The 57671-nt window shown below is 50.8% G+C and carries 58 protein-coding genes (1 of these 58 running past the window's edge); 41 read left to right on the top strand and 17 right to left on the bottom strand.

Translation table 11 applies throughout. The annotated features are described in order from the left end of the window. The 25 genes from INP77_RS08005 to INP77_RS07885 all read left to right on the top strand — a co-directional run. Positions 1 to 1430 carry the 3' portion of a type I secretion system permease/ATPase gene (locus tag INP77_RS08005; RefSeq protein ID WP_228518814.1) on the top strand. The gene continues 307 nt to the left of window position 1, outside the view, so only the last 1430 of its 1737 coding nucleotides appear in the window; the start codon falls outside the window, past its left edge; the stop codon is at positions 1428 to 1430. Positions 1431 to 1432: 2 nt separating this feature from the next. Next, a complete protein-coding gene (locus INP77_RS08000; RefSeq protein WP_194748536.1) occupies positions 1433 to 2782 on the top strand; it encodes an HlyD family type I secretion periplasmic adaptor subunit in 1350 nt (449 codons plus the stop codon). A gap of 233 nt (positions 2783 to 3015) precedes the next feature. Further along, positions 3016 to 4308 (top strand): TolC family outer membrane protein, encoded by a 1293-nt coding sequence (locus INP77_RS07995; protein ID WP_228518813.1) that lies wholly within the window; start codon positions 3016 to 3018, stop codon positions 4306 to 4308. 13 nt (positions 4309 to 4321) lie between these two features. Further along, positions 4322 to 4777 (top strand): type II secretion system major pseudopilin GspG, encoded by a 456-nt coding sequence (gene gspG / locus INP77_RS07990; RefSeq protein ID WP_194748534.1) that lies wholly within the window; start codon positions 4322 to 4324, stop codon positions 4775 to 4777. A 15-nt stretch (positions 4778 to 4792) separates the two neighbouring features. Further along, positions 4793 to 5986, top strand: coding sequence for a type II secretion system F family protein (locus INP77_RS07985; protein ID WP_194748533.1), 1194 nt, complete (start codon positions 4793 to 4795; stop codon positions 5984 to 5986). A 179-nt stretch (positions 5987 to 6165) separates the two neighbouring features. Next, entirely contained in the window at positions 6166 to 7854 is a 1689-nt protein-coding gene (locus INP77_RS07980) for a GspE/PulE family protein (RefSeq protein WP_228518812.1), read from the top strand. Further along, entirely contained in the window at positions 7835 to 8743 is a 909-nt protein-coding gene (locus INP77_RS07975) for a hypothetical protein (protein WP_194748531.1), read from the top strand. The genes INP77_RS07980 and INP77_RS07975 overlap by 20 nt, the downstream gene beginning before the upstream one ends. An 11-nt stretch (positions 8744 to 8754) precedes the next feature. After that, complete coding sequence (locus INP77_RS07970; RefSeq protein ID WP_194748530.1) at positions 8755 to 9267, top strand: hypothetical protein; 513 nt, start codon at positions 8755 to 8757, stop codon at positions 9265 to 9267. Continuing rightward, positions 9255 to 9857: a hypothetical protein gene (locus INP77_RS07965; protein WP_228518811.1), complete on the top strand. Its 603-nt coding sequence runs from the start codon at positions 9255 to 9257 to the stop codon at positions 9855 to 9857. The genes INP77_RS07970 and INP77_RS07965 overlap by 13 nt, the downstream gene beginning before the upstream one ends. Beyond that, on the top strand, positions 9854 to 10423 hold the full coding sequence (locus tag INP77_RS07960; RefSeq protein WP_194748529.1) for a hypothetical protein: 570 nt from the start codon (positions 9854 to 9856) through the stop codon (positions 10421 to 10423). Before INP77_RS07965 ends, INP77_RS07960 begins: the two co-directional genes overlap by 4 nt. 8 nt (positions 10424 to 10431) lie before the next feature. Next, a complete protein-coding gene (locus tag INP77_RS07955) occupies positions 10432 to 12384 on the top strand; it encodes a type II and III secretion system protein (protein ID WP_228518810.1) in 1953 nt (650 codons plus the stop codon). Between the two features lie 21 nt (positions 12385 to 12405). After that, a complete protein-coding gene (locus INP77_RS07950) occupies positions 12406 to 12912 on the top strand; it encodes a prepilin-type N-terminal cleavage/methylation domain-containing protein (protein ID WP_194748527.1) in 507 nt (168 codons plus the stop codon). Positions 12913 to 12915: 3 nt separating this feature from the next. After that, entirely contained in the window at positions 12916 to 13287 is a 372-nt protein-coding gene (locus tag INP77_RS07945; protein WP_194748526.1) for a type II secretion system protein, read from the top strand. Beyond that, a complete protein-coding gene (locus INP77_RS07940) occupies positions 13274 to 13762 on the top strand; it encodes a type II secretion system protein (RefSeq protein ID WP_194748525.1) in 489 nt (162 codons plus the stop codon). Before INP77_RS07945 ends, INP77_RS07940 begins: the two co-directional genes overlap by 14 nt. A 169-nt stretch (positions 13763 to 13931) precedes the next feature. Beyond that, positions 13932 to 14456 (top strand): sigma-70 family RNA polymerase sigma factor, encoded by a 525-nt coding sequence (locus INP77_RS07935; protein WP_194748524.1) that lies wholly within the window; start codon positions 13932 to 13934, stop codon positions 14454 to 14456. After that, positions 14446 to 15423 carry a FecR domain-containing protein gene (locus tag INP77_RS07930; RefSeq protein WP_194748523.1) on the top strand — a complete coding sequence of 326 codons (978 nt, stop codon included), beginning with the start codon at positions 14446 to 14448 and terminating at the stop codon, positions 15421 to 15423. Before INP77_RS07935 ends, INP77_RS07930 begins: the two co-directional genes overlap by 11 nt. Positions 15424 to 15582: 159 nt before the next feature. Next, the gene (locus INP77_RS07925; RefSeq protein ID WP_228518809.1) at positions 15583 to 19212 is read left to right on the top strand and encodes a TonB-dependent receptor; all 3630 of its coding nucleotides are present in this window, start codon (positions 15583 to 15585) and stop codon (positions 19210 to 19212) included. Positions 19213 to 19447: 235 nt separating this feature from the next. Continuing rightward, a complete protein-coding gene (locus INP77_RS07920; protein ID WP_368667930.1) occupies positions 19448 to 20086 on the top strand; it encodes a MotA/TolQ/ExbB proton channel family protein in 639 nt (212 codons plus the stop codon). A 4-nt stretch (positions 20087 to 20090) separates the two neighbouring features. Beyond that, complete coding sequence (locus tag INP77_RS07915) at positions 20091 to 20504, top strand: biopolymer transporter ExbD (protein ID WP_194748521.1); 414 nt, start codon at positions 20091 to 20093, stop codon at positions 20502 to 20504. Positions 20505 to 20510: 6 nt separating this feature from the next. Then, a complete protein-coding gene (locus tag INP77_RS07910; protein ID WP_194748520.1) occupies positions 20511 to 21329 on the top strand; it encodes an energy transducer TonB in 819 nt (272 codons plus the stop codon). A 212-nt stretch (positions 21330 to 21541) separates the two neighbouring features. After that, complete coding sequence (locus INP77_RS07905) at positions 21542 to 22138, top strand: hypothetical protein (RefSeq protein ID WP_194748519.1); 597 nt, start codon at positions 21542 to 21544, stop codon at positions 22136 to 22138. A 9-nt stretch (positions 22139 to 22147) separates the two neighbouring features. Continuing rightward, complete coding sequence (locus INP77_RS07900) at positions 22148 to 22744, top strand: hypothetical protein (RefSeq protein WP_194748518.1); 597 nt, start codon at positions 22148 to 22150, stop codon at positions 22742 to 22744. A gap of 134 nt (positions 22745 to 22878) precedes the next feature. Next, the gene (locus INP77_RS07895) at positions 22879 to 23388 is read left to right on the top strand and encodes an RNA polymerase sigma factor (RefSeq protein ID WP_228518808.1); all 510 of its coding nucleotides are present in this window, start codon (positions 22879 to 22881) and stop codon (positions 23386 to 23388) included. Then, on the top strand, positions 23388 to 24368 hold the full coding sequence (locus INP77_RS07890) for a FecR domain-containing protein (RefSeq protein WP_194748516.1): 981 nt from the start codon (positions 23388 to 23390) through the stop codon (positions 24366 to 24368). Before INP77_RS07895 ends, INP77_RS07890 begins: the two co-directional genes overlap by 1 nt. 90 nt (positions 24369 to 24458) lie before the next feature. Then, positions 24459 to 28223 (top strand): TonB-dependent receptor, encoded by a 3765-nt coding sequence (locus INP77_RS07885; protein WP_194748515.1) that lies wholly within the window; start codon positions 24459 to 24461, stop codon positions 28221 to 28223. Between the two features lie 199 nt (positions 28224 to 28422). On the opposite strand, the gene INP77_RS07880 is transcribed toward INP77_RS07885, so the two are convergent. The 4 genes from INP77_RS07880 to INP77_RS07865 form a co-directional block, all read right to left on the bottom strand. After that, the gene (locus tag INP77_RS07880) at positions 28423 to 29280 is read right to left on the bottom strand and encodes a DUF6279 family lipoprotein (RefSeq protein ID WP_194748514.1); all 858 of its coding nucleotides are present in this window, start codon (positions 29278 to 29280) and stop codon (positions 28423 to 28425) included. Between the two features lie 163 nt (positions 29281 to 29443). Next, the gene (locus INP77_RS07875) at positions 29444 to 29971 is read right to left on the bottom strand and encodes a YMGG-like glycine zipper-containing protein (protein WP_194748513.1); all 528 of its coding nucleotides are present in this window, start codon (positions 29969 to 29971) and stop codon (positions 29444 to 29446) included. A gap of 9 nt (positions 29972 to 29980) precedes the next feature. Next, positions 29981 to 30418, bottom strand: coding sequence for a hypothetical protein (locus INP77_RS07870; RefSeq protein WP_194748512.1), 438 nt, complete (start codon positions 30416 to 30418; stop codon positions 29981 to 29983). A gap of 116 nt (positions 30419 to 30534) precedes the next feature. Continuing rightward, positions 30535 to 31971 carry a diguanylate cyclase gene (locus INP77_RS07865; protein ID WP_194748511.1) on the bottom strand — a complete coding sequence of 479 codons (1437 nt, stop codon included), beginning with the start codon at positions 31969 to 31971 and terminating at the stop codon, positions 30535 to 30537. 297 nt (positions 31972 to 32268) lie between these two features. Here INP77_RS07865 and INP77_RS07860 point away from each other — a divergent pair, with 297 nt between their 5' ends. The 5 genes from INP77_RS07860 to pqqA (INP77_RS15030) all read left to right on the top strand — a co-directional run bounded on the left by INP77_RS07860 (position 32269) and on the right by pqqA (INP77_RS15030) (position 36437). Continuing rightward, positions 32269 to 32826 (top strand): hypothetical protein, encoded by a 558-nt coding sequence (locus INP77_RS07860; protein ID WP_194748510.1) that lies wholly within the window; start codon positions 32269 to 32271, stop codon positions 32824 to 32826. Continuing rightward, positions 32826 to 33884 carry an aldo/keto reductase gene (locus tag INP77_RS07855; protein WP_194748509.1) on the top strand — a complete coding sequence of 353 codons (1059 nt, stop codon included), beginning with the start codon at positions 32826 to 32828 and terminating at the stop codon, positions 33882 to 33884. The genes INP77_RS07860 and INP77_RS07855 overlap by 1 nt, the downstream gene beginning before the upstream one ends. A 26-nt stretch (positions 33885 to 33910) precedes the next feature. Next, the gene (locus INP77_RS07850; RefSeq protein WP_194748508.1) at positions 33911 to 35026 is read left to right on the top strand and encodes a phospholipase A; all 1116 of its coding nucleotides are present in this window, start codon (positions 33911 to 33913) and stop codon (positions 35024 to 35026) included. Positions 35027 to 35069: 43 nt separating this feature from the next. Then, a complete protein-coding gene (gene nhaA / locus INP77_RS07845; protein WP_194748507.1) occupies positions 35070 to 36227 on the top strand; it encodes a Na+/H+ antiporter NhaA in 1158 nt (385 codons plus the stop codon). A 138-nt stretch (positions 36228 to 36365) separates the two neighbouring features. After that, positions 36366 to 36437, top strand: coding sequence for a pyrroloquinoline quinone precursor peptide PqqA (pqqA, locus tag INP77_RS15030; RefSeq protein ID WP_081624291.1), 72 nt, complete (start codon positions 36366 to 36368; stop codon positions 36435 to 36437). 117 nt (positions 36438 to 36554) lie between these two features. On the opposite strand, the gene INP77_RS07835 is transcribed toward pqqA (INP77_RS15030), so the two are convergent. After that, entirely contained in the window at positions 36555 to 36758 is a 204-nt protein-coding gene (locus INP77_RS07835) for a hypothetical protein (protein WP_194748506.1), read from the bottom strand. Positions 36759 to 37055: 297 nt separating this feature from the next. Between INP77_RS07835 and INP77_RS07830 the strand changes: the two genes are divergently transcribed. Next, a complete protein-coding gene (locus INP77_RS07830) occupies positions 37056 to 37292 on the top strand; it encodes a DUF2171 domain-containing protein (RefSeq protein ID WP_194748505.1) in 237 nt (78 codons plus the stop codon). Between the two features lie 201 nt (positions 37293 to 37493). Here INP77_RS07830 and INP77_RS07825 read toward each other — a convergent pair whose 3' ends face one another. Then, the gene (locus INP77_RS07825) at positions 37494 to 37961 is read right to left on the bottom strand and encodes a PA2169 family four-helix-bundle protein (protein WP_194748504.1); all 468 of its coding nucleotides are present in this window, start codon (positions 37959 to 37961) and stop codon (positions 37494 to 37496) included. 280 nt (positions 37962 to 38241) lie between these two features. On the opposite strand from INP77_RS07825, the gene INP77_RS07820 reads away from it, so the two are divergent. After that, positions 38242 to 38847 (top strand): Yip1 family protein, encoded by a 606-nt coding sequence (locus INP77_RS07820; protein WP_194748503.1) that lies wholly within the window; start codon positions 38242 to 38244, stop codon positions 38845 to 38847. On the opposite strand, the gene INP77_RS07815 is transcribed toward INP77_RS07820, so the two are convergent. From INP77_RS07815 to INP77_RS07805, 3 genes are all read right to left on the bottom strand, one after another. Beyond that, positions 38834 to 39535 (bottom strand): response regulator transcription factor, encoded by a 702-nt coding sequence (locus INP77_RS07815; protein WP_194748502.1) that lies wholly within the window; start codon positions 39533 to 39535, stop codon positions 38834 to 38836. The two genes, INP77_RS07820 and INP77_RS07815, sit on opposite strands and share 14 nt — an antisense overlap. A gap of 92 nt (positions 39536 to 39627) precedes the next feature. After that, entirely contained in the window at positions 39628 to 41040 is a 1413-nt protein-coding gene (locus INP77_RS07810; RefSeq protein ID WP_194748501.1) for a sorbosone dehydrogenase family protein, read from the bottom strand. 74 nt (positions 41041 to 41114) lie between these two features. After that, complete coding sequence (locus INP77_RS07805; protein ID WP_194748500.1) at positions 41115 to 42392, bottom strand: cyclopropane-fatty-acyl-phospholipid synthase family protein; 1278 nt, start codon at positions 42390 to 42392, stop codon at positions 41115 to 41117. A 457-nt stretch (positions 42393 to 42849) separates the two neighbouring features. Between INP77_RS07805 and INP77_RS07800 the strand changes: the two genes are divergently transcribed. The 3 genes from INP77_RS07800 (at position 42850) to INP77_RS07790 (ending at position 44385) form a co-directional block, all read left to right on the top strand. Then, positions 42850 to 43434 (top strand): cytochrome c, encoded by a 585-nt coding sequence (locus INP77_RS07800; protein WP_194749081.1) that lies wholly within the window; start codon positions 42850 to 42852, stop codon positions 43432 to 43434. 122 nt (positions 43435 to 43556) lie between these two features. Next, on the top strand, positions 43557 to 43898 hold the full coding sequence (locus INP77_RS07795; protein ID WP_228518807.1) for a hypothetical protein: 342 nt from the start codon (positions 43557 to 43559) through the stop codon (positions 43896 to 43898). A gap of 148 nt (positions 43899 to 44046) precedes the next feature. Then, on the top strand, positions 44047 to 44385 hold the full coding sequence (locus INP77_RS07790) for a four-helix bundle copper-binding protein (RefSeq protein ID WP_194748499.1): 339 nt from the start codon (positions 44047 to 44049) through the stop codon (positions 44383 to 44385). A gap of 102 nt (positions 44386 to 44487) precedes the next feature. On the opposite strand, the gene INP77_RS07785 is transcribed toward INP77_RS07790, so the two are convergent. Continuing rightward, positions 44488 to 44796, bottom strand: coding sequence for a BON domain-containing protein (locus tag INP77_RS07785; protein ID WP_194748498.1), 309 nt, complete (start codon positions 44794 to 44796; stop codon positions 44488 to 44490). Between the two features lie 161 nt (positions 44797 to 44957). Between INP77_RS07785 and INP77_RS07780 the strand changes: the two genes are divergently transcribed. Together INP77_RS07780 and pqqA (INP77_RS07775) are read left to right on the top strand one after the other, a co-directional pair. Then, positions 44958 to 45752: an alpha/beta fold hydrolase gene (locus INP77_RS07780; RefSeq protein ID WP_194748497.1), complete on the top strand. Its 795-nt coding sequence runs from the start codon at positions 44958 to 44960 to the stop codon at positions 45750 to 45752. 121 nt (positions 45753 to 45873) lie between these two features. Further along, on the top strand, positions 45874 to 45945 hold the full coding sequence (gene pqqA, locus INP77_RS07775; protein ID WP_081624291.1) for a pyrroloquinoline quinone precursor peptide PqqA: 72 nt from the start codon (positions 45874 to 45876) through the stop codon (positions 45943 to 45945). A 65-nt stretch (positions 45946 to 46010) separates the two neighbouring features. On the opposite strand, the gene INP77_RS07770 is transcribed toward pqqA (INP77_RS07775), so the two are convergent. Beyond that, a complete protein-coding gene (locus tag INP77_RS07770; RefSeq protein WP_194748496.1) occupies positions 46011 to 48149 on the bottom strand; it encodes a TonB-dependent siderophore receptor in 2139 nt (712 codons plus the stop codon). A gap of 255 nt (positions 48150 to 48404) precedes the next feature. Between INP77_RS07770 and pqqA (INP77_RS07765) the strand changes: the two genes are divergently transcribed. Continuing rightward, positions 48405 to 48476, top strand: coding sequence for a pyrroloquinoline quinone precursor peptide PqqA (gene pqqA, locus INP77_RS07765; protein WP_081624291.1), 72 nt, complete (start codon positions 48405 to 48407; stop codon positions 48474 to 48476). A 176-nt stretch (positions 48477 to 48652) separates the two neighbouring features. After that, positions 48653 to 49141, top strand: a complete 489-nt coding sequence (locus tag INP77_RS07760) for a reverse transcriptase domain-containing protein (RefSeq protein ID WP_194748495.1) — start codon at positions 48653 to 48655, stop codon at positions 49139 to 49141. Here INP77_RS07760 and INP77_RS07755 read toward each other — a convergent pair. The 6 genes from INP77_RS07755 to INP77_RS07730 all read right to left on the bottom strand — a co-directional run bounded on the left by INP77_RS07755 (position 49138) and on the right by INP77_RS07730 (position 56438). After that, positions 49138 to 50244, bottom strand: a complete 1107-nt coding sequence (locus INP77_RS07755; RefSeq protein ID WP_194748494.1) for a hypothetical protein — start codon at positions 50242 to 50244, stop codon at positions 49138 to 49140. The two genes, INP77_RS07760 and INP77_RS07755, sit on opposite strands and share 4 nt — an antisense overlap. 463 nt (positions 50245 to 50707) lie before the next feature. After that, positions 50708 to 52867 (bottom strand): hypothetical protein, encoded by a 2160-nt coding sequence (locus INP77_RS07750; RefSeq protein WP_194748493.1) that lies wholly within the window; start codon positions 52865 to 52867, stop codon positions 50708 to 50710. Positions 52868 to 54469: 1602 nt separating this feature from the next. Then, positions 54470 to 55267: a hypothetical protein gene (locus INP77_RS07745; protein WP_194748492.1), complete on the bottom strand. Its 798-nt coding sequence runs from the start codon at positions 55265 to 55267 to the stop codon at positions 54470 to 54472. Next, positions 55264 to 55425 (bottom strand): hypothetical protein, encoded by a 162-nt coding sequence (locus tag INP77_RS07740; protein WP_194748491.1) that lies wholly within the window; start codon positions 55423 to 55425, stop codon positions 55264 to 55266. Before INP77_RS07740 ends, INP77_RS07745 begins: the two co-directional genes overlap by 4 nt. 32 nt (positions 55426 to 55457) lie before the next feature. Further along, positions 55458 to 55769, bottom strand: a complete 312-nt coding sequence (locus INP77_RS07735; RefSeq protein WP_194748490.1) for a hypothetical protein — start codon at positions 55767 to 55769, stop codon at positions 55458 to 55460. Positions 55770 to 56117: 348 nt separating this feature from the next. Continuing rightward, positions 56118 to 56438, bottom strand: a complete 321-nt coding sequence (locus INP77_RS07730; RefSeq protein ID WP_228518806.1) for a helix-turn-helix transcriptional regulator — start codon at positions 56436 to 56438, stop codon at positions 56118 to 56120. Positions 56439 to 56516: 78 nt separating this feature from the next. Here INP77_RS07730 and INP77_RS07725 point away from each other — a divergent pair, with 78 nt between their 5' ends. After that, positions 56517 to 56990 carry a hypothetical protein gene (locus INP77_RS07725; RefSeq protein ID WP_194748489.1) on the top strand — a complete coding sequence of 158 codons (474 nt, stop codon included), beginning with the start codon at positions 56517 to 56519 and terminating at the stop codon, positions 56988 to 56990. A gap of 82 nt (positions 56991 to 57072) precedes the next feature. Further along, positions 57073 to 57671, top strand: a 599-nt coding sequence (locus tag INP77_RS07720) for a hypothetical protein (RefSeq protein ID WP_228518805.1), incomplete at its 3' end; no start/stop codon positions are given.

Below are 57671 nucleotides of genomic sequence, written 5' to 3'. Positions count from 1 at the left end.
CTGCCACGTTTGATCCTAGTCGCCCGGCGTCCAGTGTGCCGCAACAGGCCTTGCAGCAATTGACGGCAGTCAGGCAGTGGCTAACCGGGCAGGGCTTGTTTGCCTTGCTGGATATTCCCTGGAGCCTGATTTACATCGCTGTCCTGTTTGCCCTGCATCCGCTGCTAGGCATGACCGCAATTGCATTCTGCCTGGTGCAGTGTCTGGTGGCCTGGTGGCATCAGCATGTCTTGGCGCAGCCTGGTCAGGAAACCCACGCCGCCCGCCAGCGTACCGAGCATTTTTTGCAACAGAAAATTCAGCACGCACAGACCAGTCATGTGCTGGGCATGATGGAGACCTTGCGCCAGCATTGGCAACAGTTGCTGGCACAGCAAGCCGAAACCGAAGACCACTGGCAACGCCAGAGCGATCGCAGCCAGTTTCTCAACAAATGGGTGCGTTATTGCCTGCAATCGCTGATGCTGGCGATTGCGGCGTGGTTGACCATTGAAGGCGAGATCAGTGTCGGTTCCATGGTGGCTTCCAATGTGCTGATTGCGCGTGCACTGCAACCGTTTGATGTCATGGTGCAAAGCTGGCGCCAGTGGTTGCAAGCCAAGACGGCCGCCGGTGAGCTTCAGCAAATGATGGCGGGTGTGCCGGTGAAGGCGGGGGCTGAGGCGCAAACAATGGAAACCGTCGCCGCTGCACCCCTGTTGCGGCCCTATACCTTGCAGTTGACGCAGGTCGGGGTCAGTCATGGGGCCCGCCCGTTGCTGCAGGCGGTGGATGTCAGCATTCTGCCGGGCCGCCTGTTATGTGTGATGGGGCCTTCCGGGGCAGGCAAAAGTACCTTGGCCCGATTGCTGGTCGGGGCAGTATTTGCCGAGCGCGGGCGCTATGAAGTGAACCAGACCTTGCTGACGCCTGCCAATGTGCGGCAGTCACTCACCAGCGTTGGTTATCTGCCGCAGCAAGTGTCTTTGCTCGAAGGCACCATTGCCGAGAATGTGGCGCGCTTTGGGCCACTCGAGACGCCGCATATCTTGCAGGCTTGCCAGCGCGTCGGTTTGCACGAGGCCATTTTGCGCTTGCCACAAGGCTACGATACTCGGCTCGATGCGCAAGGCTTGCCCTTGTCGGGTGGCCAGCGGCAGCTGCTCGGTCTGGCCCGCGCCATTTACAAAGAGCCCGCCTTGCTGGTGCTGGATGAGCCTAATGCCAGCCTGGACGAGTTTGGCGAAGCCAGGCTGCTGCAGCTATTGCAGGCGCTGAAAACCCTCAACACGACCATCGTCGTCATTTCTCACCGTTCCGGCATCCTCAAGATCACTGACGACCTGCTGGTGCTCAAGCGCGGCGAAGTATTGCACCACGGGCCGCGTGATGCCTGCATCGTCTATTTAAACCAGTTACAAGCCGCCAGTCCTCTGGCTACTACGGAGTAAACATGTCGCTAATGTCGACCAGCCCTGTCCCTGACAATGTCCATGCCATTGAAGACTATGCGCATAACGCAAGGCCTGCACGCAAAGGCGCCCTGATTTTGCTGGCGGGCCTGGCCGGGTTTGTGTTGTGGGCCGCCCTGGCGCCTCTGGATGAGGGGGTGCCGACCGAAGGCGTGATCAGCGTGGAAAGCAATCACAAGGTGGTGCAGCATTTGTCGGGCGGCATGGTGAGTGAGCTGTTGGTGCACGAAGGCAAGGAAGTACACGCCGGCGAGGTGCTGTTCAAGCTGGATGCACAGGCCAGCAAGGCGCGGTATGAAGAGGTGCGTCACCGTTATGCCGGGTTGCGTGCGCAGGAAGACCGCTTGCGCGCCGAGCAGACGCAGCGCACGCTGATTGATTTTCACCCGGATTTGATCAGCCAGCAGGCCGATCCGCTGATTCAGCAACAGATGCGTAACCAGAGCCAGTTGCTGCTGGCCAAAGTGTCGGCGCTGGCGGCGGATATTGCGGCCAAGCAAGAGGCCATTGCCGGCTATCAGGCATTGATAGAAGGCTATCGCGGCGTGTTGACCAGTCATGAATCGCAACTGCGCCTGCTCGAAGAACAACTGCAAGGCGTGCGCGCCCTGGCGGCCGAGGGCTATGCGCCACGCAACCAGCAAAATGACCTGGAGCAACGTGTGGCGGCCCTGCATGGCGACCGGGCCAATACGCAGGCCAATCTGTTACGCGCGCAGCGGGCCATTCTCGAGCTGCAACAGCAAATTTATCAGCGCAAACAGCTGGAGAAAAAAGACATTGATGCAGAAATGGCGCAAGTCAAATTGCAAGTCGAGGCCGATGCCGAAAAAGTCCGCGCACTGCGCGAAGAACTGGGGCGGACTGAAGTCCGCGCGCCAGCCTCAGGCCAGGTGGTGGGCTTGCAGGTGCACACCGTGGGCGCCGTGATCCAGCCTGGGCAAAAACTCATGGATATTGTGCCCTCGGGCGAAGCGCTGATTGTGGACGCACAGATTCCGCCACACCTGATCGACAAAATCCATGTCGGCCAGGCGGCCGATATCCGCTTTTCAACCTTTGCCAACAGCCCGCAATTGCTGGCAGAGGGCCAGCTCAAATCGGTTTCCAAAGACCTGCTGAGCAAACCGGCCGCTACGCCTGAAGGTAGCCAGAGTTATTACTTGGCCCGCGTCAAGCTGACGGACAAAGGCGTGCAAGCCTTGCAAGGCCGCCAGTTACAGCCGGGCATGCCAGTACAGGTCGTGATCAAGACCGGGGAACGCACGCTGTGGAATTACCTGATGCATCCGCTGAGCAAGCGGTTGGCCGCTTCAATGAAAGAAGAATAATGGAAACATGTTCTCAGTGGCTGCGCAGGCAAATTGCTGCGTTACGCGGTACTCCTAACCTCGCCGTACTATTTGTACTGTCTCGGCTCGTCCGCTCCGTGCGCCTTGCACTTTATCCTGCTCACTCACTGATAACGTATTTTCCAATGGCGGTTGCTTTATATGTCTCTCTATTTATATTTTTGCGTCTATTCCGGATTTTAAGACTGGTCTGCCTCCTTGCAGGCTTATCGTTGCCAGGGATAGTCATCGCCGAGGCCGACCTCAATAGCCTGTATCAACTGGCGGCGACCCATAATGCAGACTACCGGGCTGCGCTGGCCAATACCGAGGCCGAGCGTGAAGAGTTGACCAAGGCGCGCGCAATGTTTTACCCCAAGGTACAACTGGGATTGCTTAAGGGGCGCGGCAATACGGATCGCACGACGCAAACCACGCTGGGGGCCGTCAATAGTGAACTTGATTATTCACTCGAAAATTACAGCCTCTCGGTCAGGCAACCGCTGTACAACAAAGAGACGCTCGCCATGTATGGCGGCGCCAAATCTTATGTGAGTGCGCAGGAATCATTGCTGGAGCAGGAAACCGCAAAGCTGATCCTCAAGCTGGTGTCGGTTTATCTGGAGACGCTATACGCGCAAGACCGCGTAACGGTGCAGGCACGCAAGCTGGAGGCGGTCGGCCAGCAATTGCAACAGGCGGAACAGCGCTATGCGCGCGGCAGTGGCACGGTGGTCGAGGTGAGTGAGGCGCAGTCCAACCTTGATGTGGCTAAAGTGGAGCACTTGCAAGCCAATAATGACTTGCAGGCCAGTCAGCAAAGCCTGCAGATTCTGACAGGCAGCACCCATGTCTTGTCTGCCGAGCTGCTGGTCGATGGCTTGAATCAGCTCAGCCCGGCCGAGCATCCGCTGGAAACCTGGCTGGCGCTGGCCCGGCAACACCACCCTGAGCTGGCGGCGGCCTACCAGAATATTGAGGTTGCCAAAAAGGATGTCGAGAAAAAACAGGCCGGGCATTATCCGACGCTGGATTTGGTCGGTGTGCGCTCTTACAGCCAGAACGACAGCAATAACACCTTGGGCTCGCGTTTTGACACGACCACCTTGGCGTTGCAAATGAATGTGCCGCTGTTCGCGGGCGGGTATGTGAGTGCCAATGTGCGACAGAGTGCCAGCCGCCTGACTGCCAGTGAAGAAACCATGACCGCCAAGTTGCGCGAGGTGGAGTTCAATGTGCGCAAGTACTACCAGAGTCTGCACGCACAACAACAATCCGTCACGGCTTACCAGCAGGCGGTGCAGTCGGCCAGGGTGGCCTTGGATGGCACGCAAAAAGGATTTTTTGCCGGATTTAAAACTAACCACGAAGTGCTGGAAGCCCAGCAAAAGCTGTTTAACAACCAGCTGGCACTGACCAAGGCTTATTACAGCCTGATTAGCGACTGGGTGAACTTGCAGTTCAGCAGTGGTTTGTTGTCACTGGACACGCTTAATCGCGTGAGCCAATTGTTTATGACCAAGTAGTCGGGGGTAAATCATGTCCAAAAAAAATCAATCTGCAATCCGTTCAGGGGCCACGCCTGCGCCAGACACACACCGGGGGTTTACCTTGCTGGAACTGCTGGTGGTGATGGTGATTATCGGTCTGCTGGCTGGCTATGTCGGCCCCAAGTACTTTGCGCAGATCGGCAAGTCTGAAACCAAAACCGCCAAAGCACAAATTGAGGCCTTGTCACGTGCCTTGGACACCTACCGGCTGGATACCGGGCATTACCCATCGACTGAGCAAGGGCTGGCGGCGCTGAATCAGGCACCCAGTGGCGAGACCAAGTGGCAGGGGCCTTATCTGGCCAAAGGCGTACCCGCTGATCCGTGGGGGCGGCCTTATCTATACCGCGCGCCCGGTGAGCATGGCGATTACGATGTCTGGACCTTGGGCAGCGATGGCGCGGCGGGGGGGCAGGACGCCGATAGCGATGTGGGTAACTGGTAAAGCAGCCATCTCGTCATGAAGTTTGAGCTCAAGGTATTGCAGGGCAGCGAGGTCAGCTGGATGTCGCTGGAGGCGGCCGACCCGCAGGCGGCACGTCAGCAGGCGCAGGCGCGTGGCTATGGCGTCTTGCAGGTGCGCCAGCCGCGTCGGGCATGGGCGCTTCCGCAATGGCCGATCAAAAAGAGCAGCTTTCAGCTCAGCTTGTTTAGCCAGGAGTTGCTGGCGCTGCTGGAGTCTGGCCTGAGTTTGATAGAGGCGATTGAGGGACTGGCCGAGAAAGAGCAGCAAGAGACCTCAAGAGCCGTGCTGACCGCTTTACGGACAGCCTTGTATGAGGGTTTGCCGTTGTCGCAGGCGCTGGCTTTGCAACCCGCGGTCTTCAGCCCTTTGTATGTCGCCTTGATCCGTGCCAGCGAGCGCACCGGCGATATGGCGCAGGCGCTCAAACGCCATGTTGCTTATCAGGCCCAGGTCGATGCCATCCGCAAAAAAATCATTTCAGCGTCGATTTATCCGGTATTGCTCATCGTGGTCGGTGGGCTGGTGGTGCTGTTTCTGCTGGGCTATGTGGTGCCGCGCTTTAGCACGATTTATGAAAGTGGTGGCGACAAGCTGCCCTGGGCCAGCCAGATGCTGCTGCGCTGGGGGCAGTTGCTGCAAGGGCATGGCGAGCTGGTGTTATTGAGCACCATCAGTGGTATCGCGATGCTGTGGTTAGTGTTTTCGCGTCCGGCTTGCCAGGCCTGGATCATGAAAAAAATCTGGCAGATCCCGAGTTTGGGCGAGGCCTTGCGCATTTATCAACTGGCCCGCTTTTACCGCACGCTGGGGATGTTGTTACAGGGAGGAATTCCCTTGTTGACTGCCCTGGGCATGGTGCAGTCTCTGTTACCGCTAGAGATGCAACGCGCCTTGCAGCAGGTGATCGCTGACGTGCGTGAAGGCAAGCCGCTGTCTGGTGCCATGGAGGTGCATGGTTTGACCACTTCTATCGCCAACCGCATGTTGCGCGTGGGTGAGCGTAGCGGCCAGCTGGACGAGATGCTGGGGCGGATTGGGGTGTTTTATGACGAGGATACCGCGCGCCGCGTTGAGTGGTTTAGCAAGCTGCTGGAACCGGCACTGATGGTCATCATCGGCCTCATTGTCGGGCTGGTGGTGGTGTTGATGTATATGCCGATTTTTGAGTTGGCCGGCGCGATTGAATAATGAGCGCCGCATATTACAAGTTTCGATTGAATAATCAGCACCGCAAATGAAAAATCTCGATTGAGTCATGAGCCCCCAAAAAGAGGTGCGGTTTAGTAGGCGTGGTAGAGGATGGTCGTGTCAGAGGATAGAGGTTGTAGACGGGATGCAAGCTTAAAATGAATATGCAGGATTTATCCATGTTGGAGCAGCCCCTGGGCGAGGCCCCCGTGTTGTCCGGCGACTTGCTGCAGCAGGCGCGACTATTGGCCGCGCAAAGCGGCCGGCCGCTGGTCGAGGTGCTGGAATCACTGAGTGGCCTGGCCGCCGATGCCTTTGTCGAGGCCTTAGGACGCTGGCTGCACTATCCGGTGAAGACCGCGCTGGCCATGCATGCCATGCAGCCCATGTTTGACACCTTGGGCCTCAATGACGCCAATGCCTGGCACGTGATCCTGATGCAAGCGGAGGATCAGTCTTTGCATATGCTGATGGCCGACCCGTTTGACGAGGCCTTGCAGGTACGCTTGCAGCATTTGGTGCGGCAACCGGTGCAGTGGTCACTGGCGCATCGCAATGATATTGCGGCCTGTTTGCAGTTTCACGAGGCGCAAATGCGGGCGATGGATCAGGTGCATGCGGGTGATGCTACCAGCCATGAAGAAGAGGCGCCGGTTGAAGAGCTCTCGCTCAAATCCATCAGCGAAGACAGTAGCCCGGTGGTGCGTTTTGTACGCTCTACCTTGTACGACGCGCTCAAGGCCGGGGCCAGTGATATCCATCTCGAATCAACGCTGCAAGGCTTGCGTGTCAAATACCGCATTGACGGCGTGCTCACCGAAGTCGGCGGTTTGAATGGCGTGATGCAGGCCGAGCAGGCCATTTCGCGCATCAAAGTCATGTCCGAGCTGGATATTGCCGAGCGCCGTATTCCGCAAGATGGACGCTGCAAGGTGCATGCGCTGGGCCGCGACATTGACCTGCGCGTGTCCATCATGCCCAGTGTGCTGGGCGAGGATGCGGTGTTGCGCGTGCTCGACCGCAAAGCCCTCAGCGAGGCACAGGGCATCAGCCTGGAAGTCCTTGGATTTGCCCCGGCCTTGCTGGCGCAAATCCGCGCCCAGGCCGAGGCGCCGTATGGCATGTTACTGGTGACTGGCCCCACCGGTAGCGGTAAAACCACCACGCTTTACGGCATGATCTCCGAGATCAATCAGGGCCAGGACAAGATCATCACCATTGAAGATCCGGTGGAATACCAGCTGCCTGGTGTTTTGCAAATTCCGGTCAATGAGAAAAAAGGCCTGACTTTTGCCCGTGGCTTGCGCTCGATTTTGCGGCATGACCCGGACAAAATCATGGTGGGCGAAATCCGCGATGGCGAAACCGCCCAAATTGCCGTGCAATCGGCGCTCACCGGGCATTTGGTACTGACCACGGTGCATGCCAATAATGTGTTTGATGTGATTGGCCGTTTTACCAATATGGGCGTCGATGCCTACAGCTTTGTCTCGGCGGTCAATGTGATTCTGGCGCAGCGCCTGATCCGCGTGATTTGCCCGTATTGCAAGGTGGACGACCACCCTGATGCCGCCTTGCTGACTAAATCTGGCCTCACACCGGCGACCGCCAGCCATTACCAGTTTAAAAAAGGCCAGGGCTGTGGCCAGTGTCACGGCAGCGGTTACAAGGGCCGCAAGGGCATTGCTGAATTATTGTTGTTTGATGACCGCATGCGCGAGCTCATCGTATCCAAAGCCCCCATCAGCCAGATCAAGGCACTGGCAGCCACCACCGGCACCCGTTCCATGCGTGAATCCGGGCTGGCCCTGGTGGCCGCGGGCGAAACCACCTTGCAGGAGATTAACCGTGTTACATCATTGGCCTGAGCCCGGCGTCGATTGCCATGCCGCCGCCAGCCGCCGCTGGTGGCAAGCCTACACTGCGCCAGAGTTGCGCATAGTGATCACGCATGACCGCATTGTCGCCTTTGAGTGCTCTCGGCGCGGACGATTGGGTGGCGCTGCGCAATGCCTGCAACACGCGGCGCATGCGGTGGATGATCACAGTGATGCCCATGCTGCATCCCCATCTGCGCCATTGTGGGAGACCTTGCGCCTGGTGTTATCAACCTATGCCGGGCAACGCTGGCATGTGGTGGTCGTGCTCTCTAATCAATTTGTGCGCTGGCTGGCCTTGCCCTGGCAAGATCAGATCCGTAGCCGTGCGGATCAGCAAGCCTATTTTGCCCATGGTTTGCAGCAGGCGTTTGGGTCTCAGACGCAGCCATCGCAGCTACGCAGCCAGTGCCCGGGCTATGGCAAGCCATTTTTGATCAATGCGATTGCCGAGGACTTGCTGACGCAGTTACATCGCGAGTTTGATGCGGCAGGATTGCCTATCGGCCAACTGCTGCCAGCCTGGCAACTTTCGGCTAACCAAAGCCTGGCGTGGATGCGAAAGCAGGGCAGTGAAGCGGCTGGCTGGATCGTCTGCCGTGAGTCAACCAGCCTGACACTGGCTTGCCTGCAACACGGTGCCTGGCAGCAGATCCGCACGTTGCCGGTAGACCGCCATTCCCCTGACAGCGATTGGCGGCATACCTTGCGCCAGGTGTTGTTGCGCGAGCAGGCCCTGCATCCTGAGCGGGCGCAGTTGCCGGTTTATCTGGCCCAGACCGCACTCGCAGGGCTGCGCCCAGAAGATTTCTCGCCGTTTAAAGTCATTGTTTTACCCACGACTGAGCCAGCGGGTCAACCGATGTGGAGTCTGGCCTGATGCGTGCCGCCATGCCAGTTTTGGACTTTAATCATGCCGCCGGTCGGCTGCCTGGCCCGGTCGCTTGTGCGTTCGGCCTGATCTTGCTGTTGCTATTGCTGGTGCTGGTACCGCTTTATCAGCACCTTAACCAGCAAAATCAGGCCTTGCAGCAGCAGTGGCTGGCCAGGCAGTCTGCCAGCCGCCCAGCCCCGGTGGTGCAGCTTGCGCCTATCAGCCCGGCCTTGCAGGCCGAGTTGACGCAGGCGCAGGCGCAGATTGCCACGCCGTGGCTGCCTTTGCTGCATGACCTAGAACGCGCGCAACAGGCTGAACTTTACTGGATGCAGTTGGCACCCGATGCCAAGCGCAAACTGGTCAGGATGACGGTGCTCGCACACAAACGCCAGCAGGGCTGGGCTCTGGTCGAGCGTTTGCGTCAGCAAGCCTCGCTGGCGGCCGTCAAACTCAATAGCAGCGAAAGCACCGAGGTCAATGGCGAGCGCATGACCAGCTTGCAACTGGAGGCCGCATGGCAGTTTTAAATTCCCGGCGTAATGGTAGCGAGGCTCTGAGCCGCGTGTGGGCACGCCTGCAGTTTGCCTGGCAGCACAGCCCCTGGCGTCAACCCTGGTTACTCGGCCTGCTGGTATTGACGCTGGCAGTGGCGATCATGCTGGCACAAGCCTGGTGGCTGCAGCAAGACTGGCAACAGCGATTGCGCGCACCAGCGGCCGGGCATAGCCCCCAGACGCAAACGGCCAGGCCGACCACATCCTCAGCCAATCAGGCCTTACCGCAGCCCATGCTAGTGTTGGCGCAATGGCCCAGTGAAGAAGACGCCGACCGCGTCAGTGCCGAGATTCTGGCCCTGGCCGATGCCATGGGCATGGTGTTTGAGCGCGCCGAGTTTCAATCCGGCGCGACTGCGCAAAGTGATTTATATGTGCAGCGCATCAAGCTGCCCTTGAGTGGCGACTATGTGCAACTGCGGCATTTTCTGGCGCTGGTCTTGCAACGCTACCCCAGCCTGGCGCTGGCGCAATTTAAGCTGCAACGCACCGATGTACAGCAAGCCGGGCTGGAGGCCTATATTGAGTTCAACTTGTATACGCGCAAACGGAGGCCAGCATGAACCGGCAAATCGGCTTAGTGGCCGCGCTTGCCATGACCTTGGTTGCCTGCTGGTGGGTCAGTCAGTCTGACACCGAGGCTACGTCCACGCCTGTCACTGCGACTGTCATGCCTGCCGGAGCGGCCAAGCAGCGCAAACCTTTGTCGCAGGCGCTGCCTGCATTACATGCCGCGTTGACCGACGCGCTACCCGCCACGGGTACCCCGCCTGCGTTGAATGCAGACATCCCGGGGCGAGATAAGGCAAAGATGGATGCGCCGACTAGCGATGAAGCAAAAATGGATGAACCGGTAGTCAATCTGTTTGCGGCACTCCCGCCGCCAGCAGTGCCTGCAGAAGCTTTAGCCGCAGCTGGGCCGGTCAACCCGTATACCTATGCCGGCCGCCTGCTGCAAGAAGGCCGCTGGCAGGTGTTTTTAAGTGATGGACAACAACAATATGTGGTGCGTGAAGGTGACCGGTTTGCCGAGGGGTGGCGGGTCACGCGGCTGGATCAGCACAGGCTGGTGCTGCAACATGCCGGAGAGCGCTTTGAAATGATGCTGGAAAATGGGGGAATGCTTTGAGCAAACAGATGAAACAAACAGGCTGGCGTTGGATGTGGCTACTCGGCAGCCCGCTATTATTGCTCAGTTGCAGTCACTGGCAAGCGGCTGAAAAAAATGGCGATGCGGCCTTGGAGCAAGCACGGCTCTACGCAGCGCGCGGCCAGGATGACGAAGCGATCCGGCTGTTGCAGCCACTGGTAGAGGCAAACCCACGCCAGCCGCAATATAAAAACTGGCTCAGTTTGCTGCAGGAGAAAAAGCTGCAAAAGCAATTGCAGGAAGCCGATAGCTTGTTGCAGGCCAAACAATACGATGCCGCCATGACGGGTTATGAACAAGTGTTGCAAGCAGCACCGAATAATCGCGCGGCCAGTGATGGCTTGCAAAAAGTCACGCAAGCCCGCCAGCACGACCAGCAATTAACGCAGGTTAAAAGCGCGATTGCGGCCGAGGATTGGGCCGGCGCCGAGTTTGGCTTGCGCACCGTATTGGCCGAGCAACCCGCGCAGCCTGAAGCGCGTCAGTTATTTGAACAGCTGGAACAAAAGAAAAACGAACGCAGCAGTGTGGTGCGGCCGTTGCAGTCATCGCTCAAAAAGAAAGTGACACTGGAGCTTAAAAACGCTCCAATCAAGCAGGCGTTTGAATATCTGGGCAAGGCCGGTGATTTGAATTTCTCGTTTGACCAGGAGCTCAGTGATGGCATCCGCGTCAATGTGCTGCTGCGGGATACACCGATTGAACAGGCGCTGGAGGTGATCCTGACCAGCCACCAGCTAGGCAAAAAAATCCTCAACAGCAATACCTTGCTGATTTACCCGCAATCACGTGCGGCGCAATATGAAGAGCTGTTTGTGCGTAGTTTTTACCTGACGCACATGGATGCCAAGCGCGCGCTCAATATGATGAAAACCGTGCTGCGCGCCAGCGATGTGTATATGGATGAAAAGCTCAATACGCTGGTGATCCGTGACACTCTGGACCGCATCAAGGTGGCCGAAAAGCTGATTGCCTCGCAAGACCTCAATGAGCCGGAAGTCATGCTGGAGGTGGAAGTGATGGAGATCAACCGCCGTAACCTGGAAAACCTGGGCATCCAGTATCCTAGCCAGATTGGGGTGGGTGTGCAGGGCAATGCTGCGGGCAGCACGAGTGGCACGCAGCCACAGGCGGGCAAATTAACGTTGACCGAGCTGCGCAACTTTAACGGCAAGCTGGGCGTGTTTTCCATCAACGATCCGGCTGTGGTGCTCAATTTGTTGCATCAGGATACCGACACCAATTTGTTGGCCAGTCCCAAAATCCGCGTCAAAAACCGTGACCGTGCCAAGATTCATGTCGGTGACAAGATCCCGGTGCTGACCAGTGTCGCCAGTGCGCAAGGCTTTGTCAGCCAGAATGTGAATTATATCGAGGTCGGCATCAAGCTCGATGTGGAGCCTGTGATCCAGATGCAGGACCAGGTCAGCATCAAGGTCGGCATGGAGGTCAGCAATATTACTGACCAGGTCACCACCAGCTCCGGTGTACTGGCTTACACCATTGGCAGCCGCAACGCCAATACCACCCTGCAATTGCGCAATAACGAAACCCAAATCCTGGCGGGCCTGTTCCGCGATGACGAGCAGCGCACCCAGCGTAAAGTGCCTGGCCTGGCCAATTTGCCCTTGATCGGCAGGCTGTTCAGCAACAACAATCAGGACAAGCGTAAAAACGAAATTGTGCTGCTCATCACGCCGCGCATCATGCATAACCTGAGCCCGGCCAATGCGGTGTACAGCCTGATTCCATCCGGGGTGGCGGCGACGGCGAATCCGGTCGGGGCAGGCGGCGCGCGTACGGTGCAAGCGGTAGACACCACCCCGCCCGCTGCGCCCGTGGTGACACCACAAAGCACGCAAAGCAGCAATATGCGTAATGACAGCGGATTTGCCAACCAGATGATGAACAGCACCGATGGTGGCGCGGTGCAGCCCTGATGGCATTGAGATAAGTTGACCATGTTTGCGTTGCGACTGTTTTCTGCCAATCCCGCCTACGCCAAACGCAGCAAGGGCTTCACCCTGGTCGAGCTGCTGGTGACACTGGTATTGCTGGCACTGCTGGTGACGGCGGCCAGTCCGGTGGTGCAACTCAACGGCAAGCGCGAAAAAGAGCGCGAACTCAAGCGCGCCTTGTGGCAAATCCGCGACGCCATTGATGCCTATAAAGATGCAGTGGACCAGGGGCTGATTAAAAAAACCGCAGAGAGCAGTGGCTATCCGCCGAACCTGGCCATCCTTGTCACCGGCGTCGAAAATGCCCAGGATACCAAAAAGAAAAAAATGTTTTTTTTACGCCGCATCCCGCGCGACCCGTTTGCCACTGACCAACAGCTCAGCAATGCCGATACCTGGCGTATCCGTGCCTATGATGGTGCCATCGACGACATGGCCAAAGATGTCTACGACGTTTCGTCACGTTCAACAGCCATTGGCATCAACCAGCAACCTTACAGTGAGTGGTAGGCAATGAAACGTGGATTTACCTTGATCGAGATGTTGGTGGTGTTGGCGATTCTGGCCATGTTGCTGACCATCGTGTCGCCACGCTTTATGCACATGTTGCAGCGCGCCAAAGAGACCACTTTGCGTCATGACCTGGTCACCATGCGTGACGCCATCGACAAGTTTTATAACGACAAAAACCGTTACCCGGAAACGCTGGACGAGCTGGTCGAGCGCCAATACCTCAAGTCTGTGCCACCCGACCCGATCACCGAGCGTGCCGATACTTGGGTCATTACCTTGCCGCCCAATATCGACGAGCAGGGCAGTGTGTTTGATGTGCATAGCGGCTCGGCACTGCTGGCAGAGGACGGGACCCCGTATGCCTTGTGGTAGGCGAGCGCAGGGCTTTATCCTGATCGGCATGTTTATGCTGATCATGCTGAGCGGCCTGATCTTGTCGGAGGCTGCCACACGCTGGCAGACGCAGGTAATGCGCGAGCGTGAGCAGGAGTTGATCAAAGTCGGCCTGGCCTACCGCGATGCCATCGGCCGTTATTACAACCAGACGCCGGGTGTGATTAAAACTTTTCCACCGACGCTGGAGGCTTTGTACAACGATGAGCGTTTCTCGTCGCCGCGCCGGCATCTGCGCAAACCGTATCAGGACCCGATCACGCAGCGTGAAGGCTGGGGCATCGTCGAAGCGCCGAGTGGCGGCATTATGGGCATATACAGCCTGTCGGACAAAGTGCCTTTTAAAAGCAAAGGCTACCGCGGCGAGTTGCAGCATCTCAATGACAAGCGCTATTACGGTGAATGGTATTTTGTGTATCTGCCACAACCCATCAGTGGCCGTAATGCGCTTTAAGCTTTTAGCACTGAAGTTGATTTAACTGGTGGTTGTAAACGATGTAAGTTGGTTGCGTGCAGCCAGTTTTACAACCGGGAATTATTGAAAAAACCAATCAATTCAATTTGTTAGCTGGCTGGCATTAATATTGCCACTCATAGACCTAAACACCGATAAGAGAGTTGCCATGTCCAGTCAGTTATCCAACCCGCAAGGCTTGATTCGAGGGCTCTACCTTGAGCACCATGCCTGGTTGCGCGCCTGGATACAAAAGCGTCTGGGTTGCCCCAACTGGGCGGCAGACCTCACGCAAGACACCTTTGTCAATCTGTTGCTCAAACACGAGCTGCCGGTATTAAACGAGCCGCGTGCCTATCTGAGCCGGGTTGCGCATGGCCTGATGGTAGACCATGTGCGCCGCCGGGATCTTGAGCGCGCCTACCTCGAAGCGCTGGCCTACATGGCCCCGGCTGAAGTCGGCTCGCCAGAAACACGCGCCATCATGCTCGAGCTGCTGGTACGGCTCGATATCATGCTCGATGGCTTGCCGCACAAAACCCGCACCGCGTTTTTGCTGGCCCAGCTTGAAGGGGCCAGCTATCCGCAAATTTCCGAGCGTCTGGGCGTCTCCGTGCGCACCGTAGGCAGCTATGTTTCCACCGCCATGCTGCAATGCATGACATTGTTACAAGAGCCCGCAAATGCGGCCTGAACTCGCACAAAAAGTCACCCCGGCTATGCAGCAAGCCAGCGACTGGTATGCGCGTTGGCTCTCAGGCGAGATGGATGAAAAAGCCAAACGCGCCTGGCAAACCTGGCTAGAAGCCGATGAAGAACACAGCCGTGCCTGGCAACAAATTGAGCGCGTACAGCTTTACTTTGGCAAAGTGCCCGGTGCGCTGGCACTCGCCACGCTGCAGGCTCCGCCTTCGGCCGAGCGCAGACGCCTGCTCAAGCAACTGATTCTGCTGCTCATGGTCAGCGGCAGTGGCTATTATGCCTACCGCGAACAACCCTGGCGCGGCATGCTGGCCGACATCAGCACCGAAGTCGGCGAACGCCGCCAGTTAACGCTCGAAGATGGCACGCTGGTGCACCTCAACACCCACTCTGCCATTAACGTGGTCTACAGCAATACTGACCGGATTGTCGAGCTGGTGCGTGGCGAAATTCTGGTTGAAACCGCCCACGAAAACCTGCGTATTTACCGCCCATTTAGCGTAGTCACCAAGCAAGGCATGGCTACTGCGTTGGGCACACGCTTTAGTGTGCGCGAATGGCAACAGCAGCAACGCGACTACACCAAAGTGAGTGTCTTTGACGGCATGGTCGATGTGCGTGCCCTTGGCCGCAAACAATCCCCGGTGCGCGTCAACGCCCGTGAGTCTGTGGTCTTCTCCGCCAGCCAGGTCTATGCCAAAACCAAACTCAAAGCCACCGAAATGGCTTGGGTCAACGGCCTCATCGTCGTCTACGCCATGCGCCTGCAAGACTTTGCCGCCGAACTTTCACGCTACCAGTCCGGCGTGTTGCGCTGCGACCCGGCCGTGGCCGATTTGCAAATCTCCGGTTCATTCCCGCTCAATGATATCCCTGCCATTTTGCAAACCCTGGAGCAAACCCTGCCCGTCAAAGTCGAGCGTTTCACACGCTTCTGGACCACCCTCAGTCCTGCCTAGCCCACAATGCCGTCGTGGAGGAGCGCTTCACAACGTGTTTTCTCAAGCGATCTTTGCAGGTTTTTTTAAAAAAACGCAATTTTATCTTCCGGTTTTTATTTCTCGTTCGGCATAGCAGTAATCACACAGATTATGCGTATGCAGAAAGTGCTTACCCACATGAAAAATAAAACCCTATCAGGATACACAACACCCCATTGGCTAGCGCTAGGCGTGAGCCTGGCGCTCTCTGCCTGGCATGCACAGGCAGAAACACTCAATGTCAGCCTGCCTAAAAAGAGCTATCAAATCCCGGCCGGAGACTTAAGCGACACCTTGCCCGACTACGCCGCCGAATCCGGCATCCTGCTCGGCTTTGACCCCATCCTCACCCAAGGCAAACGCAGCCCCGCGCTCAAAGGCCAATACGGCGTGCAAGAAGGCTTTGAGGCTTTGCTCAAAGACAGCGGCCTAGAAGTCGTGCAAGACAAATCCGGCCGCTACCAACTCCGCCGCGCTGCACCAAAAGCCAAACCTATCCCCGGCGCACCAGAAAAAGAAGATAAAGCACTCAAGCTGGAAGGCATTGAGGTTCGGGCTAAACGCTTTTACGAAGTTGGGCCATTGCCAGGACTTGGTCTGACGAAAGAGGAAATTCCCGGCAACGTACAAAGTATTTCCGCCAAGGAAATTAAAGAGGCGCATTCTCTAAGTATCACCGACCTCATGAACCGCAAGCTTCAGTCAGTGACGGTCAATGATTATCAAGGCAACCCATTTCAGATGGATGTGCAGTATCGAGGCTTTACTGCTGGTCCGCAAATTGGCACGCCGCAAGGTTTAAGCGTTTTTATTGATGGTATTCGAGTCAATGAGCCATTTGGCGATATTGTTAACTGGGACATGATTCCCATGAATGCTTTGGCAAGCGTGGATGTATTCCCAGGATCTAACCCTATCTTTGGTTTAAATACTCTGGGTGGAGCTTTTTCCTTGAAAACGAAGGATGGCTTCAATAATGCAGGTGCTGATGCAGAGGTATTGACTGGCTCTTTTGGGCGTAAGCAGTTACAGGTAGAGGGTGGTTGGAATAACGGTACCGTTGGTCTTTTTGCTGCAGGTAATTTCTTTTTAGAAGATGGTTGGCGACAAAATTCACCAAGTAAAGTAAATCAGCTTTTCACTAAAGCTAGTTATCGTGGCGATAAGCTGGACTTGAACCTAAGTACTTTATTGGTTCAGACTGATCTCACTGGGAATGGTCTTTTACCATCTCAAATGTACGATCAAGATAGAAGTAGCGTGTACTCATCTCCCGATACCACAAAGAATCGTTTGGGACAGTTTCAATTATCTGGAAGTTATTTTGTTAATGACAGTTTTACGGTGACGGGGCAGATTTATCGTAGAAACAGTAAACGGCATCAGAAAGGGGCAGATGTCATGACTGGTTATGATCCCGGAATGGTAGCTAGGCGGCGGCCCAACCCTGGTGAGGAGTATACGTGTTTACTTTCTAGCACCAATCAGTATGGCTATAAAATCCCAGATTATTATTTGATCCCGATAAATCAAACAGCCGGGGAGGACTTTTTTAATGGACCAGTAAATCCAGGTGATCCTGAGTCCGTAATTTATAGCTTTTATCAGGAGTATCTGAGCACCGGTAATATTACTAGTTCTAAATTTGATCAATATCTAAATGCTCCTTTAACAACTAAGGATGGACTTCAAGGGACGCCACTTACGCCTGATTATGTATCAATATACGAGCAAACATTTAATTTTTGGCGAAGTTTTTATGAGTCAAATAATTACAACAAAGGGAACGTATTGCCGCAAATTCCGACCTATACCGACCCCTCAGGAAACCTTGTTAATCTCTATGGTGCTGGGGGATCTTCTTTTTCAAGTTGGTTGATGCAGGCAATATCTGGTCAAAATATCATCGACCCTTCTTTGACTGATTTATATTTTTATACTGTTGACAGCAATAACAACGTTATCAAGAACCTTGTTGTATTAAAGACTCCAACTAACCTAGATAATTGTCGTGCAACGCAATTGACCAATGGTGTGCAGGCGGGATCCGTTCCTGGAGGACATGCGTATACCTACAAAGATGCTAATGGAAATGTTGTTTTTGTAGACGGAGCAGGTGGAGTCGATAGCGTAACGGGTCGAGGTCAACCTGGCGTAGTTGAAGGTACGCCCACTGCATTGATTACAGATAATCAAATTGATCAATTAGTCGATGGTGGCTCGATTCAGTTTAACTGGAATTTGGAGCATCATAAGTTAATGATTGGTGCATCTATCGATGCTGCGAGCGCTGACTATACTAATTCGCAGCAACTGGGTTTTCTTGATGCTAACCGCAACGCATATTTGGACCCTGAACAGGCAAATCCAATGTTTGGTGGTGCGCTGGTTTCTCTAGCAAACAACAATTTCAGTGGTACCAATACAACTAAAAGTCTTTACTTTAGTGAGACATGGAGTCCAGTAGATACTTGGCATTTCACTGCATCTGGTCGATACAATCAAACTCATACGAAAAATAAAATCGCCGCTAGAAGCGGAATTAATGCTTTTGAGATTGGCGATTTAATCAATGTACCTGACGATTACAATATTTGTGATGGCGATTGCCAGTCAAGTAAGCCTGAAACAAATTATCGCCTTCCCAGACTAGTTAATACACTGGATCCTGCCGAAACCGAGAAGTTTAGCTTCTATTCTTTTAATCCATCTTTGGGCGCTACTTGGCAAGCTACAGAACGGCTGAATGTATATGCTAACTGGGCACAGGGTACGCGGACGCCAAGTGTGATTGAGTTAGGCTGCGCGTTTGATAAGACGCCTATCCAAACGGGGTTGAAAGATACAAACGGTGATGGTATTGGCGATACGCCAATATATACACCTAAAAGTATTTTTGAAAATCGGCAGTGCACACTACCAACAACACTCTCAGGAGACCCCTATTTGCCGCAAATTCATGCAACAACATATGACTTGGGCATCCGAGGCGCATGGGGGCAGCATGCGCAGTGGAATTTGGGAGTATTTCAGACGGATCTCAGAGATGATATTTACTTTGTTGCTGTAGGGAATGGTCGCGGTTTTTTTGACAGTATAGGTAATACTCGTCGACGAGGCATTGAAGCTGGTCTCTCTGGTAAGGTTGACCGATGGGGCTTTGGCGTCAATTACGCACTCACAGATGCAACCTTTCAAGACAGTTTTAGAATGATGAGCCCTGACAATAGCAGTTCTGTAGATCTAAATGACGGGTATGGGCCAACAATAGAAGTTAAGCCTGGCGATAAGATGCCTGGCGTCTCCTTGCATAATCTTAATGCAACGGTCAACTATGCTTTTACTGATAAATGGACAGTTGGTTTGACTGCAGTTGCTCATTCATTCAGCTATGTTAGAGGCAATGAAAATAATCAACATAAGGTAGGTGTGGTTCAAAACCGCGGCCTAGGCGCAGCTGGGAATGCATTGAGGCAGCCAACAAGTAATCCTGGTTTTGTTCCTGGGTATGCCGTTCTTAATTTTCAAACCAGTTACAAAATCAGCAAGGAATGGACTGCGACCATGTTGGTAAATAATCTTCTTGATAAAGAGTATTTTACAGCAGGCAGACTTGGGAGAAATCCATTTTCACCGAGCATTGATGGGGCAATCGGACCTGATGGCTACAATCACAATTCCAATGATTGGCTAAGTACAAACTTTATTGCTCCAGGTGCACCTCGAGGTGTTTGGTTTAGTCTCAACTGGCATTTCACCCCCGATTAACTTCTCAAAGTAATCAATTTGACGCCCTTTGAGTAAAGTTATGTTAACGACGTCAGGCTTTTTGCGTCGCCAGCGATTAAACAAGTAAGAGGGTGTAAATGTGAAAAATTCCCGTTGTGTGTATGGAATTTTCCCGATTGGTTTTTGCGGTAGTAATTTTGGGTTGCGCTTGGCCTTGATCCGGTAATTTGCATTTGAGCAGTTTTTATTGATAAGTCTATTTTTGGAGCGAGCTGTGGATTTGGTGCCTGATATTGTTGATCTCGTGTTGTATTTGCTGGGTGCGCTCTCAGTGCTGGTGTGGTCCATCATCATCGTCAAAAGCTGGGTGTGGTTCAAGTTGCGCAGAGAGTCCAACAGTTTTTTGTCTGAGTGGCAGCAGGTGAAAACCATTTATGAGTTGCCGCGCATTATTTCGCACAGTAACAGCAGCTTTGCGCGGTTGTGTGATGCGGGGATGCGGGCGATGAATGAGGTAATGGCGAATTCGGTGTTGCGCCGCAACGAGCGCCAGGAGGTGATTTTGCTCTCGCTCAAGCAACAGGCTTATCTGGAGCAAAAGCGCATGGATGGCGGCGTGGCGGTGTTGGCGAGCATTGGTTCTACCGCCCCGTTTATCGGTTTGTTTGGCACGGTGTGGGGCATTATGAATGCGCTCAAGACGATCACAGCGACGGGCTCTGCCGGGTTGGATGTGGTGGCCGGGCCGATTGGTGAGGCGTTGATTGCGACGGCGATTGGCATTGCTACGGCGGTGCCTGCGGTGTTGGCCTACAACTATTTTATGCGCAAGCAAAAAGTGCACAGGGCCGATATGGAGCAAGTGGCGAGCCGTTTTCAGTCCTTGCTGACACAATCTGGCGTAGAGGGGTGATGCCATGGCGATGTTTAGTGATGGTGAGAGCGAAGATTTGGTCAGCGAAATCAATGTGACGCCGCTGGTCGATGTGATGCTGGTGTTGCTGACGGTGTTTATTGTGACGGCGCCATTGCTGATGAACGCGGTGAAGGTCAAATTGCCGCAGGCCAGTGCAGAGGTGGCGGTGACTGTGCCTAAAACCGCACACATTAGCGTGACCGATGCCGGGGAGGTGTTTTTGGACCAGCAAAACATGCCGCTAGACACCTTGACCAAAGAGCTGGGCGTGCTCAAGCAGAAGCATGACCCGGCGGTGGAGATTTATGCCGATGAGCATGCACAGTATGGCGTGGTGGCCAAAGTGCTGGCCGCGATTCAGCGCGCGGGTATCAGCAAGTTCAGTTTTGTGATGTCGCCTGAGTCACGAAAGTAACGCGCCATGACCACCCTGATTTATCCTCAAGCTCAGCATGACTCACTGCTTTGGCGGGCCGTTGTGCTGTCGCTGGGGTTGCATCTGGTCGTGGTGTTGCTGTATCCAACATTAAGCAAGATTCAGTTGCCTGCCATCCCCGAGCGCATGGAAATTGAGTTTTTTTCGACCAAAGCGCCAGCCCCAGCCGTGCAACAGGTGTCACCACCCGTGGAGACGCCCAAGCCTGCTGAGCCACCCAAGGCTGAACCTAAGCCGATGGTAAAGCCTGTGACGCCTGTAGAGACACCCAAGCCGGTATTGGCAGCGCCTAATAGCCATGACGCAGATTACCGCGTGCAGGAGCAGCCTGTACAGCCGCCCGCCAAGGTTGAGCCAAGCCCGGCGCCGCCTGCGCCCAGCAATACGGCCGAGAGTGCGCCGCATGCGACAAGCTCAAGCGCTGAAAACACCGCCAAAGATGCCAAGCCCAGCGCTGCCGCTGTCACCACCGCTGCTGCATCAACCGAGTCTGATGAGCTCAGTGCGAGTGATAGCGATGCCTGGGGGGATTACGGCGAACAACTGCGCTCACTGGTAAATAAAAGCAAACAATATCCGGCCATTGCCATCCGCCGTCACCTCGAAGGCGAGGCCACTGTGGTCGCGCAGTTTGTGCGCGGTGAGTTGGTCAATGTGACGGTCGCAGATAGCAGTAAACATGTCCCCCTCGATGAAGAAGCCATGCGCATGGTGAAAAAGGCCATTGCGCAACTCGGTGTCAAAGACAGCCTGAAAAAGAAGAGCTTCAAAATAACAATACCGGTCTCGTTTAAGCTGGAATAACGCGCGTTTTCATGAAGTCAGGCATGCTCAGAAAGTTTATCCCTCACTTTCGCTAACAGGTATGTCTGCTCTCCAACCCCTGTACCTGCCACTTTCCTCCGGTGGGTACAGGGTCTTTTTTTAAGTGAACATTGAGCGGCGTCAGTGGTGATCAATCGTGGTAAAGCTGGTGACCGTTTAATGAAATAAACATAAGCTTTGGGAGAAGCATAGTGATATCAAACACAATTAAAACAATGTTGCTGGTGATGGTGCTATTGATCAGCCCGCATGCCCAAGCCAAGCTACAAACATTTGAAGAGGTTTTTAAGGGGACTTTGCCTTCGGTTAAAAGCTCGGAATTTGGTTTTTATGACGAGGTGACTACGCTGTTGAGTAAGGATGCGACATTGACCTTGTACTATCAGGTGGTGTCAGACGACCCTTTCAGTTCTATTGGTAGTGGGACGTTTACCAGGACAGATGCGCTGGGTGCGTTTTCTGGCAATTTCTTTTTTTATGTATCCCTGAACGATTATTTATCTTCAAATGATCAGGGAGTATCACTCTCAGGTTTTTTACATCAGGACAGTGGCGCAATGTTACCCAATACGGGTGCGTACCAATATGCATGGGCATTTGGAGATGCAGGCATAAATGGCAACGGTGGCGGGACTATCGCTAGTCAAAGAGATATCACTCTAAAAATTAACTGGCAGATTCGTACGCCTGAGCCTTTTCCTCCAATACCAGAACCAGAGATGGCTTGGTTGTTTTCTCTCGGCCTAGTCACGCTGTGTTTTAAGCGGTCTCAAACAATAATCAAATAAGGATTCAATATGATAAAAATCATCAAACAGGGATTATTACTGTGTACATTGCTTGGGAGTCTGCAAGCACAGGCAAAGGTTGAAACCTACCAGCAAAGTTATGCTGGTTATTTGGCTATGAATAACATGATGGCTGCGGATTACTACGTCGATGCCACGAGTTTTAGCAATGCAGGAAACACAGTCTCGCTTAACTATGAGGCGTTAAAGCTGGTGTCTGATCCCGAAAACGCTTTGTATCTCGTGTTTGGTAGCTACACCAGAAGTGGCGGGCATCCGACCGTCTCCGGGACTTTTGACTTTAGTCTGAATTTATATGATCCCACGGTCCCCGTTGACCCGTACGCGGATCCTTTACCCATCATAGGTACTTTCAACTTGCAGGACCTGAAAGACTTACCGGATGGCTCATATGAGGTGCTTTATGGTGAGACGGGCACACTCAAAGGCTATATTTCTAAAGATGACTATGTTTCATTCACCATCGATTGGGTTATTTATACGCCTGATAGTGTGGCTGCAGTGCCCGCCCCACCTGCCTCATGGCTGTTTGCTTGTGGCTTGTTATTGATCGGTGGTATGCGGTTAAACAAACGTAGCGCATAAGCCAGTGTTTGGTTGTTTATAGCCAAAGTGGTGGCTGAAATCACTCTATTTTGTGAGATTAGGCCCAAATCGGCCATTTTTAACGCTCAAATAGCATGGCACAAATTTTGCGAAATCCTTGCATGGAAAAAACAATGCATTGGTGCGGCATTAATCTGCAGTGGGCGTATACCGACTTGCTCGGTTATATCCGCTTTAAGGTGGCTTGCCCGCATGTGGCAAAAGATATTCTGCACGATGCATTTATCCGCTATACCGTCTCCACCAGCCTCAACAAAGGCCAAGAGCCGCATGCTTACATGCGTAGTATCGCCAAAAACCTCATCGTGGATAGCTATCACCACCAGCAGCGCTTTATTTCGCTTGAAGCCGAAATTGGGCTCAATCGCGAGTGGCTGGATGCGCCAGCCTTGTCGGTGGAACATCTCAACGACATCAAACAGCGGCTGGAGATGATTCAGCAGATTCTTGAGCAGTTGCCACCGCGCTGCCGCCAGGTGTTTTGGATGTATCGCGTTGAAGGGTATACCCAACCTGAAATTGCTGCCAGTCTTGGCATCAGCAAAAACATGGTCGAGCGCCATGTGATGCGTGCGATTCTGGACCTCACCAGTGCGCGTGAGCTCATGTTGGTTGAAATGTGATGCACAAGCACGACGAGGCGATCAGGCAGGCTGCCGTGCGCTGGTATATGCGCATGCGAGAGGCCGCCCCAGATGCGCCTGAGCGCACGACATTTGAAGTGTGGTTGATGACGGACCGCAGGCATCAGGCCGCTTACCAGATGGTGGAATCCACCATGGAAGACTTCAGTTCGACCGAGCGGCTCAAGGCGCTGTCTAGTGCCATGTCGCAAAAGCAATACTTTGAACAAAGCGCGCGCCGCAAAAAACTCAGCAAGCTGGGCTCAGGCCTGGCAGTCATGCTGCTATGCGTAGGCTTGGGCTTTTTCGGTCGCAGCCAATATGTGCAGTGGCAAGCACTGCCTTTGTCGACGCAAGTGCACATCACCAGTGTGGCGCAGCTCTCCAAACAAACCCTGGCGGACGGCTCGGTGATCACCGCGAATGCCAACACGACCATGGAAATTGTCTACTATCGCCATCAGCGCCTGATCAAACTCAGCCGTGGTGAAGCCATCTTCGAGGTGACCAAAGACGCTCAACGTCCATTCGTGGTCGAAACCCCGCAAGCTAAAGTCACCGTATTAGGCACACGCTTTGCCGTCAACCAGCTCAGCAAAAAAGTGCGCATCAGTGTGGATCATGGCCGCGTGCAAGTCGGGCGTAGTGATGGCAGCACCCCCACTTTGATTCTGCATAACGGTGAAGTGGCCGAGATCGAGCCAAACAGCACGCCGCACAAAGTCAATCGCCAGGCGGCAGACAGCTTCAGCTTTATCAGTGGTCGCATCGTGTTTGACCGTGCCGATATGTTTGAAGTGGCCGATACGCTATCACGCTACCGCAACCCGCCCGTGCATGCGGCCTTTGCAGCAGAGACGCCCAAAGTGAATGCCGTCCTCAAAATCAGTGAGCTGGAGCGTTTTATCAGCACCTTGCCGCAATCGGTGCCCGTCACCGTCAAACCCAAAGAGGATGCCCTGGTCATCACCCCTAAATAATCTTTACAAGTATTTTTAATCCCGCATATCAGGCATTTTGCCTGCTCGTCAGTTACCCCTCTATCAACCCCTGTAACTGACGGATGCACTATGCAAAATCATAAAATCACAGCCGCCATTATCGCCGCGCTCATCGCGGCCGCGTTACCCTTTGCCAGCCGCGCAGAACTTAACACCCAACTGCCCGCCGAGCAAGATGACAGTTTTGCCTTGCCGCTCAACCTCGACTTGCCCGCACAACCGCTCGCGGCCTCGCTACGACAGTTCGCCATACAGTCCAACCTCTCGCTCACGGTAGACAGCGCGCTCATCGTCGATAAAAAAGCCCCTGCAATCAAAGGCCGCATGACTCGTAAAGAAGCCATCAAAAGGTTACTGGATGGTAGCGGTTTGCAAGGGCGAGTAATGGATGAGCATTTATTGATTGAAAAGAAAGCAATAACCACTAGTGCAGACACTCTAAAGCTAGATGCGATTCCCGTCAGAGCGCAACGCATGTATGAGGTAGGCCCAATGAAAGGGCTGGCACTCACTAAAGAAGAAATGCCGGGGAATATCCAGTCACTGACAGCTAAAGAAATTAAAGAGGCTCATGCGGTAAGTATTGCTGATTTGTTGAACACCAAACTGCAATCAGTCAATGTCAATGATTATCAGGGCAATCCGTTTCAGATGGATGTGACCTATCGTGGCTTTACTGCTTCACCGCAACTAGGTACCGCTCAAGGACTATCAGTTTTTCTGGATGGTATTCGGGTTAATGAACCTTTTGGTGATGTGGTCAACTGGGACATGATTCCTCTGAATGCGCTGGGTAGTTTGGATATCTTTCCAGGTTCAAATCCTTTATTTGGCTTAGGGACTTTAGGCGGAGCATTGAGCATGAAGACCAAAAGTGGGTTTGACTCAAAAGAGGGATCGATTGAATATCTAGGCGGTTCTTTTAAACGCAACCAATTTCAAGGTTCGGTGGGTGGCAATAATGGCGTGGTCGCTGGGTTTGTTGCCGCTAATTTGTTCAAAGAGGATGGCTGGCGCGATAATTCACCAAGTAAAGTGAATCAGGTATTCAGTAAACTGGAGTGGCGTGGCGAGTCGTTGCAACTGGGCTTGAATATGTTGCTGGCGAGTAATAAGCTGACTGGGAATGGGTTACTACCTACGGAAATGGTTGAGAAGGATAGGTCTAGTATTTTCACCAGTCCTGACCAAACCAGTAATCGCTTGCAGCAATTTCAGCTTAATGCGCTTTGGGATGTTTCAGATACGTTTAACATCACAGCCCAAGTTTATCACCGCAAAAGTCGGCGTTTTTCGAGTACCGGTGATGTTAACCAAGACTTTGGCGGTAGTGCGACGCGCAGACCCAACCCAGGTGAAAAGCCGGGTTATTTTGCACAAGATTTGAATAATGATGGCCTGCCAGATTTGGACCTTTCCAGGACAAGCATTAACAATATTGCAACCGTTGATGTGGTGGACCCATTTGGTAATACGGTACAGATGGCAGCAGATGCAGATGGGGATGCACAATATATTTATGGGCCTATCACGCAAACTGGCACAGATCAGGATGGTAATCCAATTTTTGACAGCCCTGTCAGCATCAATCCAGCTTATGATGCCAGCCGTCCAGCGATTGGTACTCAAGCCAATACCGCTTATGTATTTACCAATCCGAATATCACACAGTCTACCGTCACGGTAACCAATCCTGATGGATCAACTAGTACAGTGCCTAATTGGACTTTTAATGAGCAGCTGTCAGCACAGCCTATCTACAGTCAAGAGTTCTACGAGGCAGCTCTTGAGATCGCTAAAGCTGTACCAGGATCATTGAACCAACAAGAGTTGGAAGCCAAACTGAGTGAGAGAGGGCTGAGTTTTAGCTTTTCTGACCAAGGGGCCATTTTTGTAGATGCAGGTGGCTTTACCGGCAGTGGCTCATTTTTGGTACTAGATAAGAATTTGGACGCCAATGGTAACTTTATCCTGACAAGTTTCTCAGGGGTCAGCAAAGGTTTAGGCTCTCCATTAGGGTTGTTAGTGAGAGACCCAGTCTCAGGCATTCCATACATGCGAAACGGAGCCGACTGCGAAGCAGTCGTCCTACAATGGTTCCCTGATTGCAACAAAGGTTACGTGGAGGGGACTCCCGTGGCTTTGGTGACAGAAACTGAAATTAACCAGCTTACCGATGGTGGCTCGCTTCAGTTTAACTGGAACACGGATAAGCATAAATTCATGATAGGCATGTCTATGGATTCAGCCAGTGCCGATTACAACAGTGGTCAGTTGTTAGGCGTTTTTGATAACAACAGAAAAGTCATTCTTGACCCCAATAAAGTGGGTTATGAATTTGCAGCCTCCACACAAAAGTTAGGTTTAAATGACTTCGGGGGTACCAGCATCACCAAAAGTATTTACTTCAGTGAGACCTGGACGCCGACGAAAGAATGGGCATTTAGTGCTTCGGGACGTTATAACCAGACGAAAGTAAAAAACGAATTGGCCATCAGCAATATTTTGGGATTGGCTGGTGCAACTCAATTCAAGAACTTTTATGATCCCCTGGTGGTTTGTCATGATCTCAATGGCAATGGGACAATTGAGTATGAAACGGACGAGTGTGCAACTGGATACCGCCCTTTTTCATTTGAGCTGGCGCAGAATGCTGGCGCGATTGGCCCGGGGGAAACTGAAAAATTCAGCTATTACTCATTCAATCCTTCTTTAGGGGCAACCTGGCAAGCGAATGAAAATTTAAATCTATATGCAAACTGGAGCAAGGGCGCCAGAACGCCTACTGTGATTGAGTTGGGCTGCGCTTACGACGATACACCCGTACGTGTTGGCGTAGATTTGCAAGGCAATCCAACCTACGGGCCGCGATCACTGATAGAAAACCGTTTCTGTAGTTTGCCTACTACATTGTCTGGCGACCCTTATTTAAAACAGGTACGGTCTGAAACATTTGAGGTTGGTGCGCGCGGATATCTGACGCCAGATATTCAATGGAATGCCAGCATTTACCAGACCGAATTGACCGACGATATTTATTTTGTCGCTTTTAGGCCGGAGCGTAGTTTTTTCCAGAATATTGGAGACACGCGCCGTCGAGGCCTGGAGATGGGGTTGCAAGGCAAATGGGGAAATACTGGCTTTAAGCTTAATTACTCACTGACCGATGCCACATTTCAGGACCACTTTCAAATGGCCAGCCCAAACAATAGCAGTGCGGGGAACGTGATACAGGGATTCAGGGCGACTGGTACATTTGTAAGCAACGGCTATCAGAATATTGCCGTTAAACCTGGTAATCGCATTCCAGGCATTCCATTACATAACTTGAATGCGACTGTGACATACGACATCACGCCCAAATGGACAGTTGGGCTTACTGCTGTCATGCACTCGGAGAGTTACCTCAGAGGCAACGAAAACAACAAACATCGTGCAGGGGCGCCCAGCGTGGAGTATGGATGTCAGGCAAATCAGGGAGGCGTTCCTACGGTGATTGACGGAATCGCTTATGGCAACAGCAGTTGTGGTACACCCAGAGCTGTACGCCCTAATTATCGTTATCCTGGCATGATCCCAGGCTACGCGGTGTTTAACTTTAGTTCCACTTATAAGTTTAGCGATCAACTTTCAGCTACGTTATTGATTAATAATCTTTTTGACAGAGATTACTACACGGCTGGTAGATTAGGGATCAATCCTTTTTCTCCCTCAATCAATGGTGCAATAGGGCCTGGTGGGTTCAATTACAATAGTAATGACTGGTTAGCATCTACATTCTTGGCCCCTGGAGCGCCCAGAGCAGCGTGGCTAAATATTCGCTATGACTTTTAATATTAGCTTGAGAGAGGCTAACATCTGGTTTTGAATGACATCAGTCAACCACTCCATAAAAATCCTCACTCGTTTAGAGAGATTGCGACGGTGGGGAAAATGGATGGGATACTTGGGCCAGAGTAAAAAGTAAAGAAATCTCACTTTTACCCTGACCCCATCGACATGACTTTTAAGTGTCAGGTCAATCGCTTCAAGATCATTGGATTTGCAACTGTGTAAATTGTGTCTTGTAATCATCAACCCATTGCTGCGCATGATGGCGTTGTTTGGCGGTTGTACTGGCATGTAGGCTCGCAATGGTTTCACAGGTTTGCTGCGTGACTTTATCAATATAAGCCTGGTAAGCCGGATTCGGGCTGTTTTGCATACGTTCAAAGCCTGCGCGGACCAGTTGCGATTTCTCTTCGTTTGACGAGGCTGGATTGCGTAATGCCTTGAGGATAGAGAGCGTATCTTCGTCGCGCCGCAAAATCTCGGCGTAGATGATGGCGGGATCAATGTCACTCTTGGCAATGGCCTGTTTTAAAAGGGTTATTTGTTTTTCGTTTAAATCGCCATACACTTTTTCAGCAAAATCCTGGGATTTCTCTAACCTCACTTCTCGCTGTTCTTCTAACGTTTCCTGCCACCATTCCTCTTTCCATTCCTGGTTACGTTTTTCCAGTTTTTTCTCGAAATGCTGTAGTTGTTTTTCACTCAGCGTGTCGGCGACTTCGACGATGATAGGGATGACTTTTGTTTGAAGCATCTGCACATTTGATTTGATGGATTCAATGCGCTGGCAGGCCGTTTGTGCGCTCACATCATGGCTGAGGTCATCATGTATTTCATCCAGCAAAGACACATACCGCGGTAACTCATTTTTACGATGCCAGGCATGCAAGTCCCGCAGGGCGGGTTTGAGTTTGGCTTTTTGCGCTGCACTAAAATCAAAATAATCATCCAGCCGCCATGCGATGAGTGCAGGTGCGTTGTTGTAAGCGGTCTTGACCAGGCTACAACTCATGAGTGAAAGAGCGAGGGTGAGGATTAAAGTTTTTTTGATGATTCGCATGTTTCTACGACCAGGATTGCCGGACTAAGTTTGCGATACTGGTTACTTGTATTAGCACTGTTTTCAGTGCTAATACAAAGGCGCTTTCGGCCTGCCCCTCTCGGGCTCGGTCTGGCAAGGGAATGAGGCGCATCAGGCAGCACGCCACTGCCTGATGGCTGGACTAACGTTGATAACCCGGAGGAGGAGGTGGGGGCGGTGGATAATAGCTTGGAACACTTGCTGATGAGGCGCGCTGGCTGCCTTGTGAATAGGTCCTTGCCATGCTGGCAGGCACCGGGATTTTATGTCCAGCTGCATACATGCATTGATAGTAGGCATTATCGTATTTGTCTTGGGCGTTCATGCCACTGACTGTTGCTGTATTGGCGCCGATGGCTCCACCAGACAGTGCACCCATGCCGGCACCAATGGCTGCACCTTCGCCGCCACCAGTTGCAGCGCCAATGGCTGCCCCTATGGCAGTGCCTACAGCGGTCGTGGTAGCGAGACTGGCGTTATATTGCTGGTTAACGGTCTTGCCGCCAATTTGCATCAGCGCGAAATCCCGGCAAGACAGGTCATCTGCCCTGAAGGCGTTGAAGTCTTTGCCGGTGCCTGGCAGGGCCATGCTGCTGGGGCCTGTGGGGTTAGTCGCGCAGGCAGTCAGGCTCAGCATAAGTAGCAAGGTCATGTGCCTATTGAGATGCATGACAGTCTCCTATTTGGCTGGTGTGTTTGCTGGCGGCGTCGGTGTGACTTGTTTCCAGCCGGCGGGACACTCTTTAACATAGGGGTAATAGCCGTTAGCAGCCTCGCAGTAATACCAGTAGGCATTATTGTTGCTGGCGCTGGTGGCTGGCGCTGTGCTGTTGCCTGGGGCTGTATTCGTGGCATTGTTACTGTCCTGCTCGATATACACCTGTGACTGCGGCTGGGTAATCACCACGGGCGGTGGACTGTACACATACGGGTAAGGGTAGGCGTAGGGTGCGTAGGCATAAGGAAAAAACGGGTAAGGGGCGCCAAAATACAGACCAACGCCGCCATGCCAGCCGCGGCCAGGTGGATGTGCGTATGCGAGTTGGCTAGCGAGGGCGCAGCAGACGCCCAGGCTAAGGTAAATCATCTTTTTGAGTGTGGATGTGAGCGGTAGCATAAGCCCTCCAGAAAACGTTATGTACATAACAATTCTGACAGAAGGACTTGCAAAACCCTCCCGATGAGCGGGCTTGGTTTTGTAACGGAGTGTATCTTTAAAACAGCTGAGCGGGGCTATTGACGGTGCGGATGGTACACAACGCAGGTGTTTTTGCCGGACTCCTTGGCTTCGTACATGGCCTGATCTGCGTGACGAATCAACGTATCGACTGTGCAACCATGGTCGGGGAAGATGGCGATACCGATACTGATGGAGACAGACGCAGCATAGCCATTGAGCGGGATGGGTTCTTTCACCACTTGCAGGATTTTGTGGGCGTGCAACAGCATGTCTTCGCTATTGCTGATATTGATCGCTAGAATGGCGAACTCATCCCCGGCGAAACGGGCGAAGGTGTCCGCTTGTCGCGACATTTTCTGGATGCGACTGGCAATCTCAATCAGTAGCTGGTCGCCTGCCAGGTGGCCATGGAGGTCATTTACTGCCTTGAAGCCATCCAGATCCATAAAAAACAGCGCAAATTTTTTCTGTTCACGCTGACTGCTGTAAATGGCCTGCTGTAAGCGATCCAGAAACAGTCGACGGTTGGGCAGGCCGGTCAGGTTATCAGTGTGTGCCTGCTGCCAGATCGATTGTTCAAGCAGTTTCGATTGCGAGATATCGGTATGCGTGCCTATCATGCGCTTGGGGGTGTCTTCGGCGGTGCGTTCCACCACCATGCCGCGAGAGAGTACCCATTTGTAATCGCCATTTTTGCAGCGAATCCGATATTCGATTTTGTACTCAGGCTGTTGGCCATAGAGGTAGGCATTGAGAGAGTTTGTGAAGCGTTCCTGATCTTCTTCGTGAATCAACGCACGTAGTGTCTCTAGTTGCGGGAGCAGCGGCTCACTTTGGTAGCCCAGCATTTTGCGCCAGTTGGGGCCAAAAAAGTAATGCCCAGTGATGAGGTCATAATCCCAAACCCCATCGCCGACGGCATCCATGGCTTGTTTCCACAGCTCCTGACTTTTGGCTTGCTGTTCATAAAATACTTGTAACTGCTTGCTCAGTTCCGTACGCTGAACGATCTCTCTGCGCAACTCCATCAGCTTCATGGCCTGGTTCGCCAGGATGGTCAACAAAGTAAGTTCGGCCTCGCTAAAGTGGCGAGGTACATGGTCCATCACGCAAAAAGTGCCGATGGCATAGCCTTGATCATTAATCAGCGGTATTCCGGCATAGGCACGAATATACGGCGCCTGAATGACAAGCGGATTATTCTTGAACAATGCATCCTGCAGTGTGTCTTCAATCACCAGCCGTGTTTTTTGTTCCACCGTCAGTTGGCAAAAGACATCCTCACGCGGGGCTTCGCAGAGATCTAGTCCTTTGGCAGATTTAAACCATAAGCGGTCCTCTGCCATCACTGTCACGCTTGCAATTGGTGTTGAGAAGAAGGTCGAGGCCAGGGCGACTAACTGATCAAAGTCAGCTTCGGGCGCAGTGTCAAGAATATGATAGCTTTCAACCGCCGCCAGACGTTCTAGCTCTTTATTATGGTTTAACAAGTGAACGGTACTCCATCAAAGCAGACATTAAGTTGGTCACACACTTGGTAAGTTGGTTCTTAAAGCAATCATACGCTAATTAATCTTAATAGATTTGCTGATAAGCTTAACCTTTTTTATTTTGTTTGGTAAATGTTATCTCGATAATTTATCGTTGTTGTAGAGGCTTGTTTGTGATGACAAGCTGTCAGATTCATGTCATTAAATGCCGCTAGGGTAAACTCTGCATGCTTAGAGGTAGGCAGTTGCGGGTCAACACGGTATGCTAATACCTGTCCCGTGATAGGTTAAATCCGCATGCAACCGCAATCCATACAGCAAATCAATCTTTCTTATGACCAGCATCAAGACCGCCTGCTCATGCGTGCGGCGGTGAGTGACGAACAGGAAATCCAGGTCTGGATTACCTACCGCGTGGCAAGGCAGATTTTCAAGGTATTTAATCAGGAGGCGCATTTGCCGGTGTCTGGTCCGTTGCCCTTGTCTGAGCAAAGCCTGCCGGAAGCCACCCAGCAGTTTGTACAAGAGGCGGAAGCAGTAGAGGCGCTGGATGATCTGGACTTTGAGACGGCCTATCAGGCGCCCAAAAGTGTGGTCACCGAGCAAACCCTGCTGGCGGTGGAAACGCGTTTTGTCTCGGTCAACGACCAACTTAATCATGTGCAACTGGTGTGCGCCAATGGCATTAACGTGAATATCAATGTGAACCATGAGCTGGTGCTGGCGATCAGCCGCATGTTGCTGTTGGCCAGCAAAGAAGCAGGCTGGACACTGCCATCCGCGCCAGCCAAGGAACCTCAGTCCGTTTCGAGTATCGTAATGGACATCCCCGTAGAAAAACAGGTATTACATTGATGGATCAAATCACGCTGGGAGACAGCGGTATTCGCGTCTCCAGAATCACCTTGGGCACCATGACTTATGGTGACCAGAACACCCAACAGGATGCAGAACACCAGCTGGATTATGCGCTGGCACAAGGCATTAATTTTATTGATACGGCAGAAATGTACCCGGTGCCGCCGCGTGCAGAAACGGTGACGCGTACCGAAACCATGCTGGGGCACTGGATCAAGAAGCAGTCTCGCGACCGGTTTGTGCTGGCCAGCAAGGTGGCCGGACCCCGCCGCGGCATGCACTGGATCCGCGGTGGCCCGAGTGGCATGGACCGTGCCAATATCCGCCAGGCGGTGCATGACAGTTTGCAGCGATTGCAAACCGATTACCTGGATGTCCTCTATTTGCACTGGCCCGAGCGCAATGTGCCCATGTTTGGCCAATATCAATTTGACCCGCATGCGGAACTGGATGCAGAAGGTCAGGCGATCAACTGGGTACCTATCCAGACCCAGCTTGAAGTGCTGGATGAGTTGGTGAAGGAAGGCAAAATCCGTGCAATCGGCCTCAGTAACGAGCAACCCTGGGGGGTGATGGAGTTTTTGCGTATTGCGCGCGAGCAGGGCTTGCCGCGCATTGCCGTGCTGCAAAATTGCTATAACCTCATGAACCGCGGTATGGAGTTTGGCATGACCGAAGTGCTTTACCGGGAAGGGGTCACGCTGGCGGCCTACTCGCCCTTGGCCTTTGGGCACCTCACGGCCAAGTATGTCGATGATCCGGCCACGCCCGGCCGCGTGACTTTGTTTGAGGGCTATGCCAAGCGCTATAAAAAGCCCGCGGTGCCGGCGGCGGCCAAAGCCTATGCCGAGTTGGCCCGTAGCCATGGCCTGACGCCGGTACAGCTGGCCTTGAGTTTTGTCTATCACCGCTGGTTTGTTGGCACCACCATTATCGGCGCGACCAGCCTGGCACAGTTACAAGAAAATGTGGCGGCTTATCAGGTCCACCTGAGCGCAGAGGTGCTGGCGGCCATCGAGCAACAACATCTCGTTATGATGAATCCAGCCCCTTAAGTTGGGCGCAATAGAAGGGAATCCATATGCTATTTTTTCGCAGACTGCGCAGCCAGTGGCGACATGAGCGGCTGTTGAATGCGCTACTGGTGAGTGGCCTGCTGCTGGCAGGTCAAGCACAGGCAGCCCTGGTGAACGACATGCAATCCGCTTTGCGTACTTGCCAAACCGAGTTTGCAGACGATGCTGGCCGGCGACTGGTGTGCTTTGATAAAGTGGCCGAGCAATTCGCGCCCAGCCATGTGGTGGCGCCTATCTTGGCGCCCAGCCAGGAAGCACTGGTCAAAAGCGTGAGTGCTGACACCGGCTACCTGTCACGCAAATGGCATTTGAATAGCCAGGATGAGTTGCATTTTACCGACCTTGAAACGCACCAGCTCAATTACATTGTCACCAGCTATTCGAGCAACCCTAACGAGGTCCCGGTTTCGCCGTCACGCCCCAACACGCAAAACCGTGACCTCGGACACAACGACCTGCATTTTCAGATCAGCCTGAAAACCCAGCTGATGAATATGTCAGACTGGCTGCCCAAAAATCAGTGGGTGCAGAGCGCGCGCTTATGGGGCGCTTATACCCAGCAATCGTTCTGGCAGGTTTACAACGAGGCACAATCTCGGCCCATGCGCGATCATAACTATTCGCCCGAGCTGATTTTGTCGCTGGGGCTCAACAAGCCAGCAGAGGGAGGGCTGTGGACCGCCATGCCTAATATGCTCAATCTGGGCCTGGTGCATGAGTCGAATGGCCGCTCACAACCGTTGTCGCGCAGCTGGAACCGCTTCTACCTGCAAGGGGGCTGGCAATTGAATGAACAATATAGCCTGCTGGTCAGGCCATGGTGGCGCATCCCCGAGAACAAGTCAGACGATGACAACCCGGATATCAGCAAGTATATGGGCTATGGCGATGTGACCTTGCACTGGGACAATGAACCCCACACCCTGGCCGCCAGCGTGACCTTGCGTAACAACATGCGCAGTGACAACAAGGGCTATATCCGCACCGATGTGCAATACAAGCCGTTTAAAAACGAGAGCGTGAAGTTTTATGCCATGCTGGCCAGTGGCTATGGCGTCTCGCTCCTGGACTACAACCAGGCACAAAACATGTTTGGCATCGGCTTTGCCATTGGCGAATAGCTCGCCGCAGCTGACGGCCAAGTCCAATTAGGGTTATTGAATTATGTTACTGATCACCAAAACCTTTCAACGCTTTTTAGACTCGGAGCAGGCCAGCAGTGTCTTGCTAATGCTGGCTACCGTGCTGGCACTGCTGATCGCCAATAGTGTGTTTGCCAGCCACTATCATGCGTTCTGGCATCTGCACGGCTTGGGGCTCAGCCTGGAAGAGTGGGTGAATGATGGTTTGATGGCCGTGTTCTTCCTGCTAATTGGCTTGGAGCTCAAGCGCGAGTTATATGTAGGCGAGCTTTCCAGCGTCAACAACGCGCTGTTACCGACGATTGCCGCCATGGGCGGTATGATTGCCCCTGCCTTGATCTTTTGGCAGTTGAATCATGGTACGGCTTACCAGTCCGGCGTGGGTATCCCGATGGCCACCGATATTGCGTTTGCCCTGGGCGTGCTCTCCATTTTAGGCAACCGTGTGCCGGCGCCGTTAAAAGTGTTTTTAGTCGCTTTTGCCGTCATTGACGATCTTGGCGCAGCCATCATGATCGCCGTGTTTTACACCGCCTCAATCTCGCTGCCGCACTTGCTGGCCGCGCTCACTGTGCTTGCCTTGCTGTTTGCGCTGAATCGCTTGCGCGTGCTGTCTATGCTGCCATACCTGCTCGGCGGGGCCTTCATGTGGTGGCTGACCCTGAAATCAGGCGTGCATGCGACGCTGGCGGGGATTGCGCTGGCGTTTGCCATTCCTTTTCAGCAGCTGGCCGAAGACGAGGATTCGCTTTCGCAACGGCTGGAACATGCCTTGCACTTGCCCGTTGCGTTCTTCATTCTGCCGGTTTTTGCCTTTGCCAATACCGGTGTTCATTTGGCAGCGGACAGTGTGCAATCGGTGTTTACACACAGCAACAGCCTGGGCATTATGGCTGGGTTGATTGTGGGCAAGCCGGTGGGCATTATGCTGGCAGTGTGGCTCTCCGTGGTTTTCGGGCTGTGCAAGTTACATCCGCCTTTGCGCTGGGCACACATTCTGGGCGCTGGCATGTTGGGTGGTATCGGTTTTACCATGTCCATTTTTATTACCAATCTGGCTTTTGACGGCATGGACGAGGCGATTAATCTGTCCAAAATGGCGATTTTGACCGGTTCGCTGCTGTCTGGACTCCTTGGCTGGGGATGGCTGAAGTGGACGCTGGGTCGCAGCCCGCGCTGATTTTTGGCAGCAGGCGGTTCTCAGTAAAATCATGAGTGGTTTTTAAGCTAGGTACGCAAGTGCTTTCTTGCACTGCGGCGTATAGTGATTGTTAACGAGATGCCTGTTGCCTCTCTTAATCACTCAAGGAGATTCATCATGTGGACTAAACCAGCAGCGACTGAAATGCGTTTTGGCTTTGAAGTAACCATGTACGTCATGAACAAATAATTCTGGCCAAGGTTTTATTGCAAAACACCCGGTGTTAACCGGGTGTTTTGTTTTGGGCCGACGTTTGGTTGTGGTCAGGCTAAAAAGCAACGCGCAATACAACCGCTATCGCGGCACTTAAATCTCTATGGATTTTGTGACGCTATCGCCTTCAGCCAGAAGGGTCAGTTTCGTCAAATCCCAGTCAGGCTGTTCTGCTGCCAGGCGGCTACGGCCAAGACGGTAGGCTTCTTCTACACTCAGCGCCAATACATTGGTTTCCCAGACGCGCTCACTGGCATCGGGTGCGCCTTGCCAGGCGCTGATATAAAAAATGGCCATACTCACTCCTTGATTAACATGCTACAGACCACAGGCTGTCTGCATGCGGTTGAGACACGTAGAACGTGTCAGTACGAATATCAGCAAAGTATCGCGCTGCCCGGTCAGACGCTCGTGCGATTTTACCTGTGACTTTCGCTGTGATGTCCCCTGGCCCATGCCTGCTGACCAGCGTTATCGGGGCTCACAATTCTTACAGCAAACTCAGTCTTGCCGCGATAGTGAGGGGAACCCTCGCCCGCCACACTCTCCGCTTAAGGTCACTGCATGAACCATCACCGTTGAGAGGAGACAGACATGATAGATGCCCGTGAAATTAAACCCGATATGCCCGTCACCACCGCCCAGTCCGAGCATGTCGCTGTGGTTGATCATATGGTTAGCGACGACCTGATCAAACTTAAACAAGACACGTCTGGCGTGCATCACTTTATCCCGGTGAGTTGGGTGATTTCGACTGAGGGCGGTATCGTGAAAATTAACCGGACGCTGGCGCAGGTGACCACAGACTGGGCCACTGAGGCATCATCCTGAGTTTGCCCTGCATCAAGGCTTAGGCGATGTGCACACGTGGACGGCGCTTGCCTGGACTTGCCCGTGAGCTCAATGTGTTGGACGTGAAACATCGCTAAAAATCCGCTTCTAAGCCGCGCACACAGCCAAAACAAAAACCTGCGGTAAGCAGGTCTTCGCTATCAGGGTGCGCCAGTGCAGGGTGTGACTTTCTGGCCTGGTTTAAGAATGCGCATCGGCCTCTGCCTGCGCGGCATCCCGCAATTTCTTCACCTCGTCATGATTGCGTTTTGCGCCTTCGAGCTGACGAACAACCACAGTACGGATATGGGTTGGCAAATCCATTTCAGCGGCTTCTTGGTAAGCCTTCAGCGCCACATCCTCGCCGCGTTCGGTTTCATTAAGCACCGACAGCGTATTGTTGCTGGTGAGGGCTGTTTTAAGATCTATCCAGTGTCTGTGCAGCGCGCCGCCCAAGCTGGTTGAGGCGGCGGGTTCGCCCCCTTGCGAGCGCACCAGCCCTTGCAACTCTTGTACGCTGGCCGCCACCTCTTGCGAGCGCCGCATGAAAAAAGCCTTGAGTTGGGGATGATCTACATTCTCAGCCGATGCGCGAAACCCTTCTTCGCCATCGCGGGATACCTCAATCAAATCGTTCAGGGTAGCAATGAAATCGTCTCTGTCTGTCATGTCTCAGTTTCCAAAAGCGTTTGTTGATGGTGAGGAGATCTGAGTATGCGACAGCACAGCCTGGCCCCCCATCGGATGAATGCGCAAGCTGGTGTAAGAATGGCTATCTATAGGCCCGCTTATCTGGGCAGATGCCCATTTCTCCCACCTGGCCACGTCAAGGGGCTGCTTATGCTTCCGTCGGCCAACGTAAATTCTGACAGTCAGATCAGCCTGTTGCGGGTATGGATGCGGCTGTCCTGCTTGCATAATGGCGCATCCTTCTTTACAGGAGATGATGATGAATCCCATCCGTTTATTCGACTATGTGACACCGCGTAGTGAGCAGCCCAAGGTGCTCGCGATGCCCAAACCCGGTGTCACGCAGTTGCTGATATTTTATATATTGCCACTGTCCTTGATCCCATGTATCACGATGTACTTGCGGCTGGATCATCAGGTGCCCAAATTGTTTTTTGACCAATTACCAGGTAACCGCTTGCTGATGGTGAGCGTCGAGTTGTTGTTTCTGCAATTGCTGCTGGTGCTGGTGATGGCATGGATTACACAGCATCTGGCGCAGATGGTGGGTGTGAAGCCTGGCTTCCGGGATGCTCTGTTGTTAATCACGCTGGCGACAACCCCGCTGTGGCTGACTTCGCTGTTTTACCTGGTCCCCAGCCTGAGCGTTAATGTGCTGGTGCATGGGGTGGCGGCGCTGATTGCCGTTGCGCTGGTCTACCGCGGTGTGCGCTATGTGTTTGGCATCCGTGAGCGCGGGGCACTGTTCTCACTCACCCTGGCCATTATCTGCACCGCCGGGCTGGGCTTTGGCGTGATTCTGATCGGCTCGTTGATTTCGTGGGAAACCATTGAACAACTGCAATTTGCCGTCAAAAAACTTTAGCCACGCTGCCGGTGTTATTTGAATCCGTCTGGTCAGGGTTCTGCCGGGTCTGACGGCTCAATGTGGTCGGGGCTGGGATCAGGCCATGTGTCAGGGCATAACGGATCAACGCCGCATTATTGGGCACGCCCATTTTGCGCAAGATTTTGGCGCGGAAGACACTGACAGAACCCGGCGCAATGGCAAGCTCGTCTGCCACGGCGTTGACCGGTTGGCCTTTGATCAGCTTGAACAAGACCTGTAACTCCCGCAACGATAACTGCTCATGCCGCATGGGTCGTGACTCCGTCAACAGTTGGTGGTGGCGCGGCATCAGGCAGGATTTTCCGCGCGCAATGCTGCGGATGGCTGGAATCACCTGCGAACTTTGCGTGGTGTAAGGCAGATAGCCCTGACAGCCCAAACGGATAAAATGAATCATGCGGTCAGGCCGCTCACTGCCATTGATCACCAGAATCGGCAGCCCTGGTGCGGCATGTTTGAGATCACACAAAATTTCAAGACCATTTTGGTTGGGGGCCGAAATGTCCAGAATAACCGCATCCAGCGGTTGCTGATGGATCAGGCGAATCGCTTCGCGCACCGTTGGCACTTCGTAAAGCAGCTGCAGGCGCAGGTCATTTTGTAACAGGGTGTGTAATGCGTGGTGGCTCAGGGCATGACCATAAATCAGTAATAATTTTTTCATGGCGGTCTCGTCTCGTTTCTGTGATCAAAACCGGCACGCGAATACCGGGGCTTAAAACGCCTTCCAGCTATTTTTTTTAATGTTTTTAATTTTTAATCGTGTGCGGCTACGGTCGCATGCACACCGCTGGTTGCTTCCCTATTCTCAGAGGCGTTCGAGTCGGTATGTCGGGCAGTTTTATGGCTGCCTTTGACATTCCAGATCACATTGCCGACATCATCTGCCACCAGCAACTGCCCTTTTTTATCAACAATCACACCGACGGGACGCCCACGTGCCTGCCCGTCTGCATTCAAAAACTCGGTCAGTACGTCAATGGGTTGCCCTGCGGGCTTGCCTGCTTCAAACGGCACAAAAATGACTTTATAGCCGTTGTAAGGCTGACGGTTCCAGGAGCCATGCTGGCCGACAAACATGCCGTTTTGAAATTGCTCGGGCAGCTGATTGCCTTTGGCCGGGAATAGGCCCAGTGAAGCCGTGTGTGTGCCCAGTGCATAATCAGGAGGGATCGCTGTGGCAACCAGCTCAGGGCGGGGCGGTTGTGCCCGCTCATCTACATGTTGGCCGTAGTAGCTGTAGGGCCAGCCATAAAAGCCATTCTGTTTGACCGAGGTCATGTAATCCGGCACCAGGTCACTGCCGAGTTCGTCTCGCTCATTGACCACGACCCATAAGTCGCCAGTATGCGGTTCCCAGACCATGCCATTCGGATTGCGCAAGCCGGAAGCATAGATGTGATGCTGGCCAGAGACTGCATCGACCTCCCAAATAGCCGCCCGCTCTTTTTCTTCGTCCATGCCGTTTTCACCGACATTGCTGTTGGAGCCGACCGTGACATACAGTTTGCTGCCATCGGGGGTGGGTAAAATATTTTTGGTCCAATGATGATTGCGTTCTGCGGGCAGGTCGGTGACTTTGGTGGGGGCAGCGGTGATTTCAGTCTGGCCTGGCTGATAAGGGAATTTGATCAAGGCATCAGCGTTGGCCACATAAAAGGTGTCCCCAATCAGGGCCATGCCAAACGGCGAATGCAGGTCTTTGATAAAGACATGTCGTTCTTCTGCCACGCCATCGCCGTCATTGTCGCGCAGCAGCATGATGCGGTTCATGCTCTCAGCCCCTGCGCCGCCGTCTTTCATAAACAGGCTGGCAATCCAGCTTTTGAGGCTGAACCCTTCTTTGTTAGGCGGGTGATTGGTTTCTGCCACCAGAATATCGCCATTAGGCAACTCATACAGCCAGCGCGGGTGATGCAGGTCGCTGGCAAACGCGACCACATGGGTGCCTGGCGCAGAGGCTGGTTTTTCACCTTGCGGCCAGCCAACCGCTTTTGCCACATGGACGGTGGGAAGCCAGCTGGCATGATAGGAGGACAGATCTGGTGCTGGCCCATAGCTGGCCGACTCAGGCAGTTGGGCCGGTGGCGAACAGGCACTCAGTCCCAGCAGGCAACCGCTGATCAGGGACAGTTGAAAACGGGGCGGACGGTCTGTGGCGGTATGCATCGTGTACTCCTCTCTATCATCTGTTTCTGGTCTTTGCCAGACTGGTTTTCATGGCATGGCCTGCCAGATGGCAGCTAGCGCCGGGTCGCCACAATCTGGTGAATGCCGGTGAGTCCCTGTTCAAACTGGATCAGGCTGGACATCAGATACAGTCGCCACGCACGGTAACTGCGTTCGCCCAGGGTGCGGGTGATGTCCTGGTGTTGCGACGTCAGTCCACTCAGCCAGTGGCGCAGGGTCTGAACAAAATGCTGGCGCAGTCCCTCAATGTTAAACACCTCAAACTGGGCGGCATCCATACACTGCAACAGCTGTGGAAAGGTGGCCAGCTTGCCTTGCGGGAACAACTGCTGATTCACCAGCGTATGGGTTGGGTCCTCTGGCTGCCAGGCTGCGCGCTCGTTGGTCATGCCATGGCTCAAAAACAAGCCGCCCGGTGTCAGCGCGGCATGGACTGTATTCAAGAACGCCGGCAAATGCGGTTCACCTACGTGTTCGGCGACCCCGATACAGACGGCTTTGTCGTACTGGCCTTGTGCCGCCACAGCGCGATAGTCGCCAGGGATCAGTGTCACCAGATGGGTGAGTTGTTCGCTTTGGATCAGCTGGCTGGCATAGGCATATTGGGCAGGGTTCTGGATATAAGCATGCACAAAGACCCCGTAATGCTTGGCGGCCCAGCAGGCCAGTCCGCCCCAGCCGCCACTAAGGTCGAGCAAATGGTCACCGTGTTGCAAACGCAGCTTCAGGCAAATCAGTTCCAGCTGGTTTTTTTGCGCCTGCCCGAGCTCACGCGTTTGGCCACAAAAATAGGCGCAGGAATGCAGCATACGTTCATCCAGCCAATGGCGATAAAACTCAGCCGGCACATCGTAGTTGAGTGGCAACAGACCAGACTTTGGTACAGCGCCGTGGCGAGGTGGTAATGGTGCCAGCGCACGTAATGCACGTGCAAGTGTGGTGGCCAAGGGGATAGGCAGAGACTGGAAGTATTCCAGGCATTGCAGTGCGGCATGAAAGTCGCCCACGACCTGGATGTGACCGTCTATATACGCAGTCATCCAGGGGACGGGTGTGGTCAACAAGTGAGGATCACGTACCAGTTCTGCAGACAGTGACAGCGTAAATGCCGGTGATTGCTCGCCCACATAAAGCAACTGGTCATTCCATAAACGCAGGGCAAACGCATCTGTATAGTCTTCAAATAGCTGATTCAGCAGTAATTGGGCCTGGGTCAAGGCCTGTTGATCTTCTTGTTGCCTGGCCTGATGCCAATGCCAAAACTGCTCCAGCGTCAGGGCATCCAGTGGGCGTGCCTCCAGAGGCAGCACATTAATAGGGCGGTTGTACATGGGTGACTCCTCACAGTTGTCCGTGTTTCCGTCAAAAAAATAAAGCCCCGCTTTGACTGCTGCGTTGCGTCAAATGAAGATGTCGATGAACTTTCGCGTCGCCGCCGCAGTAAAAAAGCAGGTGGTTTGAATGTGTCTTCAGGCCTGAAGTGTAAGAAAAGCGCCCAAGAAGCCAATATAGGCACATGACTGATTGTCATGTCAGACCTGTCTGACAGTGCAGACGGGGTGTCTTTTGCGGGCGGAATGCCTCGTCCCGTCATGCTTGTCTCAAGACCGTGACACCCATGAATGTTGCCCGTTTCCCTGTCCGACAACTCCTACAATAAATTGCGCCGTTGTGACATGGGCACTGGTTTCGCTTTTCTCCATAATCGTTTACACATTCATTTTTCCAATCACCCTTACCATTGAGGAGACCATCATGAGATTAAAAACTGGCCTGGAAAATCGTCCAATGGCTACCTTGCCTCAAGCAAGCCCGAATGCAACATTGCGTGCTAAAACAAGTCTGGCCTTGCTGGTGCTAGTCACCGGCCTGGCTGCCTGTGACAAGCAAACCACGGCTTCCGGCGATCCCTCTGCTAAAACCGAGGCGGCTGCAAGCACTGAAACGATCAAGTTTGTCACCACCCAGGATGGCTCGCCATTAGAAATCAAGCCTGAATTGTTTGATACGCCAGCCGCCAAAGAATTTTTAGCGACAGGTAAGAACCCTTATGTCGGTAAAGAAGATGCGATTGCAGCAGGTAAAAAAATCTTCCAACTATATTCTTGCACCCAATGCCATGGCCCGGAAGCGGGTGGGCAAGTGGGCCCTGCGCTCACCGGCCCCAACTATAACTATGCCAAAGACGCCACCAATAAAGGCATGTTTGAAACCGTGTGGCATGGCACCAATGGCGGCATGGGGGCCAAAGGCAAAGGCTTGATGGACCCTTCAGACCCGAATAACGGCATCACCCCGGATGAGTTACTTAAAGTGATTGCCTGGATCCGTAGCCACGGCCAGTTGACCGGCAATGAAGATGCCGCTTCGTGATAATCCTACAAATCCGTCGTAGGCAGGCTGACATACAGCCTGCCTAGGTATCCTTAGCATAGGGACATGCTTGCCTGCTTTGGCAGGCTTTCCATCAATATCTTTTTGAGAAGGATGCCCCTATGACCAACACCCTGAAAAATACCCTTTCTGTTGTGACCGCCGCGTTGTTAATGGGCAGCACGACCCCCAGCCTCGCAGCACCCGATAACATGTCTCCTGACGCTGTGCCACCGGCGCAAAAACAAAAAAATCAGGTGCCAGATACCAACCAAAACGGTAACTATCTGGAGACGCAGCCAGACAACAACAATCCTCCGCAAAATCCTAAGGGCACCGGTGACCAGCAACACAATGGCCGCCAGCAGCAAAATGCCCAGCCTTCCAAGCCTGCCAACATGGAAAAGAGCAAACGTTTTCATCAAGACCCACAACAAGGGGGGACAGGCGTAAAGCAACCATAACGCGTGCCCAAGGCCCTGAAGCCATGTTGTTATGGTTATTGCTTCAGGCCCGTGCCGCCCGATCATCTTCTTAAGCCTGCAGTTGGCTAAGGAAGGAGAAGGGTCGCCTGCCACGTGTGTATGTTTCATTGATGAAAGGAGAACTGTGATGACTGAAGAAGAAATGCAAGCGTGTATGACCTTGTGCAAACAATGCGCCGATGCCTGTGAGAATTGCGCGGTGGCTTGTGAAAAAGAGGCAAATCCCATGCTGACCACTTGCATAGAACTTGATATGGACTGCGCAGACTTTTGCCGGTTGACGGCGTCATTTATTGCGCGGCGCAGCGAGTTTATGGAACTGGTTTGCCAGGACTGTGCAGAAATCTGTACCACCTGTGCCGAAGAGTGCGAAAAACATTTGTTTGACCATTGCCTGATGTGTGCGCAAATGTGCCGCCGCTGTGCAGACGCTTGTCTTAAAGTAGGTGTTGCGGCACTCGCTTAGCGCTATTCGCCCAATTTCACAAGATTTACTTGTTGAGTTAAAAAAATGCCCCTGGCCATGGCTGGCACAGGGGCAACGGAGAGAAGATCGTAGCGTGGGGACTTACTGTGCGACCACAATATCGTCTTTCACAGCAGTCACACCTTTGACATTTTTAGCCAATTGCACTGCTTTATCTGCTTCGGCCTTAGTTTTAGCCACGCCAGATAATTGCACCAGGCCATTGCTGTCGGTTTCAACTTTGATATCGGTGGCACTCACGGCTTTGTCCTTGGCCAAGGCCGCCTTTACTTTGGCCGTGATCACGGTGTCTTCTACCTTGGTACCAATGGAGTCGCCATCCGCGGCAAAACTTGCCATCGGCAACAATAAAGCACTTACCAGCAAAATGGATTTCAATGTCGTTTTCATGTGCAGTCCTTTCAAAATCATCGAGCTCTCATTATTCAAAAAATGCGCAGGGCCAGCCATACACCGGATTCTGATCCTGCCGTAGGAGTTGACTGACGAAGTTTGTAAGTACGATAAGATAGCGCTTTAGCGCTTCACTCCCCGTTGAAATCTTTTTTACCATGACTACCACTTTTCCGTTGCTACATCATCAAGTCTTGAACGCGTCCACTGAACCCAGTGGCACGCCTTTGTTATTGCTCCATGGTCTGTTTGGCTCCGCCGACAATTGGGGCAGTATTGCCAGGTATTTCGCCCAGAAGAGGCCGGTGATCAGTGTCGATTTGCGTAACCATGGCCGCTCACCGCACCATGAGTCGCAAACCTATTCCGAAATGGCGGCGGATGTGCTGGCCGTGTGTGACCATTTGAAGCTGACGCAAGTGCATGTATTAGGCCATTCGCTGGGCGGCAAGGTGGCCATGCAGTTCGCCATGCAATGGCCGCAACGCGTGAGCAAGCTGATGGTGGTGGATATGGCCATGCGCGCTTATGCCGACGTGCACACGCCGCTCATAGACGCCATGCTGGCGGTAGACTTGCACCAGTGCGCGTCCCGCGGTGACGTGGATAAAGCGCTCGCTCCTGCTATCCCCAACCTGATGGTGCGCCAGTTCTTGCTCACCAATCTGCATAAGGTGGATGGTCGCTTGCAGTGGCGGCTCAATCTCGCGGCCCTCAAAGCCAATTATGGGCAACTGCAGTCAGCACTTTTGCCGCCAGAGGCCACTGGCCTGACGATGCCTAGTCTGTTTATTCGCGGGGAGCGGAGTGATTATGTCAATGCGCAAGACATTCACACAATTAGCCAGCACTTCACTCAAGCCCACTTTGTCAGCCTGCCCACCGATCATTGGGTGCATGCAGAACAGCCGCAATTATTTATGCAAACAGTAGAAGCGTTTCTGGCGGAATAATGCTTTAGTCTCTACTGATGAAAATCATGAGCCTGATTCAGGTAAAACTGCGCTCAACAATTTTCAAGCAGGCGCTCATACTAGTCACACGTTTGAGTGTTAACTTTTTAGGAGATCTACCATGTGGACTAAACCAGCAGCGACTGAAATGCGTTTTGGCTTTGAAGTGACTATGTACGTAATGAACAAATAATTTTAGCTAGGCTAAAATGACAAAAGCCCGACTCGATGTCGGGCTTTTTGTTTGGGGCACAGGCATTAGAAATGCATTGTCAGTGTGACTTCTGCGCGGCGCGGCGCACCAGGACCATTGAGGTTATTGCTGGTACCGTGGCCAGAAGCATAGTAACGCTTATCGGTCAGGTTTTTCAGATTGAACGCAAGGTCGTAACGTGAGCTATGATAAATAGCTGCTGCATCTGCCGTCATATAACTACCGAGGGCCACCAGATTGTCATTCGACGCATAGCGATTACCGACATAATTCAGGCCACCGCCCACACTCCAGCCTTCATTGAGTTGATGCATTACCCACAAGTTGGCGCTGTTTTTTGGGGTGAGGGCTGCCCGTTTGCCTTGTAAGGCAACGCCGTTTTGTATCGCTACTGAGTCAGTGATGCGCGCATCCAAATAGGCGTAGCCAGCAAACACTTGCCAGCGTGGCGCAAGTTCACCCGTCATGGTCAACTCCAGTCCTTCTGTTAATTGTGTCCCCACGCCTATCAAGGCATTGTTGACTGGATTAGTCCCTTTGATGTTTTCGCGCTCAAGATGAAACAGGGCGGCGGTGGTAGACAATTTGCCATTGAAAAAATCGGTTTTGCTGCCGATTTCAATATTATTGGTCTCTTCCGGGGCTAGCTGGCTTTGCTGCTGCGAGAAGCTCAAGGTTTCGCCAGAGGGCTGGAAAGAGCGACTCAATGAAATATAGTAAGACTGCCAATCCGTGGGTTGGTAGACCAGGCCAGCACGCGGGCTCCAGGTATGATCTGTGCGCTCGGGGCTCACCGTAGACAAGCGGTCTTCAACCTTTTGCGCGAAGCGGTCATGGCGGCTGCCGACCAGCGCTTTCCAGTGCTCGGAAAGCGTAATCATGTCCTGCACATAGACGCCAGTCACTTGCAGAATGGTCTGGTTACTGAGGTTGGGATTGCTGCCGCGCACGCCAAACTGTGACAGGCTGGGTAATACCGGATCAAACAGGGAGACGGTCACCGTCGGATTGCTCCAGGCCCAGCGCTTCATGGTTTTGCGTTGCTCGCCAACTTCCAGACCGTAGAGTAATTGATGCTGCATGCCAGCCCATTCGGCTTTTTGCAGTACTTCAAACTGGTTGAACCAGCCATCGTCCTGGCGCCATAACTGGTTGTGCGTCAGGGTCGCTGTGCGCAAATTATCATTCACCCCTGAAACCAGTGTGTTGTTGCGATCCATTTCGTAATGATAGGCGCCAACCATATTGCGCACTGACCATTGGTCGTTAATCTGGTGTTTCAACACCGCGCGGCCAGACAACACATCTGAGTCGGTGTAATCATCATCGCGGGCATTGCGTGAGCCATAGTAGGTGTCTGGATCAATGTTGAGCGGCTTGCCCCGATAAGCCGGGATCCCGAAGTCGGTCACTCGGCGGTCATGCAGTTTTTCTACCTGCAACAACAAGCTGGTATCTTCACCCAGTTGCAAGTGCAACGAAGGGGCGAGGTTTTGCCGTTCCAGAAAGCCCTGGCTTCTAAAACTGCCAGAATCCTCAACGGCGCCGTTGATCCTGAAGGCCGCTGAATCCCCCAGTTTGTCGCCGACATCAAACTCGCCGCGGCGCTGTTTGTAAGAGCCGCCGTTGAGTTTAATGGTGCGGATGGTCTCGCCAGGTTTTTTGGTGATACGGTTAATCAAGCCGCCAGAAGAGCCACGTCCATACAATACCGCGGCTGGCCCCTTGAGCACTTCCACGCGCTCAATATTTGACAGGTCGCGGTAATACAGCGCGTCATCACGCATGCCATCAATATACATGTCACCCATCGCATCAAAACCACGAATCACAAACTGATCACGCTGGCCGTCACCCAGATTCAGCGAGACGCCAGGCACGTTCTTCAATACATCCTGTAACGAGTGCGCGGCCTGGTCCTGAATAATTTGCGCAGGGACCACATCCACCGTTTGCGGAATATCCCGTAGTGGTGCAGCAATCTTGGTTGCCGTGCTATTCACCAGCGGTTGATAGTCCGTGCGGCTGGTTTTCTTTTCCTTGACCGTGACCTCGGGCAGGGTGTCAGCAACCGCGCTATCATTTTTTGCAGAGGCGTCTGCGAGGGCCTGGTTGGACTGGACAGCACTGGCCAGCAGCAATGCCAGTGTAATCGGCCGTAACGTCGATGAGTGGTAATACATGAAAACTCCCATAGGATAAAAGGCTCTGCCAGGCAGAGAGGCGTGCGGTTGAGTCTAGGCTCAACTTCTATTAATGGTAATGATAACTATTTTCATTAATAATTTGAAGGATGCAGCAAAGAATTTGCTTCTGTTAACATCAGGCTGGTGAAAATCATGAGTTGCATTCGCGTAAAAGCGCGCTCAACAAAAGGCTAGCGGGCAGGCATACTGGCTACACGTTTGATTGATTGTTAACTTTTTAGGAGATCTACCATGTGGACTAAACCAGCAGCGACTGAAATGCGTTTCGGCTTTGAAGTAACCATGTACGTAATGAACAAATAATTTTAGCTGAGGCTAAAATGACAAAAACCCGACCAAGTGTCGGGTTTTTTGTTTGAAGGAGGTGCCTGTTTTACTATAAGACATGAGAGTTCTCCATCATGATTTTAAGATCGATAACAGAGTTCACCATCAGGTGGTAAGCCAAAGCAGTAGCCGCTCAAACAGAGAGAGCACGATTGATTGTACGTTATGCCAATAGTTCTACAGTCGCTAATCCAGAGGATGCTCAAGAATCGATTTTACCTTTTGGTTTTGTTCAGTCTCCTATCATTGCTTCCTTATGTTTATTTAAAAGCACTCTTGGCAAATACCTAGAAAACATTCATAAAAGAGAAAATGTGATTGTGAGTGTTTATGTTGATGACATTATCGTTTCTTCTAGTAGTGAAGACGTGCTCAAACAAATCAAAGCAGAAATTCATGTCGCGGCTGATAAGGCTGGATTTGTCTTAAATGCAGCAAAAGAAGAGGGGCCTGCAACATCTATTACTGCTTTCAATATAATTTTGGCTCATAACTCTTTAGAGGTATCTGAAGGTAGAATGACTCTATTTAAAGCTGATTATGAGTCTGCGGCAAGTGAGAGCGTTCAACGTGGTATTGCAGGATATGTATCGTCAGTCAATGAGACTCAGTCTAGCAGCTTATCAATGATTCCTGATTAAAACGGAATGTCATCCTCAGCAAAGCGAAACTCACCTTTATATCTATAGATTTTAAGTAACGCGTCAGACACTTTTTTCTTTAGCTGTTCATTTTCACTGAGTATGCTGACATATCGGTCAATATTTTCAAAATAGACTTCTGCATATTTTCCCGACTTGTTCCAGTTAATTCCAATACTATCTCTATCTAACTGTTGCCCATTTAATTTCCACATTTCGGAAGAAAGTGTCCATCCAATCTCAGCTCTAAATTCTGGAAAAAGAATCATAGTTCTAGAGTAGTCAGTCAGGATTTCTTCATAAAATGAGGTTATTTTTGTATCAAACCATTTTTTGTTAGCTACGTGTAAACGGCTATAGTCTTTTAAGATGTTTGTGAATGATGAGGCCGATGCGAATCTAATTCTGGAAACGGTTTCTTGGCGCTTAATAATGTATTTTGATATGTAGTGTTCGCTATCTATCTCTTGTTGCGAAATTTCATCGCCATTAATGAGCAGCCTGTATAGCTCAGAGTCGATGATGGATAGTAGATTAAACTGGTATACCGAAGGAGTTTTTTTTCGCCCAGAAAGCACACCTAACTCGTATGCTTGTGCTTTTATTAAAGAAGTAACAGCTTTAAATATGTTTGTATCATTTCGTGGAGTGCCGTTTACTCGACTCATCTCCTGAAAGGCAAATACCTCATAGTTAGGAGTTTCAAGAACCTCTGTCACGCCTAGAGCTTGTATCTCTTCGTGATAGGTTTTTTTAATTTTTGGTTTTTCTAGATGATAGGTTAAAGATTTATCATTGCTCCAAACATGCAGGGGCCACCAGTCAGCATTCGGTTTTTTTAAATCAATCGGCCGGGCTAGTAATGCCCATATGTCTTGTTCGCTTTTCTTACAGCTAATCAAAAGAGTTGTATATACGTCAACTTGTTGAATCTTTGAAACCTTGTAAGCCAGAATATCAATCTCTCTGACATTGCCCTCAAAATCATCTTCATAGTATTTATTGCTTATAACGCTCCATCCATCAGCTTGCAATATATCGTTAATCTTACTTTCTAAAACGAAGCCAGTCTTTTTAATTTCATTCGCATATTTATCGGTCATAGCAAAAGGGACTCATGATTTTTATAACAATCTTGTTTGAAAATCGTAATACCGGTTGATAACGGAGCTATTTTTAGCACAGTTTTAGCACAGACACACGGACTAATTTAGCACACTCTAATGTAACTATTTGATTTTAATGATTTAAAAAGTGTTTTTAGCCTCACGACACACGGATTTGGTATCCTTTTGCAGAAGTTATTGTCCGGAATTGACCTGTTTTGGCCAAAAAAAAGCCCCTCATCGAGGGGCTTTTTAGAAGAATTTAGCACACTTTTAGCACATGACACATGGACTAAATTAGCACAGTTGAGCTAAGTTCTTGATTTGTATGGTGGTGAAAGAGACCCCAAAATAACTCTTTTAATATGCTGATTTTATTAACTATTATTCGTTAGTAAAATCTTAATTACCCCAAAAGTTACCCCGAGTGTAAATTGGTAACAGTCAGTATTATTTTACATCAGGCTGCTGTTACTATTAGTTTTTCTGCGGGCATTATTTTTAAGCCCTTCAATCCTATGAAGTTATGTTTTATAACATTTGAAAGATAGTGTTTTGCTTCGGTAGAGTCAGGGGCGATATGGCTAGAATATGTACCGGATTTCAGATTTATTTCCCATCTTTTATTCTTAGAAGAATAAACTAACTCTCCACCTATTCTTGCTGGTTTACCGTCGATAAGAGTTGGGTGTCCAAGGAATCCATCAACATCATTCTCTAAGTCTTCCCCAAACACCAAATCACCAAATTCATTTATAACCCATATATATTTAGTCTTTTGATCTAATTTTTTCCAGTCCCACTGACCACTTCTTACAACGCTTACATCCTTTCCTCTCGGTATGTTTCCGTAAGCGTCAGTTTCACCCGATTTTAATTTTCGCCTAGGCAAACCCAGTGGTCCATATAAAATATTTAATGTTGTTTTTTCATTTTCACTAAAAAACTTTGAGAATCCACCAATAAATTTTTTCAGGTCATCATTTAGCTCAAAAGACTCCCAAACTCTATCTTTTACTAAACTTTCAACATATTTCCACATTGTCTCAGCATTAAGACTGTAGGAAATATATCCAATTAAAACTTTCCCTTGAGGAACTTCGGTGGCATCAAAGAGAATATCTGTGTACTCAGATCTACTTTCGAATTCTAGAAGCCTACAACGCCAAATATATTTAGGCATACTGCCCATTAAGAGTGACTTTTTATTGGAAGTGCCATTGTAGGTTTGAAAGTTGTCCTTTTTTAATAGCTCTTCTTTAATGCTGTTACTCGTAATTAATCTTATGTCCCAAACTGAAGTTATGCCTTTTTCGATACTTTCAACTACCTCTTTGTAGTACTCTTTTTCTTCCTTATCTTGCAATGTCTTCGACTGTTGCATTAAAAATTGTTTAGACTGACATAGATATTCAAAAAGTGCTTGGCACATCTCTTTGATGTTTTTATAAGGTATTCTGATTTTATGATATAGGCCGACGATTAGAATTTCTGGCACGAAAATTTCATTATTCTCGTTAAGTAGAGAAATTTCTAAACCATATTTAGTTTCGTTACGGTCAGTACCAGGCTTTGTAGCTGTGAATTTTTTCACTTCAGATGAGATTTTCACATATGGACCATATCTATCATCATGAGCATAAATTTTGTCTATTTCATGAGATCTAAACTGCTGAAACTTTCCGGGTTTTTTATTCTCATTTGATAGGTGATAGCCTAGAGCGCAAACCAGATGTTTGCCAAGTGGTCGACTTTTTCCTTCATTTGTTTTCTTGTAAATGTCACCCCCAATTAGAACGGGAATATCATTGCTAATATATGCATATATGGTCTCATTGAGATCATCATAATTTTTACCCGCAATTTCAATGACTGAGGGTTCTAGATCATAGTGCTTGAGAGTTCGTGAGACTTGGGTATGAGTTAATCCGGTATTTGGAAAGGTTCGAGTACCGTCCTGAGAAAAGCTGGCCGCAGCTTTGGTAATTGAGCTTGGAGAAGGTAAGCTATCTTGATGGGTAGTTGATGACGCTCCAAGTAAAGTCCACAGTGCGCTAGTTGCGCAGGCTGAAACCACTTTATCTTGTTCAAGAAACGCTGTAGTTTTTATATTCAGATTAACGCCAAACAAAGATACGCTGTTTTGTTTCGTAATCAATTTATAATCTGGGTGGTCAGTAAATTGTCCATAAGGTTTTAAGCATACTTTTGCAAAAAATGTATGTGGAATAGGCCTAATTACGGCAAAGCCTATGTAATGTTTATTGAGTTCTGAAAAGAATTTATATTTATTCTCAACGTAAGACGAAGTGAATGTTAGCTCGTCAAACTCGTTGGAAAAAAAATGAACTCTTACGCACTTCCTGGGATGGGATGCAAAACATCTAGCGTAATATTCGGAATAGTCTTCAAGATAGTGTCGATCAATATACTCATTTTCGACAACTATTGTTTTAGCAGCTATATGATCCACCTCTAAGTAATTACACAAGTAATTTAGTTGTGGCTTGATGGAAACTTCGCTGCGTTGAGTCCAGCCTGTAAAGTATCTTACAAGTTCAATCAAATAGTCTTTGTTGTATTTAACAACGCTTATTGGTGAAATATCTTCTGAAGACATGAATCAACCTACTTTATAGATAGGTTGATTATAACGACAGGGTCAAAATATGTAAATTTGACCAAATTCAGGAATATTACAAGCCGTATGTGTAATTTCTTGATGCCGTACTAGAAGGTTGGGTTTCTGATATTTTCAGAAGGTTTTCTTTTAATTGGGATTTGTTAATGGCTGATTTGGCCTCGGCAATGTATTTGCGCTCCAGAGAACCATATCTATCAGCTCTCTCCGCAAGCCGGACCAATGCTCTTAGCCTATCTCTTTCGCTCATTTTCTTCATCGCATTCATTTTAATGAAAAATCCTATAACTATACCAAAATTAGATTGTTATGGAAAGAAGAATTTTTAAGGAATTCTTCAAAGAATAAAATATTTTTTTCTGTATGTCTAGCGCAATACAAATTTAAGCTGACTGCAGTATTTGATTTCAATTATTTTCTGCAAAATTGCACTTAAATGCTGGAAGTGTTGTTTTCAAAATTTAGCTGAGTTTATTTTTAAATACCAATCAATTTGCGAGGATTATTACTCGAACATCAATGCCCTTAGGGTATTTGGTTTTTACTCTGTTGAGAGGATTAGGCCAGTCGTAAACCGGGAAAGCCTTCGGCTATGAAGCGATTTCACGCTCGCAATAGAGGGAAGTCAAGCGCATGCGCGCGCAGAAGAGGCCCACGAGGTCGTCATCCTGACCGCTGTAATTTGACGGCGACTCGTCAAACGTGAAGGCGTTTCAAAATTCATCATGAGTGGCGTCCAGCCAGACAAATCAAGGGTTGCAGCCCTAGCTGCTGGTCGCTAGACCACCCTGGATGGTGATGAGTTCTGAAATGCTAAAGCGAATATACCTGGAAGCACCGGCTTGAAGGAGCAGTTGCTCAATCGTTATAGTGGTTTTACGAATAGATTTACGAGTTTGCGATGATTTGTTTAGGAAGAACTAGCATAGATGTGTCAAAAATATTCTTAATTGTTAGCTTAAACTTTTCTAAATTTTTGGGTGTTCAAATTGTGAACACATATGGAAAGCATGTAATTTGAAAATCATCAAGGGTAATCGCCAAAAAGCAGAGGCTGATCTATTGCATGCTATATGGACAGATCCAACGCCTAGATACAAGATTTTGCTCAGTAAGCTTTACCCGAGAAAACCTCAATTTGAATTGATTAAGAGGGCGAGTATTGAATCAGTCACAACTCTCGAGATTGACGATTTAAAACAGTAGGTCTGATTTTCTGGCAAATTTAAATCAACAAGCCCAGAGTGTTAACATTGTTAACAGTTGCTTAATTACCCACCAACCAAAAAAGCTGAGTAGAACCTGGTTAATCGTTATTTTCAGATAATCTGGTTGGTAAATCTTCAAAAATCGACTCGCTCGATATAATCTTCCCCTTAGGTAGTAGGCTTTGGGCGTACCCAGCTAGAAATACAATATATTCTTCTGGTATCGGGCCCTCATCTGGAGGATATTTAGGGCTAATATGTACCAAGTTCAATTTTTGAGGCATTTTGCCTAAATCTTCCTTGAGTTTTGTGGCTGTTCACAATGTGAACAGCTCGCTAATAATGCAAAAATGATCCCCACTGTGCGATTTCATTAGTTTGCGACGACTGCTTCAGCAATTTTCTCTGTGACCATCCGCAATCCCTGGTTGGCGAGCTCAGTCAAATTGGCCTCATCCAGTTTGGTATCCACCTTTTCGAGGGATAACGAATAATAGTGGCTTGGTTCCGCATCGTATAACACCGTGAACACCACCAAATGATGCGTCTCTTTGCATGCATCCCCACAGAGGCTGACATCATTTTGTAAATGCCCTCCCTCAATTGGGTCAGTGCTAGGGGTTGATGAGAAAACCTTCCTAGTGAGATTGGCAACAACATTGAGTGCAACACCACCCCAAACCCCAGCTGAAGAGCCCATCGCCTGAGAAAGCTTGGTCCCTTCATGCACAACACCAGCGTCTAGCTTGGTAACGTCGTGACTTTGGTGCGCGGTTAGTATGGATTCAGAAGCATGTAGTTTCGACATGACCAGCCCGTCAGGTTTGATGTCCTTGATCATGATCGCGCCGCTATCAAACGCTGTCTTGTCGCTTGAATACGTGTGTGTATAGGCAACAACTCTGAATATTTTAGGCAGCCAGCCGCCATCTGATTTAATGCCTTTGTCACTAAGACTTTTTCTGACGAGCTTGGTAGCCTCAATGCCACGTTCTCTGCCATCAAAAAATACTACAGTCAGGTTTTTGCCCTTAACGGACGAATCAATCTGGCCTGACTCTTGAATTGTTAATCCTGTATTAGCGTTTTCACTCTGCGCTTGAATTTGCACCTCGGAATAAGCCTGATGCGACACCATCATCAGCGTTAAAAATGGGATCAATCCTCTCATGATTGTTCTCCCTTTTCACCGGCTATGGTGTTTTTACTTCCCAGCTGCTCCTTTTGATTTTCTTCCTGTAGCTTTTGCCTGACTGACCACCAGGCCATGAATACGGCAAAAGCCAACAGCATCGAAAATGCGATATACATTCCGTTAATCATACTCATTGTGAATTCCTTAAATTTTTATGAATGTTGAATCAACATTCGGGTGAGGAATCATCATCAAGAGAATCGTATTGGGCCAATGAGAAAGGAATGACTTTGCATGGAGGTGATTTGAACGGTTGATCAGTCAGTCCAAAATCACGCAGATAATCGACTGCGCGCAGACTGGAGACATGAATCAAGGCATAAATGGTTTGTGGATGAAAGTCGTCATCCACCGTCTCGCACATGATTTCACGCTCTAGCCCGTTAACCCCGATAACTTGAACCAACCCAAACTTTGGGTGATGGGCAAGGCTACCTTGGGGGCAATTTCTGGATGCAAATCTTTGTGCTTCACTCATTCATTATTCACCATGCAATATCATCCAAACACGGTGCCATAGAAGACAATACCAATACCGTTAGGCATGGCAATGCCACATATGACACAAGCCAATGTTCACTTGAAGGATGATCGACTGTAAATTAAAAGCACATACAAAGGCGACAACACTGCCTAAGCAATTTTGCTTTTAGTTAATTGGGTTCAGTCAGGAACGGGTCAATAAAAAATGGGGTGAAGCTCTTTTAGAAAAAAAGACTGAACAGCTTGAATGTTTGATTTGCGAGCAATTGCATCTCAAACATTAGTTTTTATATTACCTAGGCAGAATAAAAGAATCAACAATACCGATTTATTTGCGAAAGCATTAATCAACGATCAGTGATGCGACAATCGGGATGGGGTCAATCCGCATATGCTTGCAAAGCTCCAGGAACTCAATCACATCCAGTCTGCGTTCTCTGTTTTCAATTTTGGCAATAAATGATTGTGGCTTACCCATGCATGCGGAAAGCTCTGTCTGGGTCATGTTTTGCTTTTTGCGACAATCCACAAGTTGCTTGATGAGTTTTGCATAGTTGTCGGTATAGGTGGATTTTGTCATCGCCGTCACTGTTAAAAAACAATCAGGCTTGAATAAATAATCCCATTTCAGGATAATCCCAAAATAGGATAATTTATCGGTCAATAAATTAATCCAGGTAAATAAGCGCATGCGCTTATTTATTTTGCATTCAAAGAATGGGGTGTTTTAAAGGGAGGTGTGATGAAGTATCAAAGAGGATTATTGTTCGGGTTAATGATGTGCTTGTCTGGATGCGCGAATATTAGAAATTCCAATGTTGAGGATATCCGGGTGGATGGTCTACCACTAGGTAACGTTGAGGATGTGGCCAGAATACAAATTCAGACCTACAAGAAGGATCCAAAAAATCCTTTATACCCTTGGTGGAGTGCAACAGTTATTGGGTTTGATGGGATTGATTTACCAAAAAATCACAAAGCATCAGTAATACAAACTACACCGGGCAAGCACAAGGTCGGCATCGCATACTCAATTGAGGCTGAATTCAACCCTACCGGTAAACGGGTTCGTAACACCTGCCTTATTGAGAGTATGGAGCTGGAGGCTGGAAAATTATTGTTTATCAACTCACTTTCCATTAATGCAATAGGTCAGTGCAGCATCAAATATGGGCAAGATGACCCAATGACTGCATACCAAAAGAGGAAACATTAAGGTCCGAGGGTTTCGCTATTGGTGTTCATCAGGTTTAGATCATTTCAGGTATGTGATTTAAGAAATAGTCGGTGGAGGAATCATGCTGTTTAACGAGCTGGGTAATTATAAATACATCATGCTGTTTATGCTGATTCCTATCAGCAACCTCTGGATAAATGGCTTTGTTGCAGGCGCGGTCTGGATTGGTATCTTGGTGTATGTGGTTCCACCCGTATTGGCTTATATGCTTGATCGCTATAAGGTGGGGCAGCCAAATCAGATGGATCATTATCGAAAAGGAAATAGAACGCCGCGATTAAATCATGAAAGTTTATTGGGTGGGGCAATGATAGCCAGTCAATTGAATCATTTACATGACAACCCGGTTGCCGGGATTGAGCAGTCTGACAATATTCACTCTGACTCACAAAGGGCTGCTGAATGGGACGATTGGGAAAGTGAAAACTCCCGTTTTGCGAATGACATTTTAAGTCATACAAGAGACACTACAGATGATTGGAATCACTTTCACGCCCGTGATTACGACTCATCAGCTTTTAGCCATTATGATATTTTTGATAACCATGGAATCAATCCAGCCAATGGACTCCCGATGATGGATAGTTCAACTGATATTCATGGGAACATGTTTGGCACAAATTCAGTGGATGATACGTTTACCAGCACTTGGGATAGCAT

Origin of the sequence: Methylophilus sp. 13 (assembly GCF_015354335.1) — a bacterium.
GTDB lineage: Bacteria > Pseudomonadota > Gammaproteobacteria > Burkholderiales > Methylophilaceae > Methylophilus > Methylophilus glucosoxydans.
This window is presented reverse-complemented; position numbering and strand designations above follow the sequence as displayed.

Bases quoted from the DNA above. Each gene is read 5' to 3' on its own strand.
- INP77_RS08000 (WP_194748536.1), top strand. From the start codon at position 1,433: ATGTCGCTAATGTCGACCAGCCCTGTCCCTGACAATGTCCATGCCATT.
- gspG (WP_194748534.1), top strand. From the start codon at position 4,322: ATGTCCAAAAAAAATCAATCTGCAATCCGTTCAGGGGCCACGCCTGCG.
- INP77_RS07985 (WP_194748533.1), top strand. From the start codon at position 4,793: ATGAAGTTTGAGCTCAAGGTATTGCAGGGCAGCGAGGTCAGCTGGATG.
- INP77_RS07980 (WP_228518812.1), top strand. From the start codon at position 6,166: ATGTTGGAGCAGCCCCTGGGCGAGGCCCCCGTGTTGTCCGGCGACTTG.
- INP77_RS07970 (WP_194748530.1), top strand. From the start codon at position 8,755: ATGCCAGTTTTGGACTTTAATCATGCCGCCGGTCGGCTGCCTGGCCCG.
- INP77_RS07965 (WP_228518811.1), top strand. From the start codon at position 9,255: ATGGCAGTTTTAAATTCCCGGCGTAATGGTAGCGAGGCTCTGAGCCGC.
- INP77_RS07960 (WP_194748529.1), top strand. From the start codon at position 9,854: ATGAACCGGCAAATCGGCTTAGTGGCCGCGCTTGCCATGACCTTGGTT.
- INP77_RS07955 (WP_228518810.1), top strand. From the start codon at position 10,432: ATGAAACAAACAGGCTGGCGTTGGATGTGGCTACTCGGCAGCCCGCTA.
- INP77_RS07950 (WP_194748527.1), top strand. From the start codon at position 12,406: ATGTTTGCGTTGCGACTGTTTTCTGCCAATCCCGCCTACGCCAAACGC.
- INP77_RS07945 (WP_194748526.1), top strand. From the start codon at position 12,916: ATGAAACGTGGATTTACCTTGATCGAGATGTTGGTGGTGTTGGCGATT.
- INP77_RS07940 (WP_194748525.1), top strand. From the start codon at position 13,274: ATGCCTTGTGGTAGGCGAGCGCAGGGCTTTATCCTGATCGGCATGTTT.
- INP77_RS07935 (WP_194748524.1), top strand. From the start codon at position 13,932: ATGTCCAGTCAGTTATCCAACCCGCAAGGCTTGATTCGAGGGCTCTAC.
- INP77_RS07930 (WP_194748523.1), top strand. From the start codon at position 14,446: ATGCGGCCTGAACTCGCACAAAAAGTCACCCCGGCTATGCAGCAAGCC.
- INP77_RS07925 (WP_228518809.1), top strand. From the start codon at position 15,583: ATGAAAAATAAAACCCTATCAGGATACACAACACCCCATTGGCTAGCG.
- INP77_RS07915 (WP_194748521.1), top strand. From the start codon at position 20,091: ATGGCGATGTTTAGTGATGGTGAGAGCGAAGATTTGGTCAGCGAAATC.
- INP77_RS07910 (WP_194748520.1), top strand. From the start codon at position 20,511: ATGACCACCCTGATTTATCCTCAAGCTCAGCATGACTCACTGCTTTGG.
- INP77_RS07900 (WP_194748518.1), top strand. From the start codon at position 22,148: ATGATAAAAATCATCAAACAGGGATTATTACTGTGTACATTGCTTGGG.
- INP77_RS07895 (WP_228518808.1), top strand. From the start codon at position 22,879: ATGCATTGGTGCGGCATTAATCTGCAGTGGGCGTATACCGACTTGCTC.
- INP77_RS07890 (WP_194748516.1), top strand. From the start codon at position 23,388: ATGCACAAGCACGACGAGGCGATCAGGCAGGCTGCCGTGCGCTGGTAT.
- INP77_RS07885 (WP_194748515.1), top strand. From the start codon at position 24,459: ATGCAAAATCATAAAATCACAGCCGCCATTATCGCCGCGCTCATCGCG.
- INP77_RS07880 (WP_194748514.1), bottom strand. From the start codon at position 29,280: ATGCGAATCATCAAAAAAACTTTAATCCTCACCCTCGCTCTTTCACTC.
- INP77_RS07875 (WP_194748513.1), bottom strand. From the start codon at position 29,971: ATGCATCTCAATAGGCACATGACCTTGCTACTTATGCTGAGCCTGACT.
- INP77_RS07870 (WP_194748512.1), bottom strand. From the start codon at position 30,418: ATGCTACCGCTCACATCCACACTCAAAAAGATGATTTACCTTAGCCTG.
- INP77_RS07860 (WP_194748510.1), top strand. From the start codon at position 32,269: ATGCAACCGCAATCCATACAGCAAATCAATCTTTCTTATGACCAGCAT.
- INP77_RS07855 (WP_194748509.1), top strand. From the start codon at position 32,826: ATGGATCAAATCACGCTGGGAGACAGCGGTATTCGCGTCTCCAGAATC.
- INP77_RS07850 (WP_194748508.1), top strand. From the start codon at position 33,911: ATGCTATTTTTTCGCAGACTGCGCAGCCAGTGGCGACATGAGCGGCTG.
- nhaA (WP_194748507.1), top strand. From the start codon at position 35,070: ATGTTACTGATCACCAAAACCTTTCAACGCTTTTTAGACTCGGAGCAG.
- INP77_RS07835 (WP_194748506.1), bottom strand. From the start codon at position 36,758: ATGGCCATTTTTTATATCAGCGCCTGGCAAGGCGCACCCGATGCCAGT.
- INP77_RS07830 (WP_194748505.1), top strand. From the start codon at position 37,056: ATGATAGATGCCCGTGAAATTAAACCCGATATGCCCGTCACCACCGCC.
- INP77_RS07825 (WP_194748504.1), bottom strand. From the start codon at position 37,961: ATGACAGACAGAGACGATTTCATTGCTACCCTGAACGATTTGATTGAG.
- INP77_RS07820 (WP_194748503.1), top strand. From the start codon at position 38,242: ATGAATCCCATCCGTTTATTCGACTATGTGACACCGCGTAGTGAGCAG.
- INP77_RS07815 (WP_194748502.1), bottom strand. From the start codon at position 39,535: ATGAAAAAATTATTACTGATTTATGGTCATGCCCTGAGCCACCACGCA.
- INP77_RS07810 (WP_194748501.1), bottom strand. From the start codon at position 41,040: ATGCATACCGCCACAGACCGTCCGCCCCGTTTTCAACTGTCCCTGATC.
- INP77_RS07805 (WP_194748500.1), bottom strand. From the start codon at position 42,392: ATGTACAACCGCCCTATTAATGTGCTGCCTCTGGAGGCACGCCCACTG.
- INP77_RS07800 (WP_194749081.1), top strand. From the start codon at position 42,850: ATGGCTACCTTGCCTCAAGCAAGCCCGAATGCAACATTGCGTGCTAAA.
- INP77_RS07795 (WP_228518807.1), top strand. From the start codon at position 43,557: ATGACCAACACCCTGAAAAATACCCTTTCTGTTGTGACCGCCGCGTTG.
- INP77_RS07790 (WP_194748499.1), top strand. From the start codon at position 44,047: ATGACTGAAGAAGAAATGCAAGCGTGTATGACCTTGTGCAAACAATGC.
- INP77_RS07785 (WP_194748498.1), bottom strand. From the start codon at position 44,796: ATGAAAACGACATTGAAATCCATTTTGCTGGTAAGTGCTTTATTGTTG.
- INP77_RS07780 (WP_194748497.1), top strand. From the start codon at position 44,958: ATGACTACCACTTTTCCGTTGCTACATCATCAAGTCTTGAACGCGTCC.
- INP77_RS07770 (WP_194748496.1), bottom strand. From the start codon at position 48,149: ATGTATTACCACTCATCGACGTTACGGCCGATTACACTGGCATTGCTG.
- INP77_RS07755 (WP_194748494.1), bottom strand. From the start codon at position 50,244: ATGACCGATAAATATGCGAATGAAATTAAAAAGACTGGCTTCGTTTTA.
- INP77_RS07750 (WP_194748493.1), bottom strand. From the start codon at position 52,867: ATGTCTTCAGAAGATATTTCACCAATAAGCGTTGTTAAATACAACAAA.
- INP77_RS07745 (WP_194748492.1), bottom strand. From the start codon at position 55,267: ATGAGAGGATTGATCCCATTTTTAACGCTGATGATGGTGTCGCATCAG.
- INP77_RS07740 (WP_194748491.1), bottom strand. From the start codon at position 55,425: ATGAGTATGATTAACGGAATGTATATCGCATTTTCGATGCTGTTGGCT.
- INP77_RS07735 (WP_194748490.1), bottom strand. From the start codon at position 55,769: ATGAGTGAAGCACAAAGATTTGCATCCAGAAATTGCCCCCAAGGTAGC.
- INP77_RS07725 (WP_194748489.1), top strand. From the start codon at position 56,517: ATGAAGTATCAAAGAGGATTATTGTTCGGGTTAATGATGTGCTTGTCT.